The sequence below is a fragment of the Thalassospira mesophila genome (genome assembly GCF_002115755.1).
Classification (GTDB): domain Bacteria; phylum Pseudomonadota; class Alphaproteobacteria; order Rhodospirillales; family Thalassospiraceae; genus Thalassospira; species Thalassospira mesophila.
This window is the reverse complement of sequence record NZ_JFKA01000010.1, coordinates 1-57,671: the sequence shown is the minus strand read 5'-3', so window position 1 is coordinate 57,671 and position 57,671 is coordinate 1. Positions and strand designations below refer to the sequence as shown.

General features: G+C 54.4%; 53 protein-coding genes (1 of these 53 running past the window's edge). 13 read left to right on the top strand and 40 right to left on the bottom strand.

The features are described 5' to 3' along the window. The 4 genes from TMES_RS17525 to TMES_RS23205 all read left to right on the top strand — a co-directional run. Positions 1 to 527, top strand: partial view of an alpha/beta hydrolase family protein gene (locus TMES_RS17525; protein WP_085584949.1) — the 3' portion only. 439 nt of this gene lie to the left of the window's left edge; 527 of the gene's 966 nt are visible here — the last part of the coding sequence; the start codon falls outside the window, past its left edge; its stop codon occupies positions 525 to 527. A 131-nt stretch (positions 528 to 658) separates the two neighbouring features. Beyond that, positions 659 to 2,575: a 1-deoxy-D-xylulose-5-phosphate synthase gene (gene dxs / locus TMES_RS17520; protein ID WP_085584947.1), complete on the top strand. Its 1,917-nt coding sequence runs from the start codon at positions 659 to 661 to the stop codon at positions 2,573 to 2,575. Between the two features lie 264 nt (positions 2,576 to 2,839). Then, positions 2,840 to 3,073, top strand: coding sequence for a hypothetical protein (locus tag TMES_RS22670; protein WP_143589707.1), 234 nt, complete (start codon positions 2,840 to 2,842; stop codon positions 3,071 to 3,073). A 73-nt stretch (positions 3,074 to 3,146) separates the two neighbouring features. Continuing rightward, entirely contained in the window at positions 3,147 to 3,491 is a 345-nt protein-coding gene (locus tag TMES_RS23205; protein ID WP_211275948.1) for a hypothetical protein, read from the top strand. Between the two features lie 324 nt (positions 3,492 to 3,815). On the opposite strand, the gene TMES_RS17510 is transcribed toward TMES_RS23205, so the two are convergent. From TMES_RS17510 to dctP (TMES_RS17470), 9 genes are all read right to left on the bottom strand, one after another. Beyond that, positions 3,816 to 6,035: a TonB-dependent receptor gene (locus TMES_RS17510; RefSeq protein WP_085584945.1), complete on the bottom strand. Its 2,220-nt coding sequence runs from the start codon at positions 6,033 to 6,035 to the stop codon at positions 3,816 to 3,818. 297 nt (positions 6,036 to 6,332) lie between these two features. Next, positions 6,333 to 7,115 carry a glucose 1-dehydrogenase gene (locus TMES_RS17505; protein WP_085584943.1) on the bottom strand — a complete coding sequence of 261 codons (783 nt, stop codon included), beginning with the start codon at positions 7,113 to 7,115 and terminating at the stop codon, positions 6,333 to 6,335. A 75-nt stretch (positions 7,116 to 7,190) separates the two neighbouring features. Beyond that, on the bottom strand, positions 7,191 to 8,141 hold the full coding sequence (locus TMES_RS17500) for a zinc-dependent alcohol dehydrogenase family protein (protein ID WP_085584941.1): 951 nt from the start codon (positions 8,139 to 8,141) through the stop codon (positions 7,191 to 7,193). A gap of 138 nt (positions 8,142 to 8,279) precedes the next feature. Further along, a complete protein-coding gene (locus tag TMES_RS17495; RefSeq protein ID WP_085584939.1) occupies positions 8,280 to 9,266 on the bottom strand; it encodes a quinone oxidoreductase family protein in 987 nt (328 codons plus the stop codon). Between the two features lie 177 nt (positions 9,267 to 9,443). Beyond that, entirely contained in the window at positions 9,444 to 10,970 is a 1,527-nt protein-coding gene (locus TMES_RS17490) for a malonate--CoA ligase (protein ID WP_085584937.1), read from the bottom strand. A gap of 6 nt (positions 10,971 to 10,976) precedes the next feature. Beyond that, positions 10,977 to 12,299 carry a malonyl-CoA decarboxylase gene (locus tag TMES_RS17485; protein WP_085584936.1) on the bottom strand — a complete coding sequence of 441 codons (1,323 nt, stop codon included), beginning with the start codon at positions 12,297 to 12,299 and terminating at the stop codon, positions 10,977 to 10,979. Next, positions 12,299 to 13,618 (bottom strand): TRAP transporter large permease, encoded by a 1,320-nt coding sequence (locus tag TMES_RS17480; protein WP_085584934.1) that lies wholly within the window; start codon positions 13,616 to 13,618, stop codon positions 12,299 to 12,301. The genes TMES_RS17485 and TMES_RS17480 overlap by 1 nt, the downstream gene beginning before the upstream one ends. A 12-nt stretch (positions 13,619 to 13,630) precedes the next feature. After that, the gene (locus TMES_RS17475; RefSeq protein WP_143589706.1) at positions 13,631 to 14,338 is read right to left on the bottom strand and encodes a TRAP transporter small permease; all 708 of its coding nucleotides are present in this window, start codon (positions 14,336 to 14,338) and stop codon (positions 13,631 to 13,633) included. Between the two features lie 72 nt (positions 14,339 to 14,410). Next, positions 14,411 to 15,418, bottom strand: a complete 1,008-nt coding sequence (dctP, locus tag TMES_RS17470) for a TRAP transporter substrate-binding protein DctP (RefSeq protein WP_085584932.1) — start codon at positions 15,416 to 15,418, stop codon at positions 14,411 to 14,413. Between the two features lie 315 nt (positions 15,419 to 15,733). On the opposite strand from dctP (TMES_RS17470), the gene TMES_RS17465 reads away from it, so the two are divergent. Together TMES_RS17465 and TMES_RS17460 are read left to right on the top strand one after the other, a co-directional pair. After that, positions 15,734 to 16,411: a GntR family transcriptional regulator gene (locus TMES_RS17465; RefSeq protein WP_085585106.1), complete on the top strand. Its 678-nt coding sequence runs from the start codon at positions 15,734 to 15,736 to the stop codon at positions 16,409 to 16,411. Positions 16,412 to 16,524: 113 nt separating this feature from the next. Then, complete coding sequence (locus tag TMES_RS17460; protein ID WP_085584930.1) at positions 16,525 to 17,274, top strand: TlyA family RNA methyltransferase; 750 nt, start codon at positions 16,525 to 16,527, stop codon at positions 17,272 to 17,274. A gap of 274 nt (positions 17,275 to 17,548) precedes the next feature. On the opposite strand, the gene TMES_RS17455 is transcribed toward TMES_RS17460, so the two are convergent. From TMES_RS17455 to TMES_RS17430, 6 genes are all read right to left on the bottom strand, one after another. Then, entirely contained in the window at positions 17,549 to 18,076 is a 528-nt protein-coding gene (locus TMES_RS17455; protein ID WP_085584928.1) for a DUF4760 domain-containing protein, read from the bottom strand. A 232-nt stretch (positions 18,077 to 18,308) separates the two neighbouring features. Further along, the gene (locus TMES_RS17450; protein ID WP_211275947.1) at positions 18,309 to 19,865 is read right to left on the bottom strand and encodes a TRAP transporter large permease; all 1,557 of its coding nucleotides are present in this window, start codon (positions 19,863 to 19,865) and stop codon (positions 18,309 to 18,311) included. Beyond that, complete coding sequence (locus TMES_RS17445) at positions 19,862 to 20,566, bottom strand: TRAP transporter small permease subunit (protein ID WP_085584926.1); 705 nt, start codon at positions 20,564 to 20,566, stop codon at positions 19,862 to 19,864. The genes TMES_RS17450 and TMES_RS17445 overlap by 4 nt, the downstream gene beginning before the upstream one ends. Positions 20,567 to 20,643: 77 nt before the next feature. Beyond that, positions 20,644 to 21,759 (bottom strand): TRAP transporter substrate-binding protein DctP, encoded by a 1,116-nt coding sequence (dctP, locus tag TMES_RS17440; protein WP_085584924.1) that lies wholly within the window; start codon positions 21,757 to 21,759, stop codon positions 20,644 to 20,646. A gap of 179 nt (positions 21,760 to 21,938) precedes the next feature. Continuing rightward, on the bottom strand, positions 21,939 to 22,361 hold the full coding sequence (locus TMES_RS17435; RefSeq protein WP_085584921.1) for a GlcG/HbpS family heme-binding protein: 423 nt from the start codon (positions 22,359 to 22,361) through the stop codon (positions 21,939 to 21,941). Positions 22,362 to 22,788: 427 nt separating this feature from the next. After that, positions 22,789 to 23,649: a LysR family transcriptional regulator gene (locus TMES_RS17430; RefSeq protein WP_085584919.1), complete on the bottom strand. Its 861-nt coding sequence runs from the start codon at positions 23,647 to 23,649 to the stop codon at positions 22,789 to 22,791. A 148-nt stretch (positions 23,650 to 23,797) separates the two neighbouring features. Between TMES_RS17430 and TMES_RS17425 the strand changes: the two genes are divergently transcribed. After that, entirely contained in the window at positions 23,798 to 24,844 is a 1,047-nt protein-coding gene (locus TMES_RS17425; RefSeq protein ID WP_085584917.1) for a DMT family transporter, read from the top strand. A gap of 69 nt (positions 24,845 to 24,913) precedes the next feature. Here the strand turns inward: TMES_RS17425 and TMES_RS17420 are convergent, their stop codons facing one another. The 4 genes from TMES_RS17420 to fabI all read right to left on the bottom strand — a co-directional run bounded on the left by TMES_RS17420 (position 24,914) and on the right by fabI (position 28,486). Beyond that, a complete protein-coding gene (locus TMES_RS17420; protein ID WP_085584915.1) occupies positions 24,914 to 25,381 on the bottom strand; it encodes a DUF2269 family protein in 468 nt (155 codons plus the stop codon). A gap of 119 nt (positions 25,382 to 25,500) precedes the next feature. Then, complete coding sequence (locus tag TMES_RS17415) at positions 25,501 to 26,121, bottom strand: TetR/AcrR family transcriptional regulator (protein ID WP_085584913.1); 621 nt, start codon at positions 26,119 to 26,121, stop codon at positions 25,501 to 25,503. A gap of 346 nt (positions 26,122 to 26,467) precedes the next feature. Then, complete coding sequence (aroC, locus tag TMES_RS17410; RefSeq protein WP_085584911.1) at positions 26,468 to 27,556, bottom strand: chorismate synthase; 1,089 nt, start codon at positions 27,554 to 27,556, stop codon at positions 26,468 to 26,470. Between the two features lie 99 nt (positions 27,557 to 27,655). Continuing rightward, a complete protein-coding gene (fabI, locus tag TMES_RS17405; RefSeq protein ID WP_085584909.1) occupies positions 27,656 to 28,486 on the bottom strand; it encodes an enoyl-ACP reductase FabI in 831 nt (276 codons plus the stop codon). Between the two features lie 204 nt (positions 28,487 to 28,690). Here fabI and TMES_RS17400 point away from each other — a divergent pair, with 204 nt between their 5' ends. Continuing rightward, a complete protein-coding gene (locus TMES_RS17400; protein WP_085584907.1) occupies positions 28,691 to 30,049 on the top strand; it encodes a YihY family inner membrane protein in 1,359 nt (452 codons plus the stop codon). Between the two features lie 240 nt (positions 30,050 to 30,289). Here TMES_RS17400 and TMES_RS17395 read toward each other — a convergent pair whose 3' ends face one another. From TMES_RS17395 to TMES_RS17370, 6 genes are all read right to left on the bottom strand, one after another. After that, positions 30,290 to 30,739, bottom strand: coding sequence for a universal stress protein (locus TMES_RS17395; protein WP_085584905.1), 450 nt, complete (start codon positions 30,737 to 30,739; stop codon positions 30,290 to 30,292). A 112-nt stretch (positions 30,740 to 30,851) separates the two neighbouring features. Next, the gene (locus tag TMES_RS17390; RefSeq protein ID WP_085584903.1) at positions 30,852 to 32,243 is read right to left on the bottom strand and encodes a mechanosensitive ion channel family protein; all 1,392 of its coding nucleotides are present in this window, start codon (positions 32,241 to 32,243) and stop codon (positions 30,852 to 30,854) included. Between the two features lie 270 nt (positions 32,244 to 32,513). Next, positions 32,514 to 34,010 (bottom strand): succinyl-CoA:acetate CoA-transferase ScpC, encoded by a 1,497-nt coding sequence (scpC, locus tag TMES_RS17385; protein ID WP_085584901.1) that lies wholly within the window; start codon positions 34,008 to 34,010, stop codon positions 32,514 to 32,516. A gap of 158 nt (positions 34,011 to 34,168) precedes the next feature. After that, complete coding sequence (locus TMES_RS17380; RefSeq protein ID WP_085584899.1) at positions 34,169 to 34,807, bottom strand: alpha/beta family hydrolase; 639 nt, start codon at positions 34,805 to 34,807, stop codon at positions 34,169 to 34,171. A 153-nt stretch (positions 34,808 to 34,960) separates the two neighbouring features. Continuing rightward, complete coding sequence (locus tag TMES_RS17375; RefSeq protein WP_085584897.1) at positions 34,961 to 35,881, bottom strand: DnaJ C-terminal domain-containing protein; 921 nt, start codon at positions 35,879 to 35,881, stop codon at positions 34,961 to 34,963. A 175-nt stretch (positions 35,882 to 36,056) separates the two neighbouring features. Then, positions 36,057 to 36,536 (bottom strand): RT0821/Lpp0805 family surface protein, encoded by a 480-nt coding sequence (locus TMES_RS17370; protein ID WP_085584895.1) that lies wholly within the window; start codon positions 36,534 to 36,536, stop codon positions 36,057 to 36,059. Between the two features lie 139 nt (positions 36,537 to 36,675). Between TMES_RS17370 and pdxH the strand changes: the two genes are divergently transcribed. After that, positions 36,676 to 37,296 (top strand): pyridoxamine 5'-phosphate oxidase, encoded by a 621-nt coding sequence (pdxH, locus tag TMES_RS17365; RefSeq protein WP_085584893.1) that lies wholly within the window; start codon positions 36,676 to 36,678, stop codon positions 37,294 to 37,296. Positions 37,297 to 37,371: 75 nt separating this feature from the next. Here pdxH and TMES_RS17360 read toward each other — a convergent pair whose 3' ends face one another. After that, positions 37,372 to 37,677: an ArsR/SmtB family transcription factor gene (locus TMES_RS17360; protein WP_085584891.1), complete on the bottom strand. Its 306-nt coding sequence runs from the start codon at positions 37,675 to 37,677 to the stop codon at positions 37,372 to 37,374. 443 nt (positions 37,678 to 38,120) lie between these two features. On the opposite strand from TMES_RS17360, the gene TMES_RS17355 reads away from it, so the two are divergent. Beyond that, positions 38,121 to 38,978, top strand: coding sequence for a universal stress protein (locus TMES_RS17355; RefSeq protein ID WP_085584889.1), 858 nt, complete (start codon positions 38,121 to 38,123; stop codon positions 38,976 to 38,978). 204 nt (positions 38,979 to 39,182) lie between these two features. Further along, the gene (locus tag TMES_RS22820) at positions 39,183 to 39,353 is read left to right on the top strand and encodes a hypothetical protein (RefSeq protein WP_158091266.1); all 171 of its coding nucleotides are present in this window, start codon (positions 39,183 to 39,185) and stop codon (positions 39,351 to 39,353) included. Between the two features lie 48 nt (positions 39,354 to 39,401). Here TMES_RS22820 and TMES_RS17350 read toward each other — a convergent pair whose 3' ends face one another. Further along, complete coding sequence (locus TMES_RS17350) at positions 39,402 to 40,265, bottom strand: SOS response-associated peptidase (protein ID WP_085584888.1); 864 nt, start codon at positions 40,263 to 40,265, stop codon at positions 39,402 to 39,404. 254 nt (positions 40,266 to 40,519) lie between these two features. Between TMES_RS17350 and TMES_RS17345 the strand changes: the two genes are divergently transcribed. Next, the gene (locus TMES_RS17345; protein WP_085584886.1) at positions 40,520 to 41,266 is read left to right on the top strand and encodes an SDR family NAD(P)-dependent oxidoreductase; all 747 of its coding nucleotides are present in this window, start codon (positions 40,520 to 40,522) and stop codon (positions 41,264 to 41,266) included. Between the two features lie 237 nt (positions 41,267 to 41,503). Here TMES_RS17345 and olsC read toward each other — a convergent pair whose 3' ends face one another. The 10 genes from olsC to TMES_RS17285 form a co-directional block, all read right to left on the bottom strand. Then, positions 41,504 to 42,340 (bottom strand): ornithine lipid ester-linked acyl 2-hydroxylase OlsC, encoded by an 837-nt coding sequence (olsC, locus tag TMES_RS17340; RefSeq protein ID WP_085584884.1) that lies wholly within the window; start codon positions 42,338 to 42,340, stop codon positions 41,504 to 41,506. A 599-nt stretch (positions 42,341 to 42,939) separates the two neighbouring features. Next, positions 42,940 to 43,476, bottom strand: a complete 537-nt coding sequence (locus tag TMES_RS17335; RefSeq protein WP_085584882.1) for a hypothetical protein — start codon at positions 43,474 to 43,476, stop codon at positions 42,940 to 42,942. Positions 43,477 to 43,787: 311 nt separating this feature from the next. Further along, positions 43,788 to 45,005 (bottom strand): 5-aminolevulinate synthase, encoded by a 1,218-nt coding sequence (gene hemA, locus TMES_RS17330; protein ID WP_085585102.1) that lies wholly within the window; start codon positions 45,003 to 45,005, stop codon positions 43,788 to 43,790. A 603-nt stretch (positions 45,006 to 45,608) separates the two neighbouring features. Further along, positions 45,609 to 47,018 carry an aspartate aminotransferase family protein gene (locus TMES_RS17320; protein ID WP_085584878.1) on the bottom strand — a complete coding sequence of 470 codons (1,410 nt, stop codon included), beginning with the start codon at positions 47,016 to 47,018 and terminating at the stop codon, positions 45,609 to 45,611. Positions 47,019 to 47,434: 416 nt separating this feature from the next. Then, positions 47,435 to 48,277 carry a universal stress protein gene (locus tag TMES_RS17310; RefSeq protein WP_085584874.1) on the bottom strand — a complete coding sequence of 281 codons (843 nt, stop codon included), beginning with the start codon at positions 48,275 to 48,277 and terminating at the stop codon, positions 47,435 to 47,437. A gap of 300 nt (positions 48,278 to 48,577) precedes the next feature. Then, on the bottom strand, positions 48,578 to 49,147 hold the full coding sequence (locus TMES_RS17305) for a hypothetical protein (RefSeq protein WP_085584872.1): 570 nt from the start codon (positions 49,145 to 49,147) through the stop codon (positions 48,578 to 48,580). A gap of 52 nt (positions 49,148 to 49,199) precedes the next feature. After that, positions 49,200 to 50,213 (bottom strand): ABC transporter permease, encoded by a 1,014-nt coding sequence (locus TMES_RS17300; protein ID WP_085584870.1) that lies wholly within the window; start codon positions 50,211 to 50,213, stop codon positions 49,200 to 49,202. Continuing rightward, the gene (locus tag TMES_RS17295; protein WP_085584868.1) at positions 50,210 to 51,163 is read right to left on the bottom strand and encodes an ABC transporter permease; all 954 of its coding nucleotides are present in this window, start codon (positions 51,161 to 51,163) and stop codon (positions 50,210 to 50,212) included. Before TMES_RS17295 ends, TMES_RS17300 begins: the two co-directional genes overlap by 4 nt. A 6-nt stretch (positions 51,164 to 51,169) precedes the next feature. Then, the gene (locus TMES_RS17290) at positions 51,170 to 52,834 is read right to left on the bottom strand and encodes a peptide ABC transporter substrate-binding protein (protein WP_085584866.1); all 1,665 of its coding nucleotides are present in this window, start codon (positions 52,832 to 52,834) and stop codon (positions 51,170 to 51,172) included. A gap of 157 nt (positions 52,835 to 52,991) precedes the next feature. Then, a complete protein-coding gene (locus tag TMES_RS17285; protein WP_085584864.1) occupies positions 52,992 to 53,684 on the bottom strand; it encodes an orotate phosphoribosyltransferase in 693 nt (230 codons plus the stop codon). 352 nt (positions 53,685 to 54,036) lie between these two features. On the opposite strand from TMES_RS17285, the gene TMES_RS17280 reads away from it, so the two are divergent. Next, positions 54,037 to 54,822: an enoyl-CoA hydratase/isomerase family protein gene (locus TMES_RS17280; protein WP_085584862.1), complete on the top strand. Its 786-nt coding sequence runs from the start codon at positions 54,037 to 54,039 to the stop codon at positions 54,820 to 54,822. A gap of 16 nt (positions 54,823 to 54,838) precedes the next feature. Here the strand turns inward: TMES_RS17280 and TMES_RS17275 are convergent, their stop codons facing one another. The 3 genes from TMES_RS17275 to TMES_RS17265 all read right to left on the bottom strand — a co-directional run bounded on the left by TMES_RS17275 (position 54,839) and on the right by TMES_RS17265 (position 57,196). Then, positions 54,839 to 55,348 (bottom strand): DinB family protein, encoded by a 510-nt coding sequence (locus TMES_RS17275; RefSeq protein WP_085584861.1) that lies wholly within the window; start codon positions 55,346 to 55,348, stop codon positions 54,839 to 54,841. Between the two features lie 28 nt (positions 55,349 to 55,376). Further along, entirely contained in the window at positions 55,377 to 55,886 is a 510-nt protein-coding gene (locus TMES_RS17270; protein WP_085584859.1) for a DinB family protein, read from the bottom strand. An 80-nt stretch (positions 55,887 to 55,966) separates the two neighbouring features. Next, entirely contained in the window at positions 55,967 to 57,196 is a 1,230-nt protein-coding gene (locus TMES_RS17265; protein WP_085584857.1) for a multidrug effflux MFS transporter, read from the bottom strand. Positions 57,197 to 57,671: the final 475 nt, after the last annotated feature.

Below are 57,671 nucleotides of genomic sequence, written 5' to 3'. Positions count from 1 at the left end.
ATTCCGCCGGTGGGGCGACGGTTTTAAAACTGGGCGGGTGGCATTTTGATGCCAGCGCCTGGCGGCAATATTGCCAGGTTAACAGCGAAACAGACCGCGTTATTTGTGAATATGTGCCTGATGATGCCGCCTTGAACCGCCTTGAAAACGTTCACGGTGCGCCTGTTGTTGCTGCGCGCGATGACCGGATATCGGCAATTATTACAATTGCGCCTGCGTTTGGTGTGGCGGCAACCCCTGCGGGCGTCGAACAGCTCAAGGTGCCGGTATTGTTTATCGAGGCCGACACCGATGAAGTGTTGTTGCACGATGTAAACGCCGCCCGGTTTCGCGATTTGTTGCACGGGCGGGCAAAGTTTGTGCGGGTGAAGGGGGCCGGGCATTATTCGTTTTTGCCACCCTGCACCGATTATATTGCGCAAAATTTTCCGCATTTGTGCCGGGACTTTGGCCGCGAACGCCCCCATATTCATGATAGCGTTAAACAACTGGTGCATCACTTTTTACGCGGCCTTCACCCCGGTTGAATTTGCCTTAAATTCAGGGTCGCTAATTTTGCATAACCTCGCTATTTTACGGCCCTTGCAATGGGGCCTGTGAAGCGTCACCCTGTTGGAATGATATTCAACGCTGTGAGAACACAAAAATCGAGTTCGGCATGACCACCTCCAAGACCCCGCTGCTTGACACTGTTACGATCCCGTCGGACCTGCGTAAATTGCAGCCCGCGCAATTGCGCCAGCTGGCCGATGAATTGCGACAGGAAACCATTGATGCCGTTTCGGTTACCGGCGGCCATCTGGGGGCCGGGCTGGGTGTGGTGGAGCTGACCGTTGCCATTCATTATCTGTTTGATACTCCGGATGACCGGTTGATCTGGGATGTGGGCCATCAGTGTTATCCCCATAAAATCCTGACCGGGCGGCGGGACCGTATTCGCACGCTACGTCAGGGGGGCGGGCTGTCTGGTTTTACCAAACGATCTGAATCCGAATATGATGCGTTTGGCGCCGGGCATAGTTCGACCTCGATCTCGGCCGGGCTGGGCATGGCGGTTGCCAATCAGCTATCTGATGACAAACGCAAAAACGTAATCGCCGTGATTGGCGATGGCGCGATGAGTGCGGGCATGGCCTATGAGGCGATGAACAATGCCGCTGCCACCGACCAGCGTTTGATCGTGATTTTGAACGATAACGACATGTCGATTGCCCCGCCGGTGGGCTCGATGTCGGGTTATTTGTCGCGGTTGATTTCGGGCAAAAGTTATCAGGGGTTGCGCAACGCGGCCAAGGGCCTGACCAAACATTTGCCCCGCCAGATTGAAGAAGTTGCCCGCAAAATTGAAGAATATACCCGTGGCATGATGACCGGCGGTACCTTGTTTGAAGAAATGGGGTTCTTCTATGTCGGGCCGATTGACGGGCATAATCTGGATCATTTGTTGCCGGTTCTTCGTAATGTGCGTGATGCTGACCTTGATGGCCCGGTCCTGATCCATGCGGTAACGCAGAAGGGCAAGGGTTATGCCCCGGCGGAACATGCGCTTGATAAATATCATGGTGTTGCCAAGTTTGATGTCGTAACCGGCAAACAGGCCAAACCAACCCCCAATGCGCCTGCCTACACCAAGGTTTACGGTGAAACGCTGGTCAAGCTGGGCCAGAAAGACGAAAAAGTAACCGCAATTACAGCCGCCATGCCGTCGGGCACCGGGGTCAATCTGTTTGCCGATGCGTTTCCGGACCGCTCGTTTGATGTGGGCATTGCCGAACAGCATGCGGTGACCTTTGCCGCCGGTATGGCGTGCGAAGGTTACAAGCCGTTTTGCACAATATATTCCACCTTCCTGCAGCGCGGATATGACCAGCTGGTGCATGATGTGGTGGTGCAAAACCTGCCGGTGCGCTTTGCGCTGGATCGGGCCGGGCTGGTTGGGGCCGATGGCGCAACCCATGCCGGGGTTTACGACGTGGCGTATTTGGGATGTTTGCCCAATATCGTGCTGATGGCCGCGGCTGACGAAGCCGAACTGGTGCATATGACCACAACCGCCTGGTCGATCAATGACCGCCCCAGTGCATTTCGCTATCCGCGCGGCGAGGGTGTTGGCGTTGAAATGCCGGCCGAGGGGCAGGTGCTGGAAATTGGCAAAGGCCGGATTTTACGTGAGGGCAGCAAAATTGCGATCCTGTCCTATGGAACGCGGCTTGCGGAATCGCTGCTGGCGGCCGAAGACCTGGCGGCACGCGGCCTTTCGGCCACGGTTGCCGATGCCCGCTTTGCCAAACCGCTAGATGCCGATCTGATTGCCGATCTGGCGCGTAACCACGAAGTGCTGATCACGATCGAGGAAGGATCGATCGGCGGTTTCGGGGCGATTGTATTGCAGCATATGGCCGGGCAGGGCTTGCTTGATCATGGTTTGAAGGTGCGGACAATGGCATTGCCAGATCGTCTTTTGGACCACGACAAACCCGAAAAACAATATGCTGAAGCCGGGCTGGATGCGGATGCGATTGTGCGCACGGCGCTAAATGCGCTGGGGCTGTCGGAAAGCAAGGCACGGGCATAACCGTTTTTTATGGCCGGGATCCAGACTGTCTAACCATCTGTCTTATCGACGATATTTTCAAGCGCCGCCAAATCAAATTTGGCGGCGCTTTTTTTTGCCGATAACGGCAAGGGTGCGTGCAGCCCAAGAGTAAGAACAAAGGGATACGCAATTTTTACTTATCTTTTTATTTAATGAAACTTGTTTGACATGAAGTAATTGAGAAATTTTTTCTATTTGTGTTTTAAATGTGTTCTTTTATTTTGATTTACCCAAGTATTTTTGGTGAGTTTATTTATTGTTTCATTGACTTTTTTCTTCTTCAGGCGCAGTGTCGGCATCTTAGGTCAGATTCCTGACTTTCAAAATGGAGGATGCATGATGAGTTTCCAGAAATTCTCTGCCTCTCAGGACAAAACTTCCACATCTGCTGATGCTGATAAGGCAAAAGCTGCTCATCCGGTTGATTCGGCAGTGCCGAAGGCAAAACCCGAAGCAAAAACATCCAAAAAAATCTAGCTTGCAGGTTATCGGTGAAAGGGGAATCGTCCCCTTTTGCCGCTGTTTTGCTGATATTTCCGAGGTGAAGAAAATGTCAATCACGCGCGTAAGTCACAAGCAGGTTGAGTTTTCCGGGCCCTTTAAATTGAAGGGTTACGATGAAACCTTTCCCGGTGGCGATTATGATGTCGAAACTGAAGAAGAACTAATCGAAGGTGTTTCCTTCCTTGCCTATCGCCGCACGGCAACGTTGTTACATGTGCCCAGCACCGCAGGGGCGCGCACCTTGCCGATAGACCCGCGAGAGCTGGACCGGGCCATTTTGATGGACCGGGACCAATGCGATGTTATTGCGGCTCCCGCACCACCAAAACGTGATGCGAAGCTTGCCGAGGCGATTTCTCGTGCCGAAAGCGAAGGCATGCCGGTTCATTGATGGTTATAACAGCCATTAAACAGCGCCCTGTCGATGCTGTGCGCGTGCCATGGGTAACGCTTGTTGCCAAGGCAGTGTTCGTACTGACGATAACGATATTCACAACATTATCCATTTTCGGAACCGACGTTACATTGTCGTGATGTCTGGCCTGGCGATCACCTGACTGCTGTGCCGTCTTCGTTGCGCGGTGTTGCGCGCCATAAACCGGTAATGTTGCCCGATAAAACCAGGGCCACCCGGAAAGTGCGGGTGGCCCTGTGTGTTTTGGCGGTTTGCGGGCACGGTGGCGGGGGCATAAAAGGTTACCCGCCTGAAAATTGTTCAGAAATCAGCGGTCAGGGCCAATTTCGCCGTTAACGGTGCCCCCATCGTCAGGTAGCCGCCATTGGCCGAGGACCAGTAATTATTGTTGGTCAGGTTTTCGATATTGGCGCGCAAGGTTACCGGGTAATCATACATTTTGGTGGTATAACGCGCCCCGACATCCAGCCGTGTCCATGACGGAATTTCCTGCGTGTTGGCAACGTTGACATATTGTGATGCGGTGTGAATAACACGCGCCGTCACGGTTGCGCCCTGCATGAAGGGCAGGTCATATTCGACGCCCAGCTTGGCAACATAGTCGGGCACCCCAATGGGGTTGTTGCCGTTATTGGTGCCGTCTTCGGTGTCGGTTAGTTTGGCATCAAGCAGGGTAAAGCCGCCAAGGACGCGCGTCCCTTTAACGGGTTCACCAAAAAGCTGAAATTCCAGGCCACGATTGCGTTGCTCGCCATCTGCCGTAAAGGTGTTGCTGGCATTTTTGTAGGCGGATGGTTTTTCAATCTGGAACAGGGCAATGCTGCCGCCAAAATTCCCAAAATCGGCCTTCGTACCAACTTCATATTGTTTGGAGGTGTAAGGGGCGAGCTGCTCGCTGGGGTTGGTCAGGGTCGGGTCGCTTGAGGCCGAGCCTGCAGTTTCGCCGGGGGAAAGGGATTCCATATAGTTGGCATAAAGCGAAATCTGGTTGGTGACATTGCCAACAACGCCCACCATCGGCGTATATTCATCGGCATCGTAATTTTTGGTTCGGGCACCACTGGTCAGATCATACTGCCGTGTGGTGACCGATTGGCGCCGCACGCCCCCGGTGAGATGAAGGCGATCATCAAGGAAACTGGCCGTATCGGCGAGAAAATAGCTGCTCATATCGTTGGTGTTGCGCAAGCTGGGGTCGTTAAGGTTGCCAGTGGGCGTGCCGATGGCAGGATAGCTTGACGGCGTGTCGCCATAGATATTGCCGCTAAATGTTGAAAAACCGGTGGCAAAGGCCCAGGCCTGATGGCTTTTGCTTCGCATGGCCGATGCCCCGACATTGAGGTCGTGATGGACCGGGCCTGTTTCAAATTTGATCCGTGCGCCGGTAATGGCACTGTTTGTGGTGTCGGTGCGGACAATGTTGGAACTGCTGTAAGTCATGCTGCCGTCGGTGCCATTGATTGTTGGTGTTGAATAGATACCTGCTTCTTCCGTGTGGCGTGTACCAGCGGCGACATACCCCATGACATACTGATTAAAGTCATGCTCGATCCGTCCTTGCACAAATTCATCCTGAAGGTCGGCCCATGTGCCATCGGCATTGTAGTTATGGTCGGCATCCGGCGCGTCGGGAATACTGGTCAGGGCACTGTTTACATTGATCGATGTGCGGCCATGATCGACATTTTTTTCGTTATGTCCGGCGTCAACGGTGATGCGTGTATTTTCGCCGCGGTAGTCAAATGACAATGCGCCAATCTGGCTGTTGCGATTTTCATCGTTAATGGCGGTTTCGCCGTCGCTATATTTCAAATTGGCACGAATGCCAAACTGGTTGTCCTTGCCAAAACGCCGACCAATATCGATGTGTCCGCCAACGTCGCTGTTCATGCCATAGGTGGTGGTAAAGCTGGTGACGGGCGTGTCTGTTGCCCGTTTGGGGACAAGGTTGATCATGCCGCCAATGCCGCTGCCGCCCGGTGACATGCCATTGATGAAGGCCGACGCACCTTTGGTGATTTCGACACGTTCATACATCGACATATCGATTAGCTGGCGTGGTGCCGTGCCATAAAGGCCATCAAGTGCAACATCATCGCCATCAAGGATAAACCCGCGCACCATGTAACGGTCGCCTGACCCGCCATAGCTATAGGATGTTAAAACGCCCGGGTCATTATCGACAACATCGGCCAGGGTATCGGCCTGCTGATCCCTGATCAACTGGTCGGTATAGGCGGTGGTATTAATGGGCGTATCAAGAACATCCTGATTGCCAAGGATACCGGCCCGGCTGCCCGTTGCAACCTGGCCACCGGCATAGACGGGCGGGGTTGGATCGCCTGCATCCTTTTGCGCCTGACCATCAATCGTGATCGGGTCAAGTTCGATGGTTTGATCTTCCGGCTTTGGTGCAGACGATTGCTGCGCTAAAGCGGTGCCTGATGTCAGGGCAAGCAGGCTAGCGGATGCCAATAACGCGAACCCGAACGGGCGGTGGCATTTTGCACAAAGTGACATATCGGTTCCCCAAGGATTTTGGCGCGGGCTGTGGCCCGCAAAACTGGGGTTCCGATATCATTAATAATAATTAGTCGCAATGATAATGATCATGATTATCAATAGCGACATAAAAGTCCAACTTTGAGGCTTCCGACGCGAGTAACCAAAGCTTTTGCGTGTGTTGCGTTGGAAAATCCTGAAAAACTGCGCTTTTTGCGTGTGTACGGTATCGACATAACCAATACACCCCGGTTGAAATTTCTCAGCCGGGGTGTTCGCACAAGACAATATTTCAATTAATGCGAGCGAGTCGCATTAATCCTGATAGATCATTTTATGGGTCATGCCGCCATCAATGCGCAGGGTTTCACCGGTGATGAAGCCGGATTTTTCGCCATCAAGCAAAAAGGCAACCGCGTGGGCAATGTCGCCGGGAACACCAACACGGCCGACAGGATGTTGCTTTTTGTCGCTTTCGCTATGATGGGGCTGTGTTTTGGCCGAAGATTTTTTCCAGTCGCCAACCTCGATCCAGCCCGGGGCAATGGCGTTAACCCGGATGTCGCCCGACAGGCTGATGGCCATGGCATGGGTTAAGGCAACAAGGCCGCCTTTGGCCGCGGCATAGGCTTCGCTGTTGGCTTCGGACTGAAAGGCGCGGGTTGATGAAATATTGACGATGGCACCGCTGGTTTTGCGTAAATGCTGGGTCGCATGTTTTGCCACCAGAAACGCCCCGCCCAGATTAACATCAATGACATGGCGCCATGCCTGCCAGTCAAGATGTTCAAACGACCCGTTATCAGGGTTGGCAATGCCGGCATTGTTAACCAGCCCGTCAATGCGGCCAAACCGGTCAATCGTGCGTTGCACGGCAATGGCAACATCCTGTTCATCGGTTACGTCACCGGTGAAAGACAGGCAGCGGGTCCGGCTTTGTTCGTCAAGTGCTGCCATGGCGTCGCGCCCGGCTTCTTCATCGCGGTCAAACATCATGACTTTCCAGCCATTGTTTAACAAATGTCGGCTGATGCCCAACCCCAGTCCCTGTGCGCCGCCGGTAATGAAGGCAACCTGTGCGTGGTTTTGCTCGCTCATGAATGATTCCTTGTGGTGTTTAGGTGGGTGGGGGATGGCTGATATTTAACGGTGGGGGGCCTGAGCGGTTCCGGATTAAAATTGCAAAACCGGTTTCCCGGTTCGCCCGGGCTGGTTGAAATACTCAATTGCGGCAGCCCAGTCGGCGACATCGTAGATTGCGAGTGGCGGCAGGAAGGCATCGCGCAACAATGGCCAAAGCTGATCAAACCAGCCCTGCCATTTTGTCGGTGATACCGTTTCCAGCCGGTCGCGTAAATGAAAGCGATGTATTTTGGCCTGGGCATTGTCGGGCAGGGCGAATAGCTGACCCGATAACAGCCCGTAAGATACCAGCGATGATCCTTGTGGCATATGCCCCAGAAGCACCCGCGCCAGATCCCCGCCGACGGCATCAAAAACAATATCAGTCTGTGCTGCGAGCGTTTCGATGGCGGGTTGATTGCTCATGTCGATGGCGGTTGCGCCAAGGGCCTGTATTTCTGCCTTGCGTGACGGGGTGCGGTAAATGCCATGTACCGATGCAGCCCCGTTTGCAATGGCCCATTGGATCAGCAACCCCGCGCAGGATGACCCTGCCGCCGTAACAACAATATGTTTGTCCTTTGCCGGCCATATATCGAGCATCAACCACGCTGCCAGCGGGTTGATATAGCCGCGCAGGGCAATTTCATCGCTGATATCATCGGGCACGGCAACCATCCATGCCGGGTCGGCATCGACGTAATTTTGCCATGTGCCGTTGGCACGCAGCGGCAAAACCCGTTGCCCGACCTTAAACGCGCAGGCCGCACCGGGGGATATTTCGGTAATGACACCCAAACCTTCATACCCGGCAATTTGCGGCGGGCCGATGCGGTGGCGATAGGCCCCGGTGATGGGGATAAGATCGGATGGATTAAGCGGCGCGGCCAGCATTTGAACCCGGACAAGGCCCGCTGATAACGCCGCGAGGGGGGAGGTTTCAAGTTTCAGAACATCGATAGGGTCGCCAAAGTGCCGATACCATAGGGCCGAACTGGTCATTCATGTGCCGCCTGTTGCCAAAATGCTTTGTGCCACCCTAATGGGTTTGCCAGCCAACAGCCAGTGTGATCCCCGATGCCCGCGCGATTGGGCATCGGGAAATAAGGTCAGCCTTGAAAAATGCCGGGCCGGTTGCGATCACGGGATCATTAAAATCGCCCCGGTACTGGCCCGGCTTTCAGCCAGTTCGTGGGCTTTGGCGGCGTCTTCAAGGGAAAAACGTGCGCCGATGCTGGCTTTGACATAGCCCCGGCCAATGGCATCAAACAAATCCGCCGCATTGGCGCGAAAACGGTCCTGTTGTGCATTATGCGGAAATACCGACGGGCGGGTTAAGAACAGGCAGCCCTTTTTGTTCAATATTTCCGGGGCAATATCGGGGGCAGGGCCAGACGCCGCCCCGTAAAGCACAACCATGCCAAATGGCTGAGCCAGATCAAGCGAGTGCATAAAGGTATGTTTGCCCACCGCATCATAAACGACACGGGCCTTGCGGCCATCGGTGGCGGCCAGCAGGTCGTCAGCCCAGTTTTCGTTGCGGTAATTTATGGCAATGTCGCACCCGGCATCGCGCGCGATGGCACATTTTTCGTCCGACCCGGCGGTGCCGACCACAAATGCGCCCAATGCCTTGGCCCAACGCGACAGGATTTGCCCAACCCCGCCAGCAGCGGCATGAACAATCACCATATCGCCCGCCTGTACCGGGCAGGTGTGCTTTAGCAAATACTGGGCTGTCATGCCTTTAAATATCAGGGCGGCGGCGTCTTCGTCCGAAACATTATCGGGCAGGGGAACAACCTTATCGGCGCTGACATTGCGCATATCGGCATAGGCACCCAGCCCGGCATTCATATAGGCAACCCGGTCGCCAACACCAAAATCGGTAACGTTGCTGCCAACTGCGTCAACAATACCGGCGGCTTCGTGGCCCAGCGGGCTGGGCAGGGGCAGGGCATAGGCCCCGCCGCGTTGATAAACATCGATAAAATTAAAGCCAATGGCGGTATGGCGAATACGAATTTCGTTGGCGCCCGGTTCGGCCAACGGCACGGTTTTAACGGCCATGTTGCTGGCGGGGCCGGGCGTTTCGATTTGAATTTGGCGGGCATGCAAAGCGGTCATGAGATGTTTCTCCGCGAATAAAAAGGCCACAAAGGGATGGGGGTATTGGACCTGATAAAAAGACGCCGGACAACAGCAATTGTTGCCCGGCGTAGTCAGGTGAAACAATGTTATCGGCGGGGCGTTGTTTGCACCGGGTGAGGGTGCAAGACACCTGGCCGGTAAATCACCGGGAAGTCAGTTTTTGCCGCCTTTAAAGGTTTCGGCATATTTGGTGCGCAACTGGGCCTTTTGCACCTTGCCCATGGTGTTGCGGGGCAATTCATCAATTGTCCAGATCCGCTTGGGAACCTTGAATTTTGCCAGTTTATCCTGGGTGCGTTTGATAATTTCCTGCTCGTCAAACCCGCTGGCGCTGGCCGGGACGATAACAGCGGCAACAGCCTCGCCAAAGTCGGGGTGCGGCAGGCCAAAGACGGCAATTTCGCCAACTTCGGCATAGTCGCCGATAATTTCTTCGACTTCCTTGGGATAGACGTTAAAGCCGCCCGAAATGATCAGATCCTTGTCACGGCCAACAATGGTGACATAGCCGTCATCACCCAGTGTCGCCAGATCGCCGGTAATGAAAAAGCCGTCGGCGCGAAATTCCGATGCGGTTTTTTCCGGCATTTGCCAGTACCCCTTGAACACATTGGGGCCACGCACTTCAAGCACGCCAATTTCGCCGTGCGGCAAAATGTTGCCATCCTTGTCACAAACACGGGCTTCAATGCCGGGCAGGGTTGGGCCAACGGCACCGGGGCGGCGTTCGCCGTCCAGCGGGTTGGACGTGTTCATGCAGGTTTCGGTCATGCCATAACGTTCGAGAATTTTAAGACCGGTACGTTCGAAAAACTGGTCGTGGGTTTCGGCCAGAAGCGGGGCCGAGCCTGATACAAACAACCGCATGTTCGACACAACATCGCGGTCAAAACCGGGATGGGCCAAAAGGCGGGTATAGAAGGTGGGAACGCCCATCAGCACAGTTGATTTTGGCAGGCGTTCGATAACATCATCGGCATCGAATTTTGACAGCAAGATGATTTTGCCGCCATTAAGCAGCATGATGTTAACCGCGACAAACAGCCCGTGGGTGTGAAACAGCGGCAAGGCGTGCAGCAATACATCGTCGGGTTTAAAGCCCCATGCCTTGTGCAAAGTCAGCGCGTTCGAGGTGAGATTGCCATGGCTGAGCATCGCCCCCTTGGAGCGCCCGGTGGTGCCCGATGTGTAAAGAATGGCGGCAATATCGTCGCTGGTGACATCGGCAATGTCGGTGCGCGCAGCGGCACTGGCGGCTTCGTCATTAAGCGAACCATCGCCCTTTGTGCCAAGGGTCAGCACAGCAGCAACATCATTTTGCCCGGCAAGGGTTTGTGACGTTTCAAACCGGTCGGGGCGGCAAACAAAAACGCGCGGGGCCGCATCGCCAAGGAAATAGGCAATTTCATCGCCGGTATAGGCGGTATTTAGCGGCAAATGAATGGCACCCAACTGCAAACAGGCCAGATATAGCGCAATCACGTCGGATGATTTGTCGACCTGAACGGCAACGCGGTCGCCCTTGACCACACCATGACCGGCCAGAACACTGGCATAACGCCCGGTGCGGTTTAAAAGGTCGGCAAAGCTGACGTCTGATCCATCATATTCGGTCAGGAAAGGTGCTGAGCGATCGGCCGGGAACCGGTTGATAAATTCTAAAAGCAGGTTTTCTGACATGGAAGGCTATCCTTGGTTACCGGCAAGCTGCGATACGGCGCGCGATACGGCAATTTTGCCGTCATTGACCAGTGATTCGTGATTTCGTTCAATATTATCAAGATGGTAGGCGTAATTGACCATCAACCCGCCGGACTGACGCAGCCCCTTGGTTGAAATATCGCCCATCCAGTTCAAACGTTCCAGCCGCGCCCCGTTGCCCAGGTGAAAACGGGCCGTGGGGTCCAGTGGCGATTTGCCGCGTTTGGCATGGGCCAGATAGCGCGCACATAGTTGCAAGGTGGGTTTTTTCAGGGCATCGGCCCGGACAGGGTCGGAAACCCAGCCATCATCTTCCATGGCAGCCAATATGTCGCCTGCCTGTTTGGCATCGTCATTATCGGATTTTTGCCGGGTGCGTAACCAGCCCATAAAACCGGGGATTGGCGACAGGGTGGCGAACTGGTCCAGCTTGGGAAATTCGCGTTTCAGTTCCTCGACCACCTGTTTGATCAGGAAATTGCCAAAGGAAATACCGCGTAATCCGGTTTGGCAGTTGCTGATTGAATAGAAAATGGCGGTGTTGGCTTTTGATTGCGCTGTTTCGTCAATTTCGGGGGCCAAAAGTGCTTGCACACTATCGGCCAACCCATGCACCAGGGCGACTTCAACAAATATCAACGGGTCATCGGGCATGGCGGGGTGGAAAAAGGCAAAACATTTTCGGTCATCGGCCAGGCGGCGACGCAAATCGTCCCAGCCCTGAATTTCATGAACCGCTTCATAGCGGATCAGTTTTTCCAAAACCGATGCCGATGTTTCCCAGTCAATATGGCGCAGTTCCAGAAAACCACGGTTAAACCAGCTGGTCAGCAAATGCTGCATGTCGGCATTGAGCGGTTCAAGCTGGCGGTTGGTTTTGATCAGGTTAAGCAACACATTGCGCATATCAACAATGGCGCGTGTGCCGCCCGGTGCCATGTTGATCCGGCGCAGAAGTTCCTGGCGGGCCGGTTCGGAGGCCTGTGTTAAAGCGGCCAGGTTAACTTCGTTGGGATCGGCCTTATAGGCGTCGGACGCGGTAATAACAGCAATTTGGTCGGCGGAAAATTCGTTTTGCATCATTTCGAAAAAACGCAAATGGTCCTTTTCCGCCAGGTTTTCCCAGCCACGCACCACTTCGCGGGCCAGGGCCGTGCCGCGCGCTTCGCCTTTTTGTGACACCAGATCATGGCATAAGGTGGCCTGGCGCAGGAACGGGTCTTGCGGGACGCTTAGGGGTAGATCCAGCAATTCACGCCCGCGATCGGCAATGGATGAAATCCAGTTGCGAACAGAAATTCCAGACATTAGCGGCCTCCTCCGATCATGGCATTGGGCAACCAGGTGGCAATATCAGGAAAGATACACAAAATGACAATGGCAACGATCATGCAGGCGACATAGGGCATGGCACCCTTAAGGATGGTTTGCAGGCGAATGTCGGGGGCAATGCCGTTAATGACATACAGGTTCAAACCAACCGGCGGCGTGATCAGGCCAATTTCCATGTTGATCGTCAGGATCACGGCAAACCAGTAGGGATCAAATCCGGCGCTGACAATGACGGGTAACAGGATGGGGGCGGACATCAAAATCACGGCAACCGGCGGCAGGAAAAAGCCGCTGATCAGCAGGAATACATTGATGAAACCCATCAACACCCAGCGATTAACATCAAGATCGGAAATCCAGTGGGCGATTGACTGGGTGATATACAGGCTCGACAGCATATAGCTAAACAGGCCCGCCGCCCCAATGATCAAAAGGATCATAACCGATTCACGGGTGGTATCGCGCAGGATGTGCCAAAGTTTGGTCGGCTGCCACATGCGGTAAACCACAACGGCAGTCAGCAGGCAAAATAGCGCACCGACACCGGCCGTTTCCGACGGGGTGGCAACACCGCCATAAAGGGCAAACAGAACGGCAGCAATGATCACCAGAAATGGCAGAATACGCGGCAGGATTTCAAACTTTTCTTTCCAGCTATAGGAAACCGATGCCAGTGCCGTGCCGGCATGGCCCTGGCGCCAGGTGGAATAAATCGACCAGGCCATAAACATGGCGGTTAGCATTAACCCCGGCATCAAACCGGCCAGAAACAGCCGCCCGATCGAGGTTTCCGTCGAAATGCCGTAAATGATCATGGTGACGCTGGGCGGGATCAAAATGCCAAGCGTTCCGCCTGCGGCAATGGAGCCCGCGGCAACCGTATCGGGGAAACCGCGTTCGCGCATGGCGGGAATGCCCATTTTGCCAATGGCAGCACAGGTGGCCGGTGATGACCCTGACAGGGCCGAAAAGATGGCACAGGCACCAAGGTTGGATATAACCAGCCCGCCAGGCACACGGGTGAGCCAGCGATCAAGGGCGGAATAAAGGTCGCCCCCGGCGCGCGATGAGGCCACAACAGCGCCCATTAAAATAAACATGGGAATGGCGAGAACTTCGAAGCTGTCGAGTTTGCCAAACAGAATTTCGGGCAGAAGCGGCAGCGAGCCGACGCCATCAAAAACCATGATAAAGCCGACACTGATCACCAGAAGGCCAATGCCCACCGGAATGCCTGAAAACAGGACAAGTGTCGTCGAGATGCCGACAAGGGCAGCAAGAAGCAAGGGATCCATCAGGTGCTCTCCTTATGCGGCGTCTTCGGGGATGTCAAACGGGGTGGTGCGATCGGTGATCAACCCGGCAAGGTCGGCGGCAAATTGCAAAAACAGCAGGCAAAAGCCGATGGGAAGCGCGCTATAGGGTTTCCACAGGGCAACGCCCCAAACTGTTTCGGAATGCCAGCCGCCATTATGGGCGTCGATCACAAGTTCGATGCCGTAAAAGCCGAACAAAGCACTGATCGCGATGCCGAAAAGAAGAATGATAACTGCCAGAATTTTACGATTGCGGCGTTTAAGATACATCGGCAACAAATCGACATTCACATGGCCGCGGATCATTTGCACATAAGGCAGGCCGACCAGCGTGGCCCCGATCATAAGAAAAATAACGGCTTCGGTTTGCCAGACAGTGGAGGCATTCAGCACATAGCGCATAAAGACCAACTGGCAAATAATCAGCATGGCAATGGTGAACATGGCAGCCGATGCGGCACCACATATTTTTGACAGCATATGAACGCCATAAATGAACGTTCCGATGGCACCGCCTTTTGGCGGGGTGGCCCGGCCAGAACGCGCCGTTGAATTTTGCGATTTTTCCGGCAGCGGTTCAATATCGGGCGGCGGTGGAAAAGCTGAGTTTGAAGATTTGGTCTGCACAATCCGGGTACTCCCGTGCGGGTCGGGCATGTCAATCGGAAGCGACGGGGAATGAAGGGCTGCGTTGCTCACGCGTGGCCTCCTTATGCAAGATCGCTTGTCGGGGAAACCCGGCGTCGCACCTTGTGCGACGCCGGAAAAACATCATTTTACCGACAGGGCGAGATCAAGAAGTTCCTGACCACCCGGGGTTTCCTTGACGAATTCGGCATAAGAGGTTTTCTTCGCCAGATCCTGCCATTTCTGGAAGTCTTCGTCGGTCAGATTGGCGATTTCAACGCCGTTTTCTTTAAAGACCTTGACGCTGGTTTCGTCTTCCTTGCGGCCTTCGGCATCATAATAGGCTTCGGCTTTTTTGCCTGCAGCAGCCAGGGCTTCTTTTTGCGCGTCGTTCAGTGCGTCATAGCTTTTCTTCGACATCAGAACCGGCTGATACATGAACCACAGGGCATTGGCGCCCGCAGGGGTATAGCATTTGACCTGTTCGTAAATACGATAGGAAACAAAGCTCGACGAACTGGTATTAGTGGCATCAAGAACGCCGGTCTGCATGGCCGGATAAATTTCCGAGCTGGGCATGGCGGCGATGGATGCACCGGCACCCTGCAGCATCTGTTCAAACGATTTGCCAGCGGCACGAATTTGCAGGCCTTTTACATCGTCCGGGGTGCGAATGCAGCCCTTGGTCGAGGCAAAACCACCAGCAAGCCAGCCGTGCGCAATGGTGACAACACCGCTGTCATTCAGGATTTTTTCCAGACGTGCCATGAATTCCGACTTGTTCATGCGGTTGGCATGGTCGTGATTTTTGATCAGGGCAGGCATCAGGGTCAGGTTAAATTCAGGGTGGCGACCGCCAGCATAGGCCAGCGGATAGACAATCATGTCAAGCTGACCGCGTTCCATCGGGGTCCATTGTTCTTTGGCTTTGAACAGCGAACCGGACGGGAAAATCTGTATTTCCAGATCAACATTGGCGGCTTTGACGTCTTCGGCAATGATTTCGGCAACCTTGTTGCGAACATCGCTGGTGGACCATTGGTGTGACAGTTTAAGCGTGGTCGCCGAGGCAATCCCCGACATGCCAAATGCGGTGGCGGCCAAGGCAATTGCTGCCACTGATGCTTTCAAAGTGGTACTAAAAATCTTCATCAAATCCTCCCGGATGAAGCTGCGTTTCATGTAATCGCAATGCGCGTTGGGCGCTTTTTTATTGTGGCGCTTTTCGCCATGAGAGAAAGCGTTACAGATTTCTGGCATGCTGTCTATCTGTTTTTGTATACCAGATTGGCCTTGTGCAATGCCACATGGGGGAGGCGGGCCAGAATGCGGGAAAAGTCCGGTTCAAAAGGATTTTCATTTCGCAATGCAGCAGATAATGGTGCATTTGACGGGCTGAATTTCTTTGAAACATACAAAAATATATGTTCTGGTATACCACGCTTCGGCTTTTATGGAGGACGCCTGATGGCACGAAATGGCAAACTGGCGGAAGATCTGGTGCAGGCCCTGGAGCGCGATATTGTTACCGGGATGCTGCAGCCGGGCGACCGGCTTGACGAACGCGGCCTGAGCGAAAGATTTAATGTGTCGCGAACCCCGGTGCGTGAAGCCCTGCAATCGCTGGCACGTAGCGGACTGGTGGCAACATTGCCCCGTCGCGGCACCGTTGTGGCATCGATCACGGTTGGCGAATTGATCGAGATGTTTGAGGTGATGGCTGAGCTTGAGGCGATGTGCGCCCGGCTGGCAGCACGGCGTATGGCGCGGGCCGATATCGACCGGCTTTATGCGCTTTCTGCCGAATGCGATGCCCTGCGCGGGCAGGTAGATGCCGATGCATATTACGCCGCCAATGTGCGTTTTCACGAGGCGATCTATGCCGGGTGTCGCAATTCGTATCTGGAACGCCAGACCAAAACCGTGCGCAACCGCCTGTCGCCCTATCGGCGTTTGCAGTTGCATCGGCCGGGTCGGGTTGAAAAATCCAACAATGAACATGCCGATATTTTACAAGCCATCGCCAGCGGCAAGGCCGATCAGGCGGCCGATTTGATGCGCGCCCATCTGGCCGTGCAGGGCGAGGCGCTTAATGATTTGCTGGCAATGGTGCCGCGCGCTTATCTGGAGCCTTTGGCAAGTTAGGCCGACAAGGTGGCACGCTGTTGCCATCATCCTTCCCGAATTGAAATTCACACCAGATAAAAATCGTACAATCCGGGGCGTGATTTTTCCCCGCAGGTGCGCTACAAACCGGCATGGCAAAAAAACGTTTGGATCAGATGCTTGTCGACCGCGGAATGGTCGAAAGCCTTGGCAAAGCCCAGGCCCATATTATGGCCGGGGATGTTTTTACCCGCGAGCAGCGCCTTGATAAACCGGGCATGCCCGTGCGCGAGGATATTTCGCTCACCTTGCGCGGGCAGCCGCACCCGTGGGTGTCGCGCGGCGGGTTAAAGCTGGAAAAGGGCTTAACCGAATTCGCCATCGATGCGACCGGTTTTACCGCCATTGATGTCGGCTGTTCGACCGGCGGGTTTACCGATGTTTTGCTCACCAACGGTGCGGCCAGGGTTTATGCCATTGATGTTGGGCAGGGCCAGCTGGACTGGAAACTGCGCAATGACGACCGCGTGGTGGTGATGGAAAAAACCAATGCCCGCCATATAACACCCGAACAAATCGCCGACCCGATTGATATTGTGGTGTGTGACGCCAGCTTTATTGGCCTGCGCACGGTTTTGCCCGCCAGCATGGATTTTGTAAAACCCGGTGGCTATCTGGTGGCATTGATCAAGCCGCAATTCGAGGTCGGCAAGGAACGGGTTGGTAAAAAGGGCGTGGTCCGCGAACCTGAACTGCATCAGGAAGTATGCGATACCATATCGGACTGGCTGGCCAATGTGCCCGGCTGGCGGGTTTTGGGCATTGCCACCAGCCCGATCACCGGCCCCGAAGGTAATGTTGAATTCCTGATAGGCGGTTGCAAGGATGGTCCGGTTACCTGACCGGAAAATTTAAAGCATGTTTCTTTTAATAAGATCCATTTTGCCGATGCAGTCTACAGCCTGGCAAGGAGAAGTCCGCAGAGCGTAATGGGTTTACGGACAAGGATTTCGACGCGGCCAGGCGGTAGACTGCACCGGCCCGCAGGGTTTGTTTTTGGCGGTGTTTGGCGGCGTTACACCGCTCGCCCGATGCGCCGCATCGCGCAGCGCGCTGTGCCTTGCCAAACGACACGCCAAAAACAAACAAAATGGGCCTTATTAAAAGAAATATGCTTTAACGTGTCCATGGAGGAGCCCAGCGTCGGGCGACTTTTTCCAGTGAGCGATATAGATTGTGCCGGTCCACGGTTTGGTCGCCATGCGGTTTTTCGTTGCGCAATGACTGGATATAACTATAGGCGTAGCTGTAGATTGTGATCAGGTTATATCGTTCATTGATGCGAATAAGTTTTTCGTCAAAATCGCGCCGAAGAATACCGGAGCATAAAAATTCATAGTGGTTCAGACATGCGCGCATCCCTGATTGCCAGTTTTTATACGCGTCGTTTTCGGGGATGGGATAGCGGTTTTGTTTGACGTAATCGCGAATGATGGCTGCTCCTTTGCGAAATTCGGCATCATCTAGCAAGGCAGTCATGGTGTGTTGCTTGCGGCTGAGTTTGCGGCTAAGGGAGGCCGAAAAAATCCATCCCGTTGTTGCCAGTGCCCCGGTGATAAGAACAGCTTGTTGGGGAAGAAGGTTTTCGCTCCAGTCAACAACTGTGGAAATTGCCGGTATGATCAGGCTTGTTGAAATATCCATTGTTTAATCGTTACCTTGAATATGTCATGATGCGCGACTATATAAGTTTTACGTTAACTGGTTCTACTATGCTTATGGAGTGGCGAACGATGGAAACTGAACGTGGGTTTTAAGGATAACGATCTTGCGCATGGCGTATTCTCGGGAATGACAAATCATTGGACGCCGGAAAAATAAAGACCCACACAATTTTGTGTGGGTCTTTTTGTTGAGATAACATCACGTGCTGTTGTCAGTGTCCGTAAACCAGATTGGGCAGCCAGGTGACGATGCCGGGCAGAAGAATGCACATCGCCAAACCAACTGCCTGTAACGCCAGAAAAACCAGTGACGATTTAAAGATGGTCGCCATCGATATTTCCGGCGGGCAGACCCCGCGAATGTAAAACAGGGCATAGCCGAAAGGCGGGCTTAAGAACGACATTTGCATATTGACCAGATACAGCACCCCGAACCACAGCACCACATCATCGCCCGCAACAGCAGGCAGGCCAAACAGGCCATCAAAGGTCAGCGCCTTGACGATGGGGACAAAAATTGGCACGGCAAGCAGCAAAATGCCAACCCAGTCAAGAAACATGCCCAGAATAACCAGCAGCACCATCAGCAAAAACAAAATGCCATAAGACGACATGCCGGTACCAAGGATGGATTCGGTAATGAAGGTTTGCCCGCCTTGCAGGATGTAAAAGCCGACAAAGATTGATGCGCCAAACATGATCCACAACACCATCGCCGACGCCTTGAGCGTGCCGATCGAGGCTTCGCGAAGGGCGGTAAGCGAAAAGCGTTTATGCATCATCGCAACGATGACGGCCCCAAACGAGCCGATCCCGGCGGCTTCAACCGGTGTGGCAACCCCGGCAAAAAGCAGCCCTAAAACCAGAAACACCAGAATAAGCGGTGCAATCAGGTCCAGCAGCAGGCGTAATTTCTCGCGAAAGCTGATGCGTTCGGAAACCGGAACCGGTGGCCCCAGTTTGGGGTTTTTAATGCTGCGCACCACGACATAGGCAATATACATGCCCGATAGCAACAACCCGGGAATGACCGAGCCCAGATAAAGTTCCCCCACCGATTGCTGGGCGACAACAGCATAAAGAATGGCCAGAATGGAAGGCGGAATAAGGATGCCCAGCGTCCCGCCAGCCATAATCGAGCCGATGGCAATTTCGGGGTCGTAATTGCGTTTTAACATCGCGGGCAGGGCGATGATGCCCATGGTGACCACAGCGGCCCCAATCACCCCGACCATAGCAGCCAGTATGGTAGAAGCCAGAATGGTGGCTGCGGCCAAGCCGCCACTAAGTCCGCCCAGCCATTTATAGACAACGTTAAACATTTCCTCGATCAGGCCGGCGCGTTCAAGCATGGAAGCCATGAAGATGAACAAGGGAATGGCGGCCAGATCGGAATTGGTCATCATGGGGAAGATGCGACCGGGAATGAGGTTTAACATGGTGGAATCGCCCACCAGATAGATAAACACCACCCCAAGGCCACCGGTAACAAAAGCCAGAGGCAGGCCCATCATCAATACCACCACCAGCGACCCGAACATGATCCAGGTTAAGGTGCTGATATCAACATTGGCCAGCATACCGGCACTGCGAAACAGAAAAACCTCGTCGCTCCAGGGATCGTAAAGCAGGATGTTGATCACCTCGACGGCAACCACAAAAGCAGCCAGAACCGAGGCGATGATTAAAAGCCAGGTCCCGAATTTGCCCATTGCGCTGTTACGGCGCGGGGCACGGGGGCTCATTGGCGACGTTGCAGGCGAATTCATCGTGCGCCCTCCTTGCCCATTTCCACAAACAACATGATGTCCTTGATCAGTTTGGAAAGCCCGGCAAGCAGGATGAGGACGGCACCAAGCAACATCATGCCTTTGACCGGCCAGTATTGAATGCCCCAGGTTTCAACCGTTGTTTCGCCCATATCAAAGGAATCGGTGAAAAACCGTAATGAGGTTCCCGCCAGCGCCAGGGCAAAAATAAAGAAGAAAACCGATGTGAAAACATCCATGCCCACGCGGCCCCGGTCGGGCAGCAGATTATAAACAATGTCAACCCGGACATGGGCGCCGTGCAGCATGGCATAGGCCCCGGCCAGCAAATATTGCATGCCAAACAGCAAAAACGACGCTTCATGCACCCAGATGGTGGGCATGTTGAACATGTAGCGCATCACTACTTCAAAAAAGTAGAAAACCACGGTGTTGATTGTCCAGAACGCGATGAACAAACCGGATTTTTCACTGATGCAGTCAATGATGCGGGTAACGATATTTCCCTCGATACCATAACGGATCAGCGGGTCTTCTTCGGCCAGCAGTTCTGCCGCCGGATCCTGATGGTCCGGTTGATGGACCCTTTTTTTTGATTGCCGGTTTTCCCACACAATCATGATCAGGGGCATGACAGCCAGCCATCCCCAATACAACCAGTGCGGCATGACAAAGCCGAAACCTTCTTCAAGGCCAGACATGAATTCCTCCCACGCAAAAAGACGCCGGGGGCAAGGCCATCAGGTTTTCCTGTAAAGCTGCCCCCGGCACTATCAGATCAGAGCGACTGGCCCTTGATGTCGTCAGGCGTGATATAGCCGACGATGTCGTTCATCATGAATTCAAGCTGAAGTTTGAAAATGTCCTTGGCGTCTTCATTCTTGCTGGCCCAGCGATACCAGACCGGAATGGCGGCACGGCGAAATTCCTGCAAGTCTTCTGCGCTCAGGCGCGAGACCGTGGAACCGGCCTGCTTGAATTTTTCCAGTGCTTCGACATTGCGTTTCTGGATGGTGACATAGTGATGGAGCGAATAGGCGTGAACCTGATCCTCGACCAGTTGTTTCATCGGGTCGGGAAGCTGGGTCCAGGCGCGCATATTGACGGTAAGGTCCATCAGATCCACCGGCTGATAAACCGACATTACACCGGGAGGGCCAAACAGGATGTATTTCGTGACCTGGGCAAAGCCCAGATCCCAGTTTACGGCGGGCCCGACATAGTCCGCCGCATCAATGGTGCCTTTTTCAAGGGCGGGGAAAATATCCGACCCCGGCAAGCTGACGGTGGAAACACCGAACTGCTCGAAGACTTCGGCAACCATGCCGCCAGGTAGGCGGATTTTCATGCCTTTAAGGTCGGCCAGGCTGTTAACCGGTTTTTTGGAATGGATGACGTTGGCATCGTGATGGATGGGTCCGACATAGAACAACCCGTATTTTTTATAAATCGCGCGGGTTTTTTCCAGCATGCCAAGACCATAGAACATGGTGTCCCACTGGGCGGGCTGGTCTGGTCCGGCGGGGTAGGATGACAAAAATACCGAAGCCGGAATTTTGCCGGACCAATACAGGGTGAACGGGTTCATGGCCTGCAAAACGCCGGTCCGGACCGAGTCAAACAGGGCATTGTTATCGGCCGCGACCGCCTTGGCCGGGAACGGCTTGAAGGTCAGCTCGCCGCTGCTTTTTTCGGCCATGTTGTTACACCATTCTTCAAACAGGGTGTAACCCACGGTGCCTGCATCCCACACCGACTGGATTTTCCAGGTGGTGCCAGCAGCAAGGGCAGTGTTGGATATGAACGGTGTACTTACCGCCGCCCCCGCAGCGGCAAGTGTGGTGGTACGCAGAAAACTCCGGCGATCCATGCCGGTTTTGGTTACGTCACTCATCAGTTCTTCCTCCCGTTGACGTAAAGGACGCATGCCGTGATTTTTATTGTTCGGTCAGCGTCCGGGGTGAAATGGCGCAGTGTGCGCCATTTCGTATTCTTCGATGGGCAGTCTCCCATTCCTTTTGTGTCTTGCCGCGCAGGGTTGTTCTCGCTGCGGCATTGTGGTTTGCAGGCGGGCTAAAGCTGGGCCAGAAAATGGTCGATCCCGGCTTGCGCGCATTCCATATCCTGTTGCGGTGTCCCGGAACTAAGCCCGATGCCGCCAACAACTTCGCCATCAACCGATACCGGCAAGCCGCCACCAACAATGGACAAGCGCCCGCCAACCTCGGTGTGAATGCCAAAGGCCAGGCTGCCGGGTTGGGCAACCGCGTTATATTCGTGGGTGGCCTTGCGGGCGGCGGCGGCGGTAAAGGCTTTGTCCTGGGCGATAATCGTGCTGGTTACCTTGCCGCCATCCATGCGTTCAAAGGCAATGAGCGTGCCCGATTCATCGACAATGGCGATGCACATAGGCACGCCAATTTCGCCGGCTTTGGCCCGTGCGCCATCAATCAGAATTTTGGCATCATCAATAGAAAGGCGCTTGATCGTTAGCATGAAGACTCCGTTATGTTTTGCAGGCAAATTCAGTGAACATGTGAACACAAACTGTGTTGCTGTAACTGGTAGCAGTCTGGTCGTTATCGGCCAATAGCGCACCGGCGAGGCAAGCGCGCAGTGGCTGCGGCAACGCATCGTCCGCCATTCACGTGATTACCGGCTTTTGCCTCCCTGTGATTGCTTATTGGTTGATGATCAAAAACCATGGGGTCTTTAAAACAACCTTGGCGCAACCATTGTGTTTATCAAATTCTATTTGAAGGTCTTTAGCCGACGCAAATGTTTTAAATTTGCTTTTCACATCGTGGAATGATTGGGCGATCCACATTGGCAAATAACGGCGTTCGCACAGATGCGAAAAACAGATAAGCCTTTGTTTATAATAAATTTATGCGCAAAATGCAGTTGCGGCGGGTGTTTTGCCTCAGCCGGTGCGATTTTCGCGGCCCAGGGCGGCAATGGCACCAAGGGCGAGTTCGCGTATCGCCGGGCTGGCCTGATCCCGGATTTTTAACGCGATATCGATCGGCGGAAGGTGGGGAAGGTTGGTATCTTTGACGATGCTTAACCCTTCGTGGCGGGCGGTGCAGGCGGGCATGACACCGATGGCATGGCCCCCGCGAACAGCAGTGACCAGCATTGAATTTGCGTTGCTGCTGTGGCTGACGCGATAGTCGATTTTATGGTCGTGCAGGGCGGCAAGGCCGCTTTTGCGGACGGAACACTGGTCATGGTAAACCGCGACTGGCACCGGGCGTTGATCCAGCGCGAAATCAGGATGTGCGACCCACACCAGCGGTTCGGAAATGACATGCAGGCTGTCGCGGTCGGGTTCGGCCGTCATAATGGCAAGGTCCAGCGCGCCCTGTGCGACGCGTTTGCCAAGGTCAATGCTATAGCCCGAATGGCAGCTGATCTCGGTTTGTGGCAGGCGAAGGGCCGCCGAACGTAAAATTTCAGGCAGGAAAATCGCGGCATAATCATCAGGCAGGCCAATGCGCAATATCGGGGGCGCGCCATCGAGCAGGTCGGCCACCATGCGGTCATTCAGGCCGATAATGCCTTCGGCATAGGATTTCACCACAAGGCCGGTCGCGGTTGGCACGATCTGGTTGCGGTGGCGCGACACCAGCGGGGTGCCCACGGTTTCTTCCAGCCGTTTGATTTGCTGGCTGATGGCGGGCTGGGTGCGCAGTAAAATTTCGGCGGTGCGGGTGAAACTTTGTGTTTCCAGCACCGTCAAAAAGGTTCGTAACCAGTCAATATCGACATTTAATAACGCCATAAGGGATTGTTATTTCCGCTATAAGCCAAACCGATTTCCCTTTTGCCGGGCGTACTGGCACTGTGCCATCGCGCCCGCAAGGATGTGTTCTTAATCTGGCGGGTGGCGCGCATGATGACAATGTTTTTAAGAGTGAAGGCCCCGGCAAATGCATAATCCCGCCTGTATCCCGGCTTGTACCCCAACGTGTCGCCCGGCACCGTCTGGTGGCACCGATAATGCGGCATCTGAAAATGCAAATCCCGACGTGCCGCAGGGCGAAACACGGGCAATGATTTGGCCGGTATTGGGGTTGTTGCTGGCGGCCAGCCTGATGGGGCTGGGGCCCATTTTTGTGCGTTTGTCGGGGGTCTCGGCCGAGGCATCGGCATTTTGGCGGGCAATGCTGGCAGCACCTGTTTTTATGATCGCAAGCCAGATACTGATTTTGCCGCAGGTGGGGCGGGGCAAAGATCGCACGCGTCAAACCGGCAATGTTGCGCAAAGTGAAGCCGCACCGCAAACCACCCGCAAAACCGGGCTTTTGATTGTTGCCGGTTTGCTTTTTGCCGCCGATTTGATGTTTGCCCATTTGGCGATTGGCATGACAACGGTAGCCAATGCGATTTTGCTGAATAATCTGGCCCCGCTTTTTGTCGGTTGTTTTGGGTTGCTGGGTTTGGCGCGCCGCCCCAGCCGCCGTTTCTGGCAAGGGCTGCCGATTGCCATGCTGGGGGCCGTGTGTCTGTTTTTTGCCAGTTCGCAAGGCAACGGGTCGGTTTATGGTGATGCCCTGGCCATTGTTGCGGCGGGTTTTTACGGGGCCTATTTTGTCGTGATTGCGCGTTTGCGCCAGGACCATTCCGCCTTGCAAATCATGTTATGGAGCACGGTTGTCACCGCGATTGTGTTGGCAAGCTACATGCTGGTGTTTGATGGCAGCATTGGCATGCCGGTGATGGCCGGGGGCTGGCTGGCATTATGCGGCTTGGCATTTTTAACCCATATTGGCGGGCAGGGGATGGTGTCGGTCTGTTTTAAGCGGGTGGATGAAGCGACCGGGTCGATCATTTTGCTGTGGCAGCCTTTTATGTCGGCCTTGCTCGGGGCGCTGGTGCTGGGCGAAGTGTTAAACCCCTGGCATGGTTTGGGGGCGGTATGTGTGATGGTGGCGGTGGCCTACATTACTGTGCGCCGCCGTCGCAAGCTTGCCTGAACGATTAAAGCCTTCCCGGTTTCATTGCACAGGAAGGCTTTGTTTTTTGCTGGTTTGCGCCTTTGGTTATTACGGGTGCAGCATCAGCCATAAGGTAATGATCGGCAAAATAACGGCGATGGCACCAAGAAAATTCCAAAGCCGGGCGGCACGATAATAGGTGTCAGGCAATGTCAGTTCGTTATGCGTGGCGGCACTATGCGACACACGCGCCATGCGGCGTTGCAGCGGGATCAAACCCAAAATCCAGATTACGGCGGATATGATAAACAGGAATATCCCGCTTTGCAGATTAACGCGCGCGACAAGGTCGATCCGCCCGACGTGATACATGCCAAGCCCGCCAATCGCAATCAGCAACACCCCGCTTGCGGTAAAGGCCAGATCGGTGATTTTGATCAGGCGGCAGGAAAAGGCAATGATGGCAGGGTTTTTGGTGCGGTCTGCTGCGTTTTTCCAAACGGCACTGACGATGATATTGCCCAGAAACAGCACCACCCCGACAAGATGGACAAACTTAACCAATACGAAATCCATGATGATGCCTTTGATTGCAACGATGAAGGGCAGGGCCGCTCCCGATATTTGCCGGAGGCGGGAAACAGGTGGTTTGGCGCGGGGGTATTTTCGGGCGCACCGTCAGGATTGGCCAGGTGTTATTTCTTCGGGTTTTGCAAGCTGGCGGGAATGCCCAAATCTTCGGCCAGAAGCCCGAAAACGAATTGTTGTATGGGCTGATCGAGTGGTGGCGATATCATGCCATCAATCACCAGCGTGGCAATGCCGTGCGCCCGGCTCCAGGCGGCAAGGGCGCGGTTATAGGCGTTGGCGGCATCGGCCAGTGTCATGTCGCCGCGCTGGTCCAGGTTGGTAACCGATCGCTGCAAAATATCAAAAACACTGTCGGCGGCGTCGCGCAGGTCGGGATATTGATCGAGCGGCGGGCGTTCGCGACCAAAAATCAGGCGGAAATGCTGCGGATGTTCGATGGCAAATTCGACATAGGCAGCACCCAGCGCGATGATGCGTTCTTCATGCGGAAGGGCCAGTTTGGCAGTTTCTTCCAGCCGGTCGCCAAAGCGTTTTAGCGCAGCAATCGCCACTGCCGCCAAAATGCCATCCTTACCATCAAAATGACGATAAGGGGCGGCTTCGGAAACGCCAGTCAAACGGGCAAGGCGACGTAAAGACAAGCCACCCGGGCCTTCCTTGCGCAGGATGGTTTCGGCTTCGCGCAGCAACACATTGCGCACGTCGCCGTGATGATATTTGCTCATATGCTCGTGTCATTTTTTTATGTATGTTAATAATGTTAACATACGCAGGGTGGCTGCGATGGTCAAGCATAAATACCGCAGAAATCAGCCTTTTTACAACAGGCTTCCGCCATCATACGGGGAAATCCCGGTGCTTTTCCACGGGCATCGTGCGCCGGGTTTATGCCCTTGCTTGCAGGGCTGTTTTTGATGCCGCGTTTGCGGTTGATCTGGTTTGGCGGCCGGTTTTGGTGTGGCAGAAGATTGTCGTGGCAAAATAGCGATACCAAAAAGGCAGGGCGATATGTGCCCTGCCAAATGGATTGTTTTGCGATTTCTGCAGCCGGTTATCGGGGCCGATCTGCGATCAGGCCTGATTCCAGCCTTCGCATTGCGCACGGTGGCGCAAAAGGTGGTCGGCCAGAACGATGGCGGCCATGGCTTCGCCCACCGGGACGGCGCGAATGCCAACGCAGGGGTCGTGGCGGCCCTTGGTCACCACATCCACATCCTTGCCTGCCGTATCGACGCTATGGCGCGGTTGCAAGATGGAACTGGTGGGTTTGACGGCAAAGCGAATGATAACATCTTCGCCCGATGAAATACCGCCCAGAATACCGCCAGCGTGATTGGACAGGAAAACCGGTTTGCCGTCTTCGCCCATGCGCATTTCATCGGCATTTTCAATGCCGGTCAGTTCTGCGGCTTCAAAGCCATTGCCAATTTCTACACCTTTGACGGCATTGATGGTCATCATTGCCTTGGCAAGGTCGGCATCAAGCTTGTCATAAATCGGGTCGCCCAGGCCCACGGGCACGCCAGAGCAGACAATTTCAATCACAGCCCCGACCGATGATCCATCTTTGCGCAGGCCGTCGAGATATTCGGTAAAGACCGGCACGGCGTCGGCATCGGGGGTGAAGAAGGGGTTGTTGTCAACCTCGTTCCAGTTCCAGTTGGCACGATTGATTTCCTTGGTGCCGATTTTAACCAGAGCCCCGCGAATTTTAATGCCATCCCCCAGAATTTTACGCGCCACCGCACCAGCGGCCACCCGCATTGCGGTTTCGCGCGCCGATGAACGGCCGCCACCGCGATAATCGCGAATGCCGTATTTTTCCCAATAGGTGTAATCGGCATGGCCGGGGCGAAACTGGTTTTTAATTTCGCCGTAATCCTTGGACCGCTGATCAACATTTTCGATCAGAAGGCCAATCGGCGTGCCGGTGGTTTTGCCTTCAAACACGCCCGATAAAATTTTAACTTCATCGGGTTCGCGGCGCTGGGTGGTAAAGCGCGACTGGCCCGGTTTGCGTTTTTCGAGATATTTCTGAATATCGGCTTCGCACAGATCCAGACGAGGCGGAACCCCGTCGACCACACAGCCAATGGCCGGGCCGTGGCTTTCGCCAAAGGTGGTAAAGCGAAACAAAGCGCCAAAACTGTTGCCAGCCATCAGAGATATCCAGACTTTATAAGGTTAAGGATCGGGGTAGACAGAACGGGCCGCCTTGTGGCGACCCGGTATTGCCCGATAGAAGGTATGTAACCGCAATCAGGGTTTATTGATGGTAATATCGGGGGCATCAGGCTGTTTCATGCCAACGGTGTGATACCCGCAATCAACATGATGGGTTTCACCGGTAACACCCGATGACAGATCAGACAGGAAATAAAGCCCCGAGCGACCCACATCTTCAAGCGACACATTGCGGCGCATCGGCGAATTATATTCGTTCCATTTCAGGATATAGCGGAAATCGCCAATCCCGGAGGCGGCCAGGGTTTTGATCGGCCCGGCCGAAATGGCATTTACCCGAATGTTATCAGGGCCAAGGTCATTGGCCATGTATTTAACGCTGGCTTCAAGGGCGGCTTTGGCAACGCCCATGACGTTGTAATGCGGCATAACCTTTTCTGCCCCGTAATAGGACAGGGTCAGCATCGCGCCGCCATTGGTCATCATTTTTTCGGCACGTTGGGCAACGGCGGTAAATGAATAGACCGAGATATTCATCGACATGGCGAAATTTTCGGGAGACGTATCAAGATAACGGCCCCGGAGTTCGTTTTTGTCGGAATAGCCAATGGCATGAACGATGAAGTCGATTGTTTCCCATTTTTCCTTAAGGGCATCAAAAGCCGCATCAATGCTGGCGGGATCACTGACATCGCAGGGCAAAACGATGTCGCTGCCGATGCTTTCTGCCAGCGGGCGAACACGTTTCCCCAGGGCATCGCCCTGAAAGGTAAACGCAACTTCGCCACCCGCAGCAGCTACGGCGCGCGCAATTGCCCATGCAATGGATTTATCGTTGGCGACGCCCATAATCAGGCCTCGCTTACCGGCCATCAGGCCTGAAAAATTATCGGCGGACAGGCTCATATTCCCTCTCGTTCAGGCAATCTCTCTCCGTATCTGATACCGTACCCGGATCGGGCGGGAACGTATACTGGAGACATTCAATATTATCCGCATCCTACACAAAGCCCGGCTAAAATCAATCTGGCCTGTTTTATCTTTGCGTGGCACGTTATTCTGGTTTGCTTATCTCACTATAGCCGTAAATTGCACAGGATTAAGCGTTTAATGGTGAATTGGCGAAAATTGCTCGACGATCGTACCGGATTCTGGCGCTATGCGTTCATGCGGTTTTTACATGACAAATCACCGCAACGCGCCAGTGCGCTGTCTTATACCACCCTGCTGGCGATGGTGCCGTTTCTGGCAATTGCCCTTACCGTGCTGTCAGCCTTCCCGGTATTTGATCAGTGGAAAGACCAGATTTCCGGCTTGATTTTCAGTAACTTCCTGCCCGAAACCGGGTCCGAAGTTGCCGATTATTTAACCGGGTTTTTAAAAAACACCGGCCGCATGACGGCGATTGGTACGGTTGTTTTGGGGTTTACGGCGGTAATGCTGCTGGGCTCGATTGAAACCGTGATGAACGATGTTTTCCGGGTCAATTCACCGCGAAAGCTGTTGTCGCGGCTGGTGGTGTTTTGGGCGCTGATCACGGTGGGGCCGTTATTGGTGGGGTTAAGCCTGTCGATGGCGTCTTATATTTTTGCCATGCGCCATCTGATTGGCGGTGACGCGCTTGATGCGCAAATTGGCCAATTGGGGTTTCTCGCTCCGTTCTTTTTATCGGCGATTGCTTTTACGTTGCTGTTTTTAGGCATGCCGAACCGCTCTGTCGTGATTTTGGACGGGATGGCGGGCGGGGTGGTGGCCGCTGTGCTGTTTGAGGCGCTTAAAAAAGGCTTTGGCCTGTATGTTAGCACCTTTCCCACCTATCAGACCCTGTATGGGGCGGTTGCGGTGGTGCCGATTTTTCTGATCTGGATGTATTTGACCTGGATGGTGATTTTGCTGGGGGCGCAGGTGGCGGCTGCCCGGTCTGAATGGCGGGCCGCACGCGCCGCCGGGCTGGTGCCCGACCCGCGCGGCGGTGCGCCGGGCCATACCGAACGGCTGATTGCGGTTTTGAAATTGCTGGAATATTTGCAGGTGCGGTTTCAAAATGCCGACAAACCGCCCAGTTATCGCCGGTTATTACGTGATTTAAAAATGGGCGGGCGCGATTTGAACTGGGCCTTGGCCGCGCTGCGCCGTGAAAACCTGATCGAACGCAGCGAAAAGCATCGCTGGCTGCTTTCGGGGGATTTGTCACGGTTAAAACTGGGGCTGTTGATGTCCAGGCTGGGCTTGTTTCTTGACCCTGACCGGCTGCTGCTGGTCGATGTTAAAAGTGGCTGGCCGCTGGGCGTGCGCGAAAAGCTGATGGAACTGGAGGGTACCCGCAAGGGCGTGCTGGATGTTTCGCTTAGCCAGCTATTTGAAAGCCAGCGCCCCGATGACAAGGTTCCCGAGCCGGTGACTGTGCCAGAAGATGCCCCCGATCCGGGCACAATTGATCCCGATGATGCGAACCAGCAGGTAAACTAAATATCGATGGCGCTGTGCCATAACAGCGAAAGGTCGCCATGCGCAATGGTGGTCTGAACCGTTTCCGGGGGGGCAAATTGCCGATTTAAAGCATGGGTCTTATTAAAAGAAATATGCTTTAACCTGGGGTATTGTGGCAAAGGCCCGAAGCAGTTTCCGGGCGCAGAAAAATGTTTTGCGCCCGGTTTATGGATGTAGACGGAAGGCGGTGGGCGGTTTTATCGCAAGCCGGAATGATGTTTAGTTCCCGTCAATTGCGGCGGGCGCAACTGCAATCAGAACGCTGCAAGGGGCATGTGCCAAAAGCGACGCGCCGGTTGATCCGCCCCACCAGCGCGAAAGCGCGCCCTGTTCGCGGTGACCAACCACCACAAGATCGGCCTGCATGTTTTCTGCCACCCGGCCAATTTCACCGGCAGGAATGCCATTTTCCAGCCGGGTTTCAACGGCCAGTCCCATGCCTTGCAGCTTTGCCTTGCCTTCTTTCAGGGTTTCCTGAATGTCGGCCAGCATCCGGTCGGGCAGGTCGGACGGAACGGCGGCTTCGGCGTAAATCACCCCAATATCAGGTTCGAGAACGGCCAGCAGGCAAACTTCGGCTTGGCACATTACCGCCAGTTCGGCGCCCTGTTTCAGCGCTGTGCGCCCCTCTTGGCTGCCATCATAGGCAAGCAGAATTTTCTTGTACATGGTTGGGCCTTCATTGTGAAAAGCTGGTGGGAACAGGATGTTAACCCAACGTTTCGGCGCTGCCAAGGTCAACAAGTAAATGCTAATTTAATTGAGGGTCAAGGGTGCCGGGTCAGCGTCGTTCCGGGCTTTCATGTGATGCAGATGCCGCGAGCGAAGATTCCGTTGCGGGTTTTGCCTTATACGGGCGGCTGACTTCAAATTTCAAGGGTTGGTCGCTGCTGCGCAGATGCAGGTCGCGTTGCGGGAAGGGAATTTCGATATCGTTATTTTTAAATTCATCCCACACATTAAGCAGTACTTCGCTGATAATATTACCGCGCCCGTTTTGCGGGTCGTTGATCCAGAACCGTATTTCCAGATCGACGGAATTATCGCCAAAACCGCGTAACAGGGTATTGGGGCCCGGGGTCTCAAGTACGCGTTTGCATTTGCCTGCGGCAATATTACAAAGCTCGATCGCGCGGCGCGGGTCGTTGTTATATGAAATCCCGACCGGCACTTTCAGGCGCAAATGAACGTCTGAGTGGCTCCAGTTTTCAACCTGATTGGTGATCAGGTCTTCGTTCGGGATTAAAAATTCGGTGCCATCGCGGGTGCGAACGGCGGTGTAACGCGCGCCAAGCGACTGGATCCAGCCAAAGGTATCGCCAATGGCAATCACGTCGCCCGGTTTGATCGAGCGGTCCAAAAGCAGGATCAACCCGCTGATCAGATTGGCGACAATGCGTTGCAAGCCAAGACCGATACCCACACCAACCGCACCGCCAAAGACCGCCAGCGCGGTTAAATCGATGCCGATGGTGGACAGGGCAAAAAACACCGCGACCGAAAGCAGCACAATTTTCAGCAGCTTGACCAGCAACACCTGGACCGAAGGGGTCAGCCGATGCACCCGGTTGATGCGTTGTTCAAACAGGTGCGATGCAAACGAGGCCACCCATAACAATATCGCCAGCGACATAACGGCCTTGATCAGCCCATAGACCGATATTCTTACCGATCCCAGTTCAATTGCCAGACTGTCGAGCATGGCGATGGTCGGGGTGAGCAGGCCGACAATGTTTAACGCCGCAATGGTCCAGGCCATGATGGCAATGGTTCGGCCCCAAACCGGGTCGTTCATCAAGGTGCTGACCAGACGGATAAAAATCCATGCATTCAGCAAGCTTGCGACCAGACGCAAAACATTGTGCGGGTAGGCTGCTTGAATGGCAATGCCATCGAGCACCCAGATCACCAGAACAAATACAAGCGGGAAGGCCAGTCCGGGCAGGGTGGCACACAGGCGGCGCAAACCGGGAATGTGGCTGAGCGGGCGCCAGTTTTGCAGCCGTGCCAGCAACCGGCCCACCGGTTTGGCCAGCAATATGGCAGGCACAGCGGCCAGTGCCACAGCAGCCACCTGCAACAGGATCGGGACGAGCAACAAATTGGCCTGCACCCAGTTTAGTGCGCGTTCAAACCACGCCAGTATCCGGTCCGTCGGCCAAAAGTCGTTCATGCCTGCCCGCCTGTTTTATCGTTCGTTCAGGGTGAATATCGCAAACGCGCCACCTCACCCTGTGCGTGATGCTATGATCATATACGGAGAATATACCATCGTGGGCCAGAAATACTGCCCGTGTGCTTGCGAAAATAGCGGCAAAGATGAAATTTGCCAAATTTGGGGCCAACCAAAAAAGGACACCCGGTGGCGGGCATCCTTTATTGTATTCCCCACCTGCATGTTATGCTGGCCTGCGGGGATTATTCGGGCGGGGTTTGGATGGGATCAGGCGCCGGGTTTCATTGTGCCGTGTTCGCGAAAGGCGGCATGCCAGGCAAAGGCTTCTTCGATCAGGTGCGGGGTGTGGCCACCACGGATGACGGCCCGGCGGTAATAGTCGGCCAGATCATCGCGATAGGACGGGTGGGCGCAATTAGCAATAATGGTTTGGGCGCGTTCACGCGGGGCCAAACCGCGCAAATCGGCCAGGCCGGTTTCCGTGATCAGGATATCCACATCATGTTCGGTATGATCAACATGGCTGACCATGGGCACGACGCTGGAAATTTTGCCATTTTTGGCGATCGATTTGGTGACAAAAACCGACAAATGCGCATTACGGGCAAAATCGCCCGACCCGCCAATGCCATTCATCATGTGGGTGCCGCCGACATGGGTGGAATTGACATTGCCGTAAATATCAAATTCCAGCGCGGTATTAATGCAAATCAGCCCCAATCGCCGGATCACTTCGGGGTGGTTGCTGATTTCCTGGGGGCGCAGGATAAGCTGATGTTTATAGCGTGATAGCTCGGTTATCACTTGCTGGTATTTTTGGGCCGACAAGGTAATTGACGAGCCGGAGGCAAAATCAAGCTTTCCGGCATCAAAAAGGTCAAACGTCGAGTCTTGCAAGACTTCGGAATACATTTTCAGGTTATGAAACGGCGTATCAATAAAGCCGTGCATAACCGCGTTGGCAATGGTGCCAATGCCCGCCTGCAGGGGTTGTAATTCGTTGGTTAACCGGCCTTTGCGCACTTCGTTGCCCAGAAATTCCGCCAGGTGACCGGCAATGGCGCGGGTATCGCTATCGGGGGGCAGGATGGTCGATGAACTGTCGAGTTTTTCGGTAACAACGATGGCGGCGATTTTGTTCGGGTCGATGGGAATAAACGGAAAACCGACGCGGCTTTCGGGCGATACCACCGGAATGGGCTGGCGGGTGGGCCTATGCGACGGAATGTAAATATCGTGCAGGCCTTCAAGCTCGTCTGACTGCGACAGGTTGATTTCGATAATTACCTTGTCGGCAAGAATGGCGAAACTGGCCGAATTTCCGACCGACGTGGTCGGAATGATCCCACCTTGTTCGGTAATGGCAACCGCCTCGATAACGGCAATGTCGATGGGGGGGATTTGATGCGTGCGCAGTTGCTCGACTGTTTCCGACAGATGCTGGTCAATAAACATCACCTCGCCCGCATTAATCGCCTTGCGCAAAGCGGGATCGGCCTGAAACGGCATGCGGCGCGACAGCACATGGGCTTCGGCCAGTGTTTTATCCAGATCATTGCCCAGTGATGCGCCGGTCATCAGCGTAATTTTAAGCGGATCGGTCCTGGCCCGCTCCGCCAGTGCCATGGGAACGGCCTTTGCCTCGCCAGCACGGGTAAAGCCGCTCATGCCGACCGTCATGCCGTCTTTTATCAGGCTGGCGGCGTCTTCGGCGCTAACAACACGGTCCCAAAATTGCGGATTACGAATTCGCTGACGATGCATGGAGGCTCCTTTGCGTGTGGATCAATGACGATCATTCAAGACATAAATGACCAATGGTCACAAAAGGAGTGAAAAAATCGCGGAGCAGCCATCATTTTACGCATTGCTAATATGAAAGTCTGATAGCTATGGCTTTGATTTTGCCCGGTGCGCAGGTGTTACGCGCCCGCATTTTGCAAAAAGCTGTCAATCGCGACACCACAGTCATGCAGGTTTTGCGCCGCATCGCGGCCCGAACTTTTGCGCGGGGTAAAGTCGTGATTGCCGTCTTCGACCCAGTGTATCGAGATCGCGGGGGACAGGCCATATGTGGCAATTTCATCGGCGGACCCAAACGGGTCGCGGGTGCCGTGGCAAATAAGGGTCGGGGTGTTGAGCGTTTGCAAATGTTCGACACGCCGTTTTTCCGGCTTGCCCGTGGGATGAAACGGATAGCCCAGACACAGCAAGGCTTTCACCTTCATTTCATCGGCCACCATGCTGGCGATGCGCCCGCCCATTGATTTGCCGCCGATCACGAGGTTTTCCGGGCTGCCGATCTGGTTAATAACGTTGCGAAAGGTGTCGATCAGCACCGGGGCGCGGTCGGGCGGGCGTTTTGTGCCGTCGGCACGGCGCTTGGCCATATAGGGAAATTCAAACCGTGCCACGCGGTAGCCGCATGTTGCCAGCCGGGTTGCCATATCGGTCATAAACGGGCTGTCCATCGGCGCACCGGCCCCGTGGGCCAGAACGATGGTCAGATCGGCTGTTTTCGGGCCATTCCAGATAATGTCACATACAATATCAAGGGGCATGGTGTGCTTCTGTTGTGAGGGGACAACCGCTGTTTGGACAGCCAGGCATGACAAGTACAGGTCCACCTGTTTAATGCCGATGTGCGAACATAAAAAAGGGCCGTTACAAATACTGGTTCGTAACGGCCCTGTTTGTCTATGTTCTTGCGCGGCTTAGCGAACCGAATAGGGATGATCGCGCGACCATTTTTCAATGAACTCGATCAGTTCTTCATCGCGCTTTTCGGGCAGTTTAACCGTTAAATGCACATATTGGTCGCCGCGTTTTTTACCACGATCATAAGGTGATCCCTTGCCACGCAGGCGCATGGTGGTGCCGCTATTGGCATTGGCGGGGATTTTCATCGACACCTTGCCATCAATTGTCGGCACCTCGATCGAGCCGCCAACAATGGCTTCGGGCAATGAAATTGCCAGCTCACAATGAAGGTCGTTGCCATCGCGGCGAAACAGCGCGTCGGCATGCACATGCAGCTTGATCAGGGCATCGCCGGCATCGCCGCCATGCATGCCCGCCATGCCCTGATTTTTCAGGCGCAGGGTTTGGCCGTCTTCGCTGCCCGGGGGGATGCGAACTTCAAGCTGCTTGCCGCTGGCAAGGTTGATGCGCTTGACCGTGCCTAGCAGGGCTTCTTTTAAATCAAGGCTAAGTTCGTACGAAATATTGGGGCCTTTAACGCGGGTATCGCGCTGGCCGTTAAAACCGCCACGGGCCCCGCCGCGATTGCCAAATATTTCGTCAAAAATGTCGTCGGCATTGCCGCCGCCAAAACCAAACGGGTCACGCCCGCCACCGGCACTGCTACGATAGGTGCCACTGCTGGCCCCGGCGCGGCCAAATGGCCCGGCGTCGCGGCCGTCGGCGTCAATTTCGCCATTGTCATATTTTTTGCGGCGTTCGGCATCGCCCAGCAAATGATACGCGGCGGAAACTTTTTTGAATTTATCTTCAATTTTGGGGTCATCCGGATGAAGGTCCGGGTGCAGTTCGCGCGCAAGTTTGCGATAGGATTTTTTAATCTCGTCCTGCGAGGCCGTTTTGGTTGCGCCAAGGATCTTGTATGGGTCCTGCATTGCCAGCCTGGTTGGAAAAGGTGAAACACGGGGGCCAATAATAGTGGGATCAGCCCTTTGGTTATTATTAGCGGGTCTTTGCTGCGATCAGAAGTGTTTTCGCAAATTTGGCCCAACATAAACAAAAACGGCGCAGGGCAAATGCGCTGCGCCGTTTTATCAGGAATTGGCGCTGTTAATTAACGACTTTCCAGGTGCCGTCCGGCTGGCGACAAGCCGTGCCATAGGCTTGCTGTTTTTCGCCACCAATGACGACAGTTTGCTGGTATTCGCGGCAATACTGGTCATTTTCCGGTTTCTGATAGGTCCGGGTCGGGGTGATGGTGCCCGAATGGCCGCTATCAGGGTTGGTCCAGCTGCTTGTCTGGCCGACCGGTGCGGTTTCAAGGGTGTGCTGGGTGGTGTTTTGCATCATGGCACGGTCGGCATTGTCAAGCGACTTGCCGATTTCGCTACCAATCATGGCGCCAGCAAGTGTCCCCAATGCCACGCCAACCAGTTGGCCTTTACCCTTGCCAAACTGTGCGCCGGCAACAGCACCGCCAACGGCACCCAAAAGGCCGCCTGCGGTTTGTTTGGTGCCCTGGTTTTCAGCACAGCCCGCCATTAAAAACGTGCCAAGCATCACGGGGATGATAAAAAATCGTGCTTTCATTATATTCATGCCTACCTTGTCTTTACTGTCCCAACCGATATGTATGTAAAATGCGGACTGGTCTTGTTGTCTGATCCCGTCTGTCGCAGAATGCCGACCAGTTGAACCATAATACGTTGTCAAAGGACCGTTTAGCGTAATGGACGAGAAAATTACGACAAAAATTGGGCATGTGGGCCACAATGATCCGTTCGATCTGTTTGATGTATGGTTTCGGGAAGCGAAAAACAAGGAAGATGCTTATCCCGATGCCATGACACTTGCCACGGCAGACGCGCAGGGGCGGCCTTCTGCCCGCATTGTGCTGCTAAAAGGGTTCGATCCCGAAGGGTTTGTTTTTTATACCAATTACGAAAGCCGCAAGGGCACACAGCTTGGCGAAAATGCCTATGCCGCCTTGTGCTTTCATTGGAAAAAACTTGAACGCTGTGTGAGAATCGAAGGCCCGACCGCCAAGGTGGACGATGCCGAGTCGGATGCTTATTTTCAATCGCGCGCACGCGGCAGCCAGATTGGCGCATGGGCGTCGGTTCAGTCGCGGCCAATGTCGGGCCGGTTTGATCTGGAAAAACGGGTGGCGGAATTTACCGCCAAATTCGGTTTTGGCAAGGTGCCGCGCCCCGACCATTGGGGTGGGTTCCGCCTGGTGCCCGACCGGATCGAATTCTGGTCCGAAGGCACGTTTCGCCTCCATGATCGCCAGCTTTATACCCGCGATGTCGACGGGCCAGGCTGGCGGGTGGAAAAACTGTTTCCGTAATCGGTGGGCCGCCGGGTTTACGCCCGAAGGAGCTTTCGCCCGTTAACAGCGTAAAAACATTCGGGTTTCAGGCGATCAGGCCTTTTCGGGCGGGCAGAAGGCTTCTTGCAAAACAAGGATCACCTTCATCACGTTGGGGTCTTTGATTGAATAATAGATTGTCTGGGCATCGCGCCGGGTTTTAACCAGCCCGTCGCGCCGCAATCGCGCCAGATGCTGTGACAGGGCGGATTGCTTAAGCTGTAATTCGCCTTCCAGCGTACCAACCGATTTTTCTGTATTGCCGAGCGAACACAAAATCATCAACCGCCACTGATTACCCAGCGATTTCAGAAATTCGGATGCCTCAAGCGCGTTGTCGTACAATTCGTTATAGTTCATTGATTTTGATCTTGGCCTGTAGGCTTGTAAATGTGCCGAGGGATTGGGTTGCAGTGTGGTACGAACGATAAATTTCCATAAAATGCCATCCTTTTCGCTTGCACACCTGTTTAATGTTACAGTTTTGGCTCTTTCGTCAAAATTAAAACGGAATTTGATGCAATTGTCGCAAGGTTTTCTGTCGGGATGGTACCCTGCCAAACCATCATATCTTCAAGATTGGGTCGGCAGGGCTGCTTGGCAATGTGGCGCACGGTAATTTGAACAGGGCGGCCTGGCGTGCAAATTTGACAAATTCGAAAGTTTTGATTTCTAACAAAGACGGCGCAGATATTTGGCGCGATATTACCGCCATCAGGGAATGTTGCGACCCTGATGTGAAGAATTGGCCCGGCAGGGCTGCTTTTCTATCAGGTTCAACGCGAATGTGGGGTATTTAGACCATGGCTGTACGTACGATTTTGGCTCCGGTCGCTGGATCGGATATGGACCGGCGGGTGCTTTCGCTGGCATTCAGTGCCGCCCGGCGCTTTGACGCGCATCTGGAAGTTTTGTTTGTCGCGCCTGAACCACAGGACGTTATTCCGATTGTGGGCGAGGGGATGTCGGGCCTGATCATTGAAGAAATGATGGGGGCCGCCGAAAAGGAAACCAAAAAACGGCTGGCAAATGCGGAATCGGCCTATTTGATCGCGCGCAAGGCGGCGGGCATTGCCGAGGCCGACGCCCCGCAGACAACATTACAGCCCACCTGTGCCTGGCGCCGCGATGATGGCCGCGAGGACGAAACCGTTGCCCGGCGCGGGCGTTTGTTTGACCTTGTGGTGATTGGCCGTGATCCGCGCGAAGCAGCAGCGTCGCTGACCTTTGATGCGTGTTTGATGGAAACCGGGCGTCCCTTGCTGGTGGCACCCGAAATTGTGCCCGCCGATGTGGGGGCCAAGGTGATGATCGCGTGGAATGGCGGGGTCGAGTCTGCCCGTGCCGTTACATCATCCATGCCGCTGTTGCGACAGGCCAGCGAGATTACCATCGTAAGTGTTGGCGAAGTGCCACATGGTCGGGCAACGGCGCAAGCCCTTGCAGATCAGTTTGTTTGGCATGGGGTGAAGGCCAATGTCGATTTGCGCCCTGATCAGTCCAACGTTGCCGCGGCCTTGATGGACGCTGCCGAAAAATGTGGGGCCGACAGTGTAGTTTTGGGCGCGTATAGCCATTCGCGCTTCAAGGAAATGATTTTGGGCGGTGTGACCCAGGATATGCTGGCAAAATGTGCCTTGCCCTTGTGGATAATGCATTGACGCAAACGTAATATATCACATTGAATTTTCACCAGAAATTCGTGATATGAACTTGTAATGATGAAAAGGCGCAGTTCTCTGCGCCTTTTTTTGTTGCGCCTGCGAACAAAAAGGATCAGGGTTCGGGTAATTATTACAAAAAAATGTCGTAAGGGCTGCGGGCGGACTGCGTCCTTGAGGAATGTCTGGTGAGAGGAGATCGCAATGTTGTCTTTGCGCGACGTAATCGATTTCGCCGCAATGTCTGAAGAACTTGCTTCTGAAATTGCTGAAACTGCACAATTGCCTGATTTAGGGGCGGTTTTTGCACGTCAGCCACATAAGGTTGCCGATGGCGCAGTGCCTTGTGGTGCTGGCGATATCGACGTCGAATAATCTGCACGAAACCGCCTGGCCGCTCGTCGATATACGCTAGCGGGGAAATTAAAACAGGCCAAACTGGTTGGTTGAAACGCAATTCGCCCCGGACCGGGACGAATTTTTTGGCGTTTCCTCGTGCCATGTAACAATATTGTCGGGCAGCGGCCCCAGCATATGCCGCACAGCAGCAAATTCGCGATCCGGGTTTAGCCAGTGATGAATATGGCCCGGGCCAATGATTGCGGGCATGCGGTTGTGGATATGGGCAATGGTGGGCGACGGCGCGCAGGTGATGATGACAACCTCATCGCCATTTTCCAGCCCGGCAAAGAAAAACGGTTGATGATCGGGCAGGGTAATATGGTTTTTAAACCGTTGCGGCCCGTCTTTGCGCCATTCAAACCAGCCCGTAGCCGGAACCAGACAGCGCCGTTGCAACAAGGGCCGAAACGTTGGTTTCTGGTCCAGTGTTTCTGCCCGCGCATTAATCAGCGGGCCTTTGCGGAGGCTGTTGCTGTTGCCGTTGCCGTTACCGGTTCTCTGGCCCGTATCTGGTGCGTCTTCTCGGCGCTGAGGCATCGCAAACCCCCATTTTCGCACCGATAATGACCATGCCGGTATCACCACGAAAACCGGGTCTGTTGGCCGTTTGATCCCCGCTAACCCGTTAAACAGGCTGTTTTCATCCTCTCCATAGTACTCGTCCTCGCCATTTTGCGGGGCGCCATCGTGGCGGCCGTTCTGGCTTGCATCGTTGCGTGCGTCGGGCGGGGAGGCCGATTTCGGGCCGGTTGCGGCCATCTTGTCGTCGTTTCGCTTGCTGGTCGCGAAATGCCCGGCGCGATTGTGGATCAAATCGTCCATGTCCAGCGCAAGCCGGGCCTGAAAGGCGCGGATATCGGTATTTAAATCAAATCGGCTGCACATGTATTTTCAGGCTTCCTTGATCGGACAGGTGGCGCAAACCGGTAAATGCGCCTATATCAGCAAGGGACATCAATGCCTTGCGGGGAAGATTATTTTACAAACCGTTCTGACTGTTCTTTACAAAGTAACACAGACTATCATCGCCGCTTGATGTGTAAAGATGGCAGGACCGGATGCCGATTGTGTGTCTTCTTTCCGCGCCGGGCCAGTGATATAAACGGCGCTTGTCGTCGCCACCAGCAAGGAAACCATTTATGAGCAACGCTGCCGCCCCGAAAACCGTTGTTCTGACCGGTGCCAGCCGTGGTATCGGCCATGTCACCGTGGGATATTTTGCCAAACGTGGCTGGCGGGTGATTTGCTGTTCGCGCGAAGCCCCGCCGCCCAGTTGCCCGCGCGACCCGTCGCAGGGCATTCATATTCGTGCCGATCTTTCCAAACCCGAAGATGTCGAAAGCTTTATAGCCCAAGCCAATGATGTGCTGGGCGATGACCCGTTGCATGCCTTGGTTAATAATGCCGGTGTTTCGCCCAAAACGCCCTACAAGGAACGCCTTGGTTGCCTGAACGGCGATCTTGACGGCTGGCGCGATGTGTTCGAGATCAACTTTTTCACCCCGCTTATGCTGGCGCGCGGCTTTGCGGCGGCCCTTCATCGCGGGCAAGGGGCCATTTGCAACATCACCTCGATCGCCGGGCATTATGTGCATCCGTTTGCCGGGTCGGCCTATTCTACGTCAAAGGCGGCGTTGTCGGGCCTGACCCGTGAAATGGCGGTGGAATTTGCCGAACTGGGGGTGCGGGTTAATGCCGTGGCGCCGGGCGAAATTAAAACCGCAATGATTTCGCCGGAATACGAAGCCCTGGTGCCGCGTATTCCAATGAACAGAATGGGCACGCCCGAAGACGTGGCGGCGGCGGTGCATTATCTGGTGGGCGATGAATCAAGTTACGTGACCGGTACCGAAATATTTGTAACCGGCGGCCAGCACCTTTATTAGCGCTTGCGACGCTCCTAAAACGAAGCTCCCTGATCAGCAGTCTGGTCAGGGAGCTTTTTGTTTGCAAGATGCGCGATTTTTGACAGATCATACCAAACTGCACTGATCGAAACCGATCAATGCAGCCCTCAGTCGGCGGGCGGGCTTCTACGAAGCCCTTGCCTTTCGCGGCACAGGCCGCGCGGCGCAGTCGCGCCAAACCAGACCTCCATGAGTCATCCTCAGTGAGATCTGGTATCAGTCTTTGGGCTGGTTGCGCAGCTGTTCCGCCTCGGCATAGAATTTCTTTTCCCATTGCTTGTGATTATCGAGCCCTTCTTTAAGAAACGGCGTGAAAATCGCAAGGTTCATCAAGATGGAATGCACCAGATTAGCCGGAAATTTTAGCGGTTTTTCGAAATCAACGAACAGCACAACCCGCGTTTTGTCGGTGTGGTTCCATGCTTCGTGGTTATAGGCATCATCAAAAATCAGAACCTTGCCTTCCTGCCAGTGACAAACCTGTTTGTCGACGCGAATGGCAAGTTTATCGGCCGGTTCGGGCACGATAAGTCCCAGATGCATGCGCAAAACCCCGTTATAGGGGCCGCGATGCGGCGGTAAATGTTTACCCGGTTCAAAGATCGAAAACATCGCAGTGGTCAAACCGGGGATCTTGTTAACGATCCGCCAGGTTTCCGGGCAGGTTTTAATTGCCTGTTCCGACTTCACGCCAAAACCCAGAATGAAAAATGTTTTCCAGTGCTTGTCGGTCGAGATGGTTTTGACGTCGGTCGAGATGTCCTGAAATGATGGAAGATCGTCCTGGCGTTTTAAAACTTCGTCGAGTTCCTTGCGAATGGCAGGCCATTCTTTTTCAATATCGGCGGCCCATGGAAAGGTCGCATTGTCATAAACCGGCGGGTTTCCCAGTTTTGCATATTTAACATTCAGGCGCTCCGCCCAGGAAACGATTGCCATGAAAAACCGGGCAATCCGGCTTGGCCTGCCCATCGGGGTAATTCCGTCGGTACCAAAATTTTGGGTTGAATCAGAAGTGGTTTCGCGCGGTATCGACATATTGGTATCGGACATATTCAAGCACTTTCACTACAGGCACTATATACGGCATGGCGGGCACAGGCGGCAGGCATCATGTCACCTTTTCGCAACATCAGGCGGTGTTGAAAACGTTCTTCGCGTTGAATTTATTCATGTACTTTTAACGGTCAAGTTTAAAGCCGGATGAGTTGGCGAAAAGGTCCATAAAACGCAATGTGTTGCCTGATGATGGCTGTTTTTTGACAGCGAAAGTTGAAATGTCATTATTTGTCTGTGCGATAGCAGAGCGTGCGGTGAAGGTAAGCTTTTAGTGCGGGCCATTTGCGCGCCGGTAGCCAAAATTGGCCATGTTGATTGTACAAATGTGCCATCGGCGGGTTTGTTCCGCCGCTGTTTTATAAAATTATCTGGGGGTAACATGGGGCCCGGCACTTGGGGGCCCGTGGGCGGTTGTGCCGGGGAGGGGAGCGGGGGCAGTGAGGGCAACGGGACTGACAGGGCGCTGGGATTTACGTAGGGGCGCGTGTAATTTCAGGGTTTCTGGCAACAGGCTATAATCAAAGCAGCTCCGGGGTTAGGCCGCCCTTGTTACCATACCATCCCGGATTAGCTTCGGAGGCCAACGGTCTGCCTTATAACAGGCTGGTAAGCCATGCATGTTTTTGCCGCAGCCGAGAGACTTCCATGTCAATCCAGCCGACAAAGGCACCGACATCGTTCTCATGCTGTTCACGCAGAACCAGCATGCGGTCAAGTTCCAGCTCGCAGACATCTTGCAGAATTTCAATCTGGTCGCGGCGGGTTTCGGCGTCAAGCAAATGCAAAAACCGCATTTTAAGCGCCATCACCAGACGCGAAAGCTCGCCCGAGGTATCGCGCAGGGTGCCTTGCATTAATTCATCAAATTTTTTGCGCCCGGCATCAGTAAGCGACAGTTCTCCTTCGCCTTTGCCGCCCGCACCACAGGTTTCGCGTACCAGCCCTTCCAGCTTCAAAAGCTGTAACGACGAGCCCATCATATCAAGCGACGGCCCCATGATATGGGCCGTAAAATGCCGCACCAGATTGGCCAGATCGGCATAGCTGATCGGTTTGTCTGACAGGGCCAAAGTTCCAAGCGCGCACAGGCGAAGACATTCTTTGGGCAGCAAGGTTCTATCCGTATACATGGCGGTTCCCGATCCGTTTCAGGTTCCGACGTTAACGCGAACGGTTATTAATTGCAAGTAGATTGAGGAGCTGCAATTATTTTCCACTACCAGAATATAGAGCCAAGATGCGCAATTGCAAACAGGACAAAGATGCAAAGGTGCCTGCGATAAGATGTATCGGGCATTGCCGTGTCGTCGGTTCCAAAATCCGCGAAGATGGAAGTGGGAAACAGGTGGTTGGCTGGGGTGCAGGCAAATAAAAACCCCGCCACAAGGACGGGGTTTGAAACTGTTATGCGCACACGGTTTATTGCAAAACCGTTATGGGGTCAGGCGGCTTTTTGAATGCCCAACTGGCCCCAGACGGTCAGCAATGAATTGATCAGATGGTCGATCAATTCATCATTATGTAGCGGGCCGGGGGTAAAGCGCAGGCGTTCGGTGCCGCGCGGTACGGTCGGATAATTGATCGGCTGAACATAAATGTCGTGATCATACAGCAGGCGGTCGCTGGCTTCCTTGCACATGGCGGCATCGCCCACCATAAGCGGCACGATATGGCTGGGGGCATCCATTACCGGTAAACCGGCATCGCGCATGCGCTGGCGCAGAGTTTCGGCGCGTTCCTTTTGCGCTTCGCGTTCTACATTGCTTTCTTTTAAATGGCGAATGCTGGCAAGGGCCCCTGCCGCAATGCTGGGCGGGTGGGAACTGGTAAAGATAAAGCCGTTGCCAAAGCTGCGCACGAAATCAACCACTTCGGCTTTGCCGGCAATATAGCCGCCAATAACGCCAAAGGCTTTGGCCAGCGTGCCCTGCACAATATCAACCCGGTCCATCACGCCATCGCGTTCGGCAACACCGCCGCCGCGCGGGCCATACATGCCAACGGCATGGACTTCGTCAAGATAGGACAGGGCGTTGTATTTTTCGCACAGATCCAGAATTTCGCGGATCGGGGCGATATCGCCATCCATCGAATAAACCGATTCAAAGGCGACAATCTTGGCGCGGTTGGGGCCAAGGTCAGCCAGAATTTGTTCAAGATGTTCAACATCATTATGTTTCCAGATCCGGCGTTCGGCCTTGGAATGGCGCATGCCTTCGATCATGGAATTATGGTTGAACGCGTCGGAAATAATCACGCAATCGGGCAGCTTGGTGCCCAGTGTGGAAAGCGTCGTCCAGTTGGCGACGTAGCCTGATGTCATCAAAAGAGCAGATTCCTTGCCATGCAGATCGGCAAGTTCTTCTTCCAGTGTGACATGAACATGGTTGGAGCCGGAAATATTGCGTGTGCCACCGGCACCGCCACCCTGACCGGTGATTTCGGACTGCATGGCTTCAAGCACCTTGGGGTGCTGGCCCATGCCCAGATAATCGTTTGAGCACCACACTGTAATTTTGCGCGGATCTTCACCATTGCCGGTATGGAGCCACGCGCGCGGAAATTCACCGACGATGCGCTCAAGGTTGGCGAACACACGATAGCGGCCTTCAGCCTTCAGGCCACCAAGCGCGTCTTTGAAGAAATTGTTATAATTCATCTTTGCATCTTTCGCCTGTCGCTTCACGGTCGGTATGCGGTACATCCCGCGAAGGTCCTTATCTATCCTGCCGGTCATTCTGACCGGGCGGGAACAGCATTTCCGGGCGCATCCTGTCCGGGGGTGTGGTGCGGTTATTGACCATTTAAGGGTCGCCCGCATTGACCCGCATCAAATTTTTAAGCGATTCCAAGATCATCCCGTACCGTGCTGGCAGAAAGGCGTTCCATCCTGTTGTGTGTCGATCTCGCCCCTGATCCCCAATTTGGCGGCAATGGCCGGGTTTGGCAAGCCCAACAGCCGTAATTTTGCCCACATGGCACGCATGCATGGTTTAAATGGCACGAAATGTGCGAAACCTCGGCGCGGAACACAGGGTTATGTGCGAAAAATCAGACAACGGAGCGGTTATGTCGCCGCAACCATGCCAAATTTCAGGTCCGACATGGGCGCAACAAACCGCGTGGCAGAGTCGCGGCAATGCAGCATGGATTGCCGGGGTTTGGGGCATTGGGCAACCACCTTGCAGCCAAAACCGCCTCAAGGCCCGCACACAATGGCGGGCCTTGAGGTAACCGGGTCTTCACAGGTTAAGTTCGGTGGTTAAATTGCCTTTTGCCACTGGGTCAGCGCGGCCTCGATGCCATCAAACATGTCATCAATTTGCGCATCGGTAATGATCAGCGGTGGGCACATGGCAACGCTGTCGCCCATTGCGCGCAAAATAACCCCGTGTTCCAGGCACAGCTCGGCCACGGCCTTGCCCGCCCAACCGGTTGGGGTAAAGGGCGTTTTGGCACATTTGTCGGCCACAAGTTCAAACGCCCCAATCAGGCCCTTGCCCCGGGTTTCGCCAACATTTTCAAATTTGTTCAAATCACGCAGGCGTTGCTGAAAATGCCCCATCACACTGCGAACATGGTCAATAATACCGTCATCTTCGTAAATTTTAAGGGTTTCAAGGGCAACAGCGGCGGCAACCGGATGGCCGGAATAGGTAAAGCCGTGGCCAAAGGCACCGACTTCATCCGCGCCTTTTTTCAGGGCCTGATAAATCTTTTCATTTATAAACAGCGCTGAAATCGGCTGATAGGCCGATGAAAGCTGCTTTGCCACCGTGATCATATCGGGTTTGAGGTGGAAGGTTTCGGTGGCAAACATGCGCCCGGTGCGGCCAAAGCCGCAAATGACCTCGTCGGCAATAAACAGGATGTCGTACCGGTCAAGCACTTCCTGAATTTTTTCAAAATAAGTGCGCGGCGGCACCACCACACCGCCGGCCCCCATGATGGGTTCGGCGATAAAGGCGGCGACTGTTTCGGGGCCTTCGGCCTGGATCAGATCTTCGAGCGATTCGGCCATGCGGGTGGCAAAATCTTCTTCGGTTTCATAGGGTTGGGCTTCGCGCCAGAAATGCGGGGTTTCGGTGTGCAAAATGCGGTCGATCGGTAAATCGAACAATTTATGATTACCCGGAAGACCGGTTAACGAGGCCGAAGCCACCGTAACCCCGTGATAGCCGCGTTTGCGCGAAATGATTTTCTTCTTTTCCGGGCGGGCAATGGCATTGTGATAATACCACACCATCTTGATGGCGCTGTCGGTGGCTTCGGACCCGGAATTGGCGAAGAATATTTTCGACATCGGCACCGGTGCCAGCTCCAGCAGTTTTGCCGCCAGATCAATGGTCGGGTTGGTGCTGCGCGAGGCAAAGCTGTGATAAAACGGCAGGGTTTCAAGCTGCTTTGTCGCCGCTGCCACCAGCCGTTTTTCGCTAAACCCCAATGACGCACACCACAGGCCCGCCATGCCTTCGATATAATCGCGGCCGGTATCATCGCTGACATAAATGCCGTTGCCCTTGGTAATCACCATCGGGCCGGTTTTTTCATGGGCGGTGAAATTGGTATAGGGGTGCAAAACGCTGGCAATATCGCGGCTGGCGGCTGAATTGCCCAAGGCCGTCGTGGCCGCTGTTTCTGTGGTTGGGGTGGTGTCGGTGATGGTCGTCATGGCGAACCTCGTAAAGCGGGTAAAACTGTTTGCGCCGACTGTATCGGCTTGGCACGCAACGGGAAATCATTTCTTGCACCAAAGAACCGAATGTTCTGTGCGCGTGGTGCTGGCACGACAGACCGCAAACCTGCAAACGGGCATCCGCCTTTGTTGGGAAGGGGCCCGTTTGCATTGAAAACGCGCACAAAAGGCAAAACGGCCAATCTTGCGATCGGCCGTTTTGCGGATTTGCGGAAAGGGTCGATTTGGGATGGAATACAGGCTTATACCAAACCTCATTGATCGAAACCGATCAATGAGGCCGTCAGTCGGCGGGCGGGCTTCTCTGAACCCCTTGCCTTTCGCGGCACAAGCCGCGCGGCGCCGTCGCGCCTGACCAGTTCCCCATGAGTCTTCCTCATAGAGAACTGGTATTAGTGCGAAAACAGCACAGGAACCGTCATATGTTTAAGCAGGTGTTGTGTGACCCCGCCCAGCATCAATTCGCGCAGGCGCGGGCGGCCATAGGCCCCGCACAGCATCAGATCGATGCTTTCATCCGCCGCGCGCGACAATAACAGGTCGCCAACGCTGATACCTTCGGCATTCATGGTTTCCTTGCGCACATTAACGCCGTGGCGCGCCAGACGGTCGGCAATGTCCACACCGGGAACCGGGATGGAATCGCGCGCGGCCTTGTTGGGGTCTGCACATAAAACCAGTGCCGATTTGGCATTTTCAAGGAATGACATACCGTCATTTACCGCACGAACGGCTTCGCGGTAGGGCTTCCACGCCACCATGACACGGGTGCCAACAGTTTCGTATTTGCCATAGCGCGGCACAACCAGAACCGGCGCACCGGCAGTCAAAATAACCTTGTCCGGCATTTCCGAGGTGGATGACGGGTCCGAGCTTTCCGGGTCATACTGGCCCAGAACCGTTAAATCATGGTGGCGGGCATACATGGCAACGGTGTCGGCAATTTCGGTTGCCAGGCAGTTTGCTTCTTGCCAGCTAAACGATACACCGGCTTTTTCGCAGGCTTCGGTATAAACGGCTTTGGCTTCGGCGGCACCTTCGCGGATGGTGCGGCGCTGGGCTTCCATGATGTCGGCCGAAATCTGCACTTCCATGAAACGCGGAATTTCGGCGCGCGGCAAAACATAAACCCCGGTCAGATGGGCCTTGTGTGCCTTTGCAACCGTCAGCGCAACCGACAACCTTTCGGTGCACGGTTTGGTATTGTCGATGTGAACAAGCATATCACGAAACATCTGCCAGAAGCTCCTTCCTGCGCAGCCCGGACAAAGGGTTAAAACAACCGGGCGATAATGATGAAGGCAGGATAAACCAGCGATTTGACGTTAACTTTGTTCTATCTCAAAACAGCACTTAAAAACCTGCCAGCCTACCCGCAAATAGTAGAATGCATGCAAATGGTACGGGCATTGGACTGAAAATTCAATCTGTTCACACAAGGTCGCCAGGGCGGAATTTTTGATATGCCGGGTTAAACATCGGGGTGTTTAACCCCCGGGCGATAGCGGAATTTCCTTTTGCATGGACGGTGCCATTTACGGGGGGGTGGCCGACGGGCGGCGCGGCACATTCCCCATTTGGGGGGATGTCACCGGAAAGCTGTTGCCGGTTTGCGGAACAATGGGGTCGGCAAAATCCTGCCCTGAAATCACAGCCAGGCTTTGGCGTAATTGCCGCGAAAGATTGGGCCAGTTGACCTGCAATGTTGTGCAAGACGCGGCATCGGCCTCGGTCAGGCAGCGGTTTGCCATGCGGTCCAGTATGCCAAGGGCGATCCGGGCTTCGTCAAGTTCGGTTTTTTGTGCTGGCGACAACGCAATGCTTTCGACCGGCATGGACGTTGCGGGCAGGACCGCATCATTTGCCAGCGGGCCAGATGCAACGGGGGCCCGCGGTGCAGCCTGCGCTGTGGGGGCCATTGTTTGCGGTTGTGCCGCCAGGGGTGTTTGTACGTTCCAGCTCCAGGGTGTGACGATACCAGACGGGGCGGGGGCTGCTGCGGTGGTTTGTTGCGGTGGATAGGTCGGCGCACAGGCCGCAATTGCCCCAAGGGCACCCAAACCCGCTAGCGCAACGAGCCGTCGAAATATGCCGCGATATGTCATGCAAGGTTCCTTTGCCCACCGGTTGCGTCGCCCCGATTCAGGGGCATCGCCGTCATGACGTTGTTTCCCTTGGATCATTCCATTGTGCCGCCTGTGTATCGTTCTGTCCAGTTTCAGGCATGGTGTCGGTATCTGCGCGCGGGTCCAGCGCGTCTTGCAAGCCGTCGCCCAAAAAGTTTACCGCAATAACGGTGATAAAAATCAGCAATCCCGGCCACAGGGCCAATAGCGGCGCATCCCAGATAAATTCCTGCGCGTGGGTCAGCATATTGCCCCAACTAGGGACGGGTGGCTGAATACCTAACCCCAAAAAACTCAGCACACTTTCCATCAATATCACATTGCCCACTGCCAGCGTGGTGGCAATGATGATGGGCGTGATAACATTAGGCAAAATGTGGCGCATAACAATGCGCACGGGCCCACCGCCCAATGCGCGGGCCGCCATCACAAATTCGCGTTCGCGCAGGGCCAGTGTTGCCGCGCGCACCAGCCGTGCCACGGTTGTCCAGCCAAACAGGGCAATGATCAGGATAATGCGATACAGGCTGAAACTTTCGCCATTGATAATATCGCGCGGAATGCCGAGTTTTCCGGGGTCAATCGCGGCCAGCACAATTAACAATGGCAGCAGCGGCAGGGAAATAACCCCGTCGGTAAAGCGCATTAAAAAACTGTCAATCCAGCCGCCGCGAAACCCGGCGATCACCCCAATGATGGTGCCAATAACCGCCGCACATAAAGCCGAGCTGACCCCCACCATCAACGAGACCTGCCCGCCATATAACAGGCGCAAAAGTACATCACGACCCAGTTCGTCCGTACCCAGCGGATGACCGGGGCCGGGCGGGCCATAGCGCGAAAACAAATCGACCGCCTGCGCGTCTGTGCCCAGGAAATGGGCCACCACCGGCGCACACAGGGACGCCACGGCAAACAGCACCAGTATAAGCAGGCTGACCCATGCCAGCTTGTGGCGCGAAAGCCGCTGTGCGGCCAGGCGCCACGGGCTGGCCGATTTGGGCCGGGGGTGGGCGCCAGCACTTCCTTTTCGCGGTTGGGTCATGACAGTTTCACCCGTGGGTCGAGCAGCTTGTAGCCAATATCGGCCAGTAAATTGCCAATCAAGGTTACCAGTGTTGCCAGCATCAACCCCGCCATTGCCAGATTGTAATCGGACCCGATCACGGCATTATAAATAAGCCGCCCCATGCCCGGCCATGAAAACAGGGTTTCGGTAATTAAGGCACCCGAAAACAAACTGCCAAATTCCAGCCCCAGCAGGGTCACAACCGGCATCATGCCATTGCGCAAGGCATGGCGGATGACCACGCCGCGCTCTGAAAGCCCCTTGGCCCGTGCGGTGCGAATAAAATCCTGACGCATGACTTCGATCATCGATCCACGGACAAAACGAATGTGCGACCCGACACTGGCAATGGTCAGGGTGGCGACGGGCAAAATCATATAACGTAACCCGCCCCAGCCACTGGCATTGTCAAGCTGGCCGGTGCCGCCTGCGGGCAACCAGTGCAGGGTGACAGCAAAAACCAGAATTGCCACCAGCCCCAGCCAGAAAGGCGGGATCGACACACCGGCAAAGGCCGCCAGATTAATGGCGTAATCGCGAAAGGATTGCGGTTTTAACGCCGCATAAATACCGGCAGGCAGGGCAATTGCCAGCGATAACGCCCAGCTTGCCAGCATCAGTTTCAGGCTGTTGACCAATGCCGGGCCAATCAAGGTGGTGACGGGCTGGGTAAACAGGCGGGAATAGCCAAAATCGCCATTAATCGCCGCCCATAACCAGTGCAACCAGCGCAGCATCAGGGGTTGGTCCAGGCCATACAGGCCTTTAAGACGCGCAACGTCAGCCGATGTGATCGCCGGATTTGCCGTGATCATAAGATCAATCGGGTCGCCGGGCATCAGCCCGATCAGCACATAGGCCCCAAACGACACCAGCACCATGACCAGTGCCGTTTGCCAAAGCCGATTGAAGATAAAACGCCGCATGTCTGTTTATTGATCCGTGCGATACCATTGCTCAGCCCAAAGCGAGCTGGGATACATATGGCCCGTCGGGCGAATGCCCTTGAGCCATTTGGGAAAAATGAAACCGCTTTCACCATGATACAGGGGCAGGGCGGGAAGGTCGGCCGCGTAGATTTTTTGTAGTTCGTGCCACAGCGGCACACGCTTGTTAAAATCAAGTTCCAGTTCGATCTGATCAATCAGGGCATCGACCTTGGGGTTGTTATACCCGGTATAGTTCTGGCCTTCGTAATGGTTTTTGGCACTTGGGATCTGGTCGGATTTTAAAATGGTCAGGGGTAAATGTTCCGGCGCCGATATCCAGCCAAACATCGCCACGCCATCAAATTTACGGTGCGGCAAGGTTTCGCCAAATAAAACGCGCGCGGGCTGGTTTAAAATATCCACATCAATACCGGCCTGTTTCCAGCGGTTTTGTAATACCTGCTGGATGAGCTGGCCGGTGCTGCTTTCGGTGGCACCATACAGGGTGAAATGCAGGGTATCGCCCGCGGCATTTTTGCGCATCGCATTGCCCGTTCGCGCCCATCCGGCATTGTTTAGCAGTTCATCGGCCTTGGCGGCGTTAAACGGGTAATGCGGTACATCATCGGTAAAAACCGGGTCGTCGGGGTGGATGAAATCCAGCGTTGGGGCGTTTTTACCGGCAAACAGCTTTTGGCTAATCTCGTTGCGGTCGATGGCATAAAGCAATGCCTGGCGCACCCGGCGGTCACCTAACGGGGCAAAGTCTGTGTTGACGTCAAGATGATAAAACGACAGGCCCTTTTTATAGGAAATATCATACTGGTCGCCGAACCGTTTTTCAAAACCGATGACTTTGTCCAGCGACAGGCCAACCTCGCCCGGTGTGTAGTCAATTTCGCCCGCACGAAGCGATGCCTCAAGGGCAGCTGTGTTTTCAAAATTACGCAGTTGAATGGCGGCAATTTGCGGTTTTTTGCCCCACCAATAAGGGTTTTCTTCCAGCATCACGGCACTGGCGGTAATCACCTTGGTTACCAGATAGGGGCCAAACCACAGGCCGGGTGTGGCGGGGGCGGTGACATAGAGGCTGCGTTTTTGATAAGTCGCCGGGTCTTGGTCAAATACCGGTTTTTCCAGATGGGCGGGCAAAATCTCAACACCCATAAAGGCGTTATAGGTGTAGTCGATCCGGTCCAGCGTGACGGTGAAATGATGGTCATCAACGACGTTAAAATCAACAATCCGGTCGAAAACTTCCTTGTCGGCAACGGCAACATTTGTGTTCTGGCCAACCGCGATGCTAAAGGCCACGTCTTTGGTCGTCAGCGGTACGCCATCGCCCCATTTGGCGTTTTGCGGCAGCGACAGGCTAAGCTGAACCCCTTCCTTGCCGTCAGCCAACGGAACCTTTTTGGCAAGGCCATTGTCAAATGACGGCACCGTATCGCACAGCATACAGGCGATTTTCCAGTCATGATTGTAAACCATGATCGGGCGGCGGACAAAGCCAAGGATATAGGATTGCACGGCCGAGGACGAAAAGGACGGATGCAGGGTTTCGGGATAGCCGCTGATGCCGATTTTCAGGGTTTCATTGGCCTGGGCAATGCTGGCCGATGTCAGGGTGACCCAGGCTAACAGCAAAATCCCGATCAGTTTACGCATTTATGCCTCCGTCGCGCGGGCGGACCCGGTAAATTATCATTACCTTACAATGTGATTGAATTTCGCCCCCGGTGCAACGCCCGGGTGCTGCCATGCAAAAGGCCGCCCGGGCGGGGGCGGCCTTGAAAACGGTTTGTGTTGGCAAAAGAGGTACCAATCAGTCGTGTTTGCCGCCATGCGATTTCGACCAGCCAATCGGGTTGGCCAGAAAATCGCGCACGCCATCAATGGCTTCCTTGCTGAAATATTCGCCTTCCTCGGCCACGGCCAGCACGTCGTGCCAGGTGCACAGGTAATGCAGTTCGATATCGTCTTTTTTCAGTTCTTCCAGCGCGTTGGGGAACACGCCGTAAAAGAACACCACAAAGGCATGTTTGCATTCGGCACCGGCTTCGCGGATGGCATTAACAAAGTTAACCTTTGATGCGCCATCTGTTGCCAGGTCTTCGACCAGCAAAACACGCTGGTTTTCGTGAATGTCGCCTTCGATGCGGGCTTTGCGGCCAAAACCCTTGGGTTTCTTGCGCACATATTGCATCGGCAGGTCCAGTGCCTCTGCCAGCCACGCAGAATAGGGGATACCCGCCGTTTCGCCACCGGCCACCGCATCAAACCGTTCGTAACCGGCATTGTCCGAAATCAGACGGGCGGCCAGGTCGATCACTTTGCGGCGCGCACGCGGAAATGAAATCAGTTTGCGGCAGTCAATATAGGTGGGGCTGGCCCAGCCGGATGTCAGGATATAGGGTTCTTCGGGCCGAAAATTGACAGCACCGATATCAAGCAGGATACGGGCGACCGTTTTGGCGGCATATGAACAATGCGAAGCGGTTTTGGACTGATCTGACATGGCTGTATTTCCTCTGGGCTCGGATAACGCGCCCGTCTTAGCCTTTTATGGGGCAAAGCGCAAAGAAAAGCCGCTGACCGAATGGTCAGGAATGGCAATTTGTTGTGCAAAGAGGCCAAAACCGGCCATCGCATGCGCGGAATGGCAAGCCGAAAACAATTTTATGTTTCATAGATATATGCCGCAAGGGGGCGTTCGGGCGTGTGCAGGGGCGTTTTGGTTGGTTGGAATTGAGGGTGCACATCCCCTAATTGTAATTTATTGTAACGGCTAACCTGCGGCGGATTGGCAAGTGGCGCAAATCGCGTTATCGATAACCGTTGGGAATCATTTGTTTAAAGGGGGCAATGCTATGATGACAGAAGCCGGGCTGATTGCCGATATCGATGCGGGCATTGCCACCGTTACCATTCACCAGCCCGAACGCAAAAATGCGCTGACCAAACCGATGTGGGCCGAACTTTCGCGCATGATTGTCGATTTGGGCGCGCGCGACGATTTGCGCTGTGTGGTTATTCGCGGCGGGGCCGGGGCAGGGTTTGGCGCGGGTGCTGATATTCATGAATTTGTGCGCGAACGACGCGGCTTTAACAAGGCCCGCGATTACGGCCTGCTGCATGCCGAGGCACTGCAAAACATTCAATCCTGCATTCATCCGGTTATTGCCGCGATTGACGGGGTTTGCGTCGGTGCATCAATGGTTTTGGCAGCAGCGTGCGATTTTCGCATTGCCGCCGACGATGCCCGCTTCATGATGCCACCCATGAAACTGGGCGCGACACTGGGCTATCCGGAACTGCAAATTCTGCTTGATGTGCTGGGTCGTGCCACTTTGATGGAAGTGTTGTTTGAAGGGCAAATGTTTGATGCCAGCCGCGCCCTGCATATTGGCCTGATCAGCCAGGTTGTGCCCGTGGATGAGTTCGATGCGGAAATTGCCAATGTCAGCAACCGGATCGCGCGCGGCGCGCCGATCAGCCAGCGGATGCATAAAAAAATGATCAACCGGCTGACCGAAGGCGGCAGCATTTCAGCCCGTGAATTTGACGAGGCCTATCTGGCCTTTGACAGCGACGATTTCGAGGAAGGCTATTCGGCGTTCCTCGAAAAACGCAAGCCGGTCTTTCAGGGGCGTTAACTGGCGCGGGCCGCAATCAGAACGGCATGTTCGGGGTGAGCGGAATATCGGTAATGCCGTAATCAATGCCCATTTTATGCAGTTCGCTGGTGATTTGCGACCTGTGGTGGGTTTGATGGTTAAATATTTGCAGGAAAAGCACCTGCAAAGGCACATCGCGCACCTTGCCGGTCACATCGGCCAGCGTGCGGATATTATCCTGCCATGCCAGGTCATCCCCGCTGGTCAGGTTTTCCAGTTTGGCATCGGTTTGCACGCGCTGGCGGCGCAAATCGGCAAAATCATCGGCCATGACAATTTTCGGGGTAAAAGCACCGGGATTGCCCCCGTTTAGCAGGGTCAAAATGCGGTGGTCGATATATAAAATATGGTTCAGCGTCGCATGGATCGAACCAAAAAACATGCCCCGGTCCAGCCGCCGCGCGTCATCGCCAATCTGATCGCATAAATCAAACAGAACCCGGTTTTGCCAGCTGTTATAACGGGCCAGTTCCTGCCCGCAGGCGTTAAAATCCATTAATGGCATTGCGTTTTCCTGTTGTGTTTTTTGAAAATCAGATTGGCATGTCGGGTGTAAACGGCATACCCGTTACCCCGTAATCGAAGCCCATTTTATGAAGCTCGCTGGTGATTTGTGACCGGTGATGGGTTTGATGGTTAAACATTTGCAGGAAGAAAACCTGTAACGGCACATCGCGTATCTTGCCGGTTACATCGGCCAGCGTGCGGGTTTTATCCTGCCATGACGGGGCATCAATCGTGGCGATGGTCTCAATCGCGGCATCGGTTTCAAGGCGCAGGCGGCGCAGGGTTGCAAAGTCATCGGCAAGGATAATTTCGGGGGTGAAGGCACCGGGATTATCCCCGTTTAGCAATGTCAGAATGCGCTGATCGATATACAGAATATGGTTCAGGGTGGCATGGATCGAGCCAAAGAACATTCCCCGATCCTGTTTGCGGGCGACATCGTCAATCTGATCGCACAAATCAAGCAGAACCTGGTTTTGCCAGTTGTTATAGCGCGCCATAACCTGCCCGCAGCCGTTAAAATTCATCAGGGGCATAAGGCTCACATCCGTAATTTATCATTGGCAGAGGGGACGAGAACAGAAACGGGAAACAGGGCCGTGACGGCCCTGTTGTTTCAGGTGGCGATGGCGGTATTTTCGGTGGCGGGTTTGGGTTTGGCCACCAGATGGGTCATGATATTGGCGAAAATGCCAAATCCCAGCATGCAGGTCGTGACCGGCCACAGGCTGCTTTCAAAGGCATGCAACCAGCCCAGAAATACCCCGGCAAGCGCGCCGCATGAAAACTGCATCGTGCCCATAAGGGCGGTTGCCGTGCCACCGATATGGGGGAAATACTGCATAAAGGATGCAGTGGCATTTGGCGCTGTCAGGCCAATTGCGCCAACCGAAATCATGATCAGCGGGACAACGATGTAAAGCGACGGTGTGAAAAAATTGCAGGTAATAAATAAAGCGACGACTGCCGCCAACTGTACACTGACACCGATTGCCAGAATTTGATGGCATTCCATGCGTTTTAGTAGCGGGTTATTGATGCGGTTACAAAAAATGATCGTCAGCACATTGGCCCCGAACAGATAGGGGAAATGGGCCGGTTCGACACCGAAATAGTCGATATACATAAACGGAGAGTCGGTAAGAAAGCTGAACATCACCGCACTGGCACCGGTATGGGCCAGCATGAAACCAACAGCATTGCGGGTGCGTAAAACTTCCAGATAGGTCCACCACACCCGGCGCGCCGGGCCGGCATAACGCGGCCGCAATTTGGTGGTTTCGGGCAGTTTCATCCACACAATCACCAGCATCAGGCTGCCGTAAACCACCAGCAGCACAAAAATTGACCGCCAGTGTGAAAAGCTGAGCAACGCCGCCCCGACTGTGGGGGCGACCAGCGGTGCAATCATCATGATCACCGCAACCAGGGCAAACATGCGCGCGGCTTCCTTGCCATCAAACAGATCGCGGATGGATGCGCCGACAATCACCAGGGCAAACCCGCCGCCAATGGCCTGAACAAACCGCATGATGTTAAGGGCCAGCGGGCTTTGCACCGTTAAAATAATCGCGCTGGCAAAAACATAAATCGCAAGGCCGGTCAGGGCGACCGGGCGGCGACCGATGCGGTCCGACATGGGGCCGCCAATGAGCTGGCCAAGGGCAAAGCCGATCAGAAAACAACTGATGGAAACTTCGACATCGTGAATGGGCGCACCAAAATCCTTTGCCATGGCTGGAATGGCGGGCAAATAGGTGTCGATGGCAAAGGGCGCAATGGCGGTTAATGCGGCCAGCAAAATGGCAAGCCGTTTGGTATTTAACGGCATGGCAGGGCTGTTCATGGGGCGGTCCGATCCCGGTTTGTCATCACGGTTAATAACGTTTGCAGGTTAATGGTCGTGTTCGGGCGGACGGGTTTTCGGGCGGCGGTGGCCGTTTTCCCGAATGATAAACGTCTCCCGATGGCGGGGAGGGGACGTTTTGCCTGCCTGATTTGTTTGAAACGATTCAATGGTGTCTATTATCCATAAAAATCTGTTGCATTCAAATGGGCATAATCACGAAGGGGGAATGGCAGCCATGCAATTTTACAAATGAAAAAAGGGGCATTCCGCAACCGGAATGCCCCTTGAAGGTCAAGTGATGTGATGAGGTTTAGTAATTCATCACTTTTTCCGGGCCCATCAACAAGGTTGGCAACCATGTTGAAATCGCCGGGATATAGGTAATAATAACCAGAAATACCAGCAAGATCAGCAACCACGGGAAGGCCGCGCGCACTACTTTAAGCAGCGGCATCCCCGTTATCCCCGATGT

Bases quoted from the DNA above. Each gene is read 5' to 3' on its own strand.
- TMES_RS17485 (WP_085584936.1), bottom strand. From the start codon at position 12,299: ATGTCTGGAATTTCTGTTCGCAACTGGATTTCATCCATTGCCGATCGC.
- aroC (WP_085584911.1), bottom strand. From the start codon at position 27,556: ATGGCTGGCAACAGTTTTGGCGCTTTGTTTCGCTTTACCACCTTTGGC.
- TMES_RS17280 (WP_085584862.1), top strand. From the start codon at position 54,037: ATGATGACAGAAGCCGGGCTGATTGCCGATATCGATGCGGGCATTGCC.
- TMES_RS17335 (WP_085584882.1), bottom strand. From the start codon at position 43,476: ATGTATACGGATAGAACCTTGCTGCCCAAAGAATGTCTTCGCCTGTGC.
- TMES_RS17460 (WP_085584930.1), top strand. From the start codon at position 16,525: ATGGCAAAAAAACGTTTGGATCAGATGCTTGTCGACCGCGGAATGGTC.
- TMES_RS17305 (WP_085584872.1), bottom strand. From the start codon at position 49,147: ATGACATATCGCGGCATATTTCGACGGCTCGTTGCGCTAGCGGGTTTG.
- fabI (WP_085584909.1), bottom strand. From the start codon at position 28,486: ATGAGCCTGTCCGCCGATAATTTTTCAGGCCTGATGGCCGGTAAGCGA.
- scpC (WP_085584901.1), bottom strand. From the start codon at position 34,010: ATGCATCGTCAGCGAATTCGTAATCCGCAATTTTGGGACCGTGTTGTT.
- TMES_RS17350 (WP_085584888.1), bottom strand. From the start codon at position 40,265: ATGTGCAGCCGATTTGATTTAAATACCGATATCCGCGCCTTTCAGGCC.
- TMES_RS17425 (WP_085584917.1), top strand. From the start codon at position 23,798: ATGCATAATCCCGCCTGTATCCCGGCTTGTACCCCAACGTGTCGCCCG.
- TMES_RS17455 (WP_085584928.1), bottom strand. From the start codon at position 18,076: ATGGATATTTCAACAAGCCTGATCATACCGGCAATTTCCACAGTTGTT.
- TMES_RS17490 (WP_085584937.1), bottom strand. From the start codon at position 10,970: ATGTCAGAAAACCTGCTTTTAGAATTTATCAACCGGTTCCCGGCCGAT.
- dctP (WP_085584932.1), bottom strand. From the start codon at position 15,418: ATGAAGATTTTTAGTACCACTTTGAAAGCATCAGTGGCAGCAATTGCC.
- TMES_RS17495 (WP_085584939.1), bottom strand. From the start codon at position 9,266: ATGACCGCTTTGCATGCCCGCCAAATTCAAATCGAAACGCCCGGCCCC.
- hemA (WP_085585102.1), bottom strand. From the start codon at position 45,005: ATGAATTATAACAATTTCTTCAAAGACGCGCTTGGTGGCCTGAAGGCT.
- TMES_RS17380 (WP_085584899.1), bottom strand. From the start codon at position 34,807: ATGCCCCTTGATATTGTATGTGACATTATCTGGAATGGCCCGAAAACA.
- TMES_RS17430 (WP_085584919.1), bottom strand. From the start codon at position 23,649: ATGGCGTTATTAAATGTCGATATTGACTGGTTACGAACCTTTTTGACG.
- pdxH (WP_085584893.1), top strand. From the start codon at position 36,676: ATGGACGAGAAAATTACGACAAAAATTGGGCATGTGGGCCACAATGAT.
- TMES_RS17265 (WP_085584857.1), bottom strand. From the start codon at position 57,196: ATGAACAGCCCTGCCATGCCGTTAAATACCAAACGGCTTGCCATTTTG.
- TMES_RS17480 (WP_085584934.1), bottom strand. From the start codon at position 13,618: ATGGATCCCTTGCTTCTTGCTGCCCTTGTCGGCATCTCGACGACACTT.
- TMES_RS17320 (WP_085584878.1), bottom strand. From the start codon at position 47,018: ATGACGACCATCACCGACACCACCCCAACCACAGAAACAGCGGCCACG.
- TMES_RS17445 (WP_085584926.1), bottom strand. From the start codon at position 20,566: ATGTCTGGCCTTGAAGAAGGTTTCGGCTTTGTCATGCCGCACTGGTTG.
- TMES_RS17400 (WP_085584907.1), top strand. From the start codon at position 28,691: ATGGTGAATTGGCGAAAATTGCTCGACGATCGTACCGGATTCTGGCGC.
- TMES_RS17275 (WP_085584861.1), bottom strand. From the start codon at position 55,348: ATGCCATTAATGGATTTTAACGCCTGCGGGCAGGAACTGGCCCGTTAT.
- TMES_RS17420 (WP_085584915.1), bottom strand. From the start codon at position 25,381: ATGGATTTCGTATTGGTTAAGTTTGTCCATCTTGTCGGGGTGGTGCTG.
- TMES_RS17360 (WP_085584891.1), bottom strand. From the start codon at position 37,677: ATGAACTATAACGAATTGTACGACAACGCGCTTGAGGCATCCGAATTT.
- TMES_RS17345 (WP_085584886.1), top strand. From the start codon at position 40,520: ATGAGCAACGCTGCCGCCCCGAAAACCGTTGTTCTGACCGGTGCCAGC.
- TMES_RS17435 (WP_085584921.1), bottom strand. From the start codon at position 22,361: ATGCTAACGATCAAGCGCCTTTCTATTGATGATGCCAAAATTCTGATT.
- TMES_RS22820 (WP_158091266.1), top strand. From the start codon at position 39,183: ATGTTGTCTTTGCGCGACGTAATCGATTTCGCCGCAATGTCTGAAGAA.
- TMES_RS17290 (WP_085584866.1), bottom strand. From the start codon at position 52,834: ATGCGTAAACTGATCGGGATTTTGCTGTTAGCCTGGGTCACCCTGACA.
- TMES_RS17500 (WP_085584941.1), bottom strand. From the start codon at position 8,141: ATGACCAGTTCGGCCCTATGGTATCGGCACTTTGGCGACCCTATCGAT.
- TMES_RS17270 (WP_085584859.1), bottom strand. From the start codon at position 55,886: ATGCCCCTGATGAATTTTAACGGCTGCGGGCAGGTTATGGCGCGCTAT.
- TMES_RS17450 (WP_211275947.1), bottom strand. From the start codon at position 19,865: ATGAATTCGCCTGCAACGTCGCCAATGAGCCCCCGTGCCCCGCGCCGT.
- TMES_RS17355 (WP_085584889.1), top strand. From the start codon at position 38,121: ATGGCTGTACGTACGATTTTGGCTCCGGTCGCTGGATCGGATATGGAC.
- TMES_RS17395 (WP_085584905.1), bottom strand. From the start codon at position 30,739: ATGTACAAGAAAATTCTGCTTGCCTATGATGGCAGCCAAGAGGGGCGC.
- dxs (WP_085584947.1), top strand. From the start codon at position 659: ATGACCACCTCCAAGACCCCGCTGCTTGACACTGTTACGATCCCGTCG.
- TMES_RS17510 (WP_085584945.1), bottom strand. From the start codon at position 6,035: ATGTCACTTTGTGCAAAATGCCACCGCCCGTTCGGGTTCGCGTTATTG.
- TMES_RS17505 (WP_085584943.1), bottom strand. From the start codon at position 7,115: ATGAGCGAGCAAAACCACGCACAGGTTGCCTTCATTACCGGCGGCGCA.
- TMES_RS17295 (WP_085584868.1), bottom strand. From the start codon at position 51,163: ATGCGGCGTTTTATCTTCAATCGGCTTTGGCAAACGGCACTGGTCATG.
- TMES_RS17300 (WP_085584870.1), bottom strand. From the start codon at position 50,213: ATGACCCAACCGCGAAAAGGAAGTGCTGGCGCCCACCCCCGGCCCAAA.
- TMES_RS17465 (WP_085585106.1), top strand. From the start codon at position 15,734: ATGGCACGAAATGGCAAACTGGCGGAAGATCTGGTGCAGGCCCTGGAG.
- TMES_RS17375 (WP_085584897.1), bottom strand. From the start codon at position 35,881: ATGCAGGACCCATACAAGATCCTTGGCGCAACCAAAACGGCCTCGCAG.
- dctP (WP_085584924.1), bottom strand. From the start codon at position 21,759: ATGAGTGACGTAACCAAAACCGGCATGGATCGCCGGAGTTTTCTGCGT.
- olsC (WP_085584884.1), bottom strand. From the start codon at position 42,340: ATGTCCGATACCAATATGTCGATACCGCGCGAAACCACTTCTGATTCA.
- TMES_RS17285 (WP_085584864.1), bottom strand. From the start codon at position 53,684: ATGTCAGATCAGTCCAAAACCGCTTCGCATTGTTCATATGCCGCCAAA.
- TMES_RS17370 (WP_085584895.1), bottom strand. From the start codon at position 36,536: ATGAAAGCACGATTTTTTATCATCCCCGTGATGCTTGGCACGTTTTTA.
- TMES_RS17310 (WP_085584874.1), bottom strand. From the start codon at position 48,277: ATGTTTCGTGATATGCTTGTTCACATCGACAATACCAAACCGTGCACC.
- TMES_RS17415 (WP_085584913.1), bottom strand. From the start codon at position 26,121: ATGAGCAAATATCATCACGGCGACGTGCGCAATGTGTTGCTGCGCGAA.
- TMES_RS23205 (WP_211275948.1), top strand. From the start codon at position 3,147: ATGTCAATCACGCGCGTAAGTCACAAGCAGGTTGAGTTTTCCGGGCCC.
- TMES_RS17390 (WP_085584903.1), bottom strand. From the start codon at position 32,243: ATGAACGACTTTTGGCCGACGGACCGGATACTGGCGTGGTTTGAACGC.